This window comes from Enterobacter cloacae complex sp. IR5418 (genome assembly GCF_049238105.1).
Classification (GTDB): domain Bacteria; phylum Pseudomonadota; class Gammaproteobacteria; order Enterobacterales; family Enterobacteriaceae; genus Enterobacter; species Enterobacter hormaechei.
Genome location: NZ_JBMKHS010000003.1, coordinates 114,224 through 171,894, shown reverse-complemented (window position 1 = coordinate 171,894; position 57,671 = coordinate 114,224). Strand labels below are relative to the sequence as shown.

The following is a 57,671-nucleotide window of genomic DNA, read 5'->3' as shown; positions in this document are numbered from 1 at the left end:
TAGCACAAAGAGCGCAAATCCCCAAATTCCAGCCAATTCTTAGTCAGCTTGCTTACGCAGGAACGCCGGGATATCCAGATAATCTGGCTCTTTTGCCGTTTGTGGAGTCGGGTCGTTCACCACTTTCGCAGCCGGTTTTTGCTCCTGAGTCAGAGGCGCCATGCCGTGCTGCTGGTAACGATCCATCACCGGCTGCTGAGTCTGTTTATTGGTCACCAGGGTGATCTCAGGACGCTTGTCCATACCGATACCGGTGGCCACAACGGTCACACGCAGTTCGTCGTTCATTTCCGGGTCAAGGGAGGTGCCGATCACGACGGTCGCGTTGTCAGAGGCGAATGCACGGATGGTGTTACCCACGGTTTCGAACTCATCCAGACGCAGGTCAAAGCCAGCGGTGATGTTGACCAGCACGCCGCGCGCACCAGACAGATCGATATCTTCCAGCAGTGGAGAAGAGATCGCCATTTCAGCGGCTTCTTCCGCACGGTCTTCACCGCTTGCCACGCCAGAGCCCATCATCGCGTAGCCCATCTCGGACATCACGGTGCGAACGTCTGCAAAGTCAACGTTCATCAGGCCAGGACGGGTAATCAGTTCAGCGATACCCTGAACCGCACCTTTCAGCACGTCGTTTGCCGCGCCAAAGGCGTCCAGCAGAGAGATACCGCGACCCAGCACTTTCAGCAGTTTGTCGTTCGGGATGGTAATCAGAGAGTCCACGTGTTTGGACAGCTCGGTGATACCCTGCTCCGCGAAAGCCATACGCTTCTTGCCTTCAAAGTTGAAAGGCTTGGTCACGACGGCAACGGTCAGAATACCTAAATCTTTAGCGACTTCCGCCACAACAGGTGCTGCACCGGTACCTGTACCGCCACCCATACCCGCTGCGATGAAGACCATGTCTGCACCGTCCAGTGCAGCGCGCAGCGCTTCACGATCTTCTTCAGCCGCGTTGCGGCCCACTTCCGGGTTAGCCCCTGCTCCCAGACCTTTGGTGATGCCACCACCGATCTGAATCGTCTGGCCAACAGCCGTTTTACGCAGTGCCTGCGCATCGGTGTTCACCGCGAAGAATTCAACACCTTCAATGCGCTCGCGCACCATGTGCTCTACGGCGTTACCGCCGCCGCCACCGACGCCGATGACTTTAATCACCGCGTCGTTGGTTAATTCCATAGGTTCAAACATAATCTCTCTCTCCGTTGTGCCTGTCGCCCGAGACCGCTAATTCTCTCCGGTCTCTTAAAAAATTAAAATTCTTTTCGCAACCAGGTGTTAAGTCGTTTGACCCACGACCCCACCGAGACGCGTTTTTCCACCTCTGCCTCACCACTTAAATGGGATTCTTTCCCGTAGTGCAGCAGGCCCACCGCCGTTGAATAGTACGGCTCCTGAGCATAATCCGTTAAACCGGTGATATTCAGCGGCGCACCAATACGCACCTGCGTATGGAACACGCGCTGAGCGCAGGCCGCAAGACCTTCAATTTGCGCTGCCCCGCCGGTTAATACAATCCCCGCCGCGAGATGATGTTTCACACCCTGCTGGCGAAGCTGTTCCTGTAACTGCAAAATCTCTTCGTTGACCAGGTTGAGCAGCTCGGTATAACGCGGCTCAATCACCTCTGCCAGCGTCTGGCGTTGCAGGCTGCGCGGCGGTCGCCCCCCTACGCTCGGCACTTCAACGCTCTCGTCTTTGCCGACGATAGAGCCCAGCGCGCAACCATGGCGCACTTTAATCGCCTCTGCATCGCTCGGTGGCGTACCAAAGGCGTAAGCGATATCGCTGGTCACCACATTCCCGGCGTACGGGATCACTTTGGTGTGGCGCAGCGCACCGCCGGTATAGACAGCCATGTCCATTGTACCACCACCAATATCGACCACACAGACGCCCAGTTCACGTTCGTCTTCGGTCAGTACGGAGTAGCTCGCGGCAAGACCGGCGAAAATAAGTTGGTCAACTTTCAGGCCACAACGTTCAACGGCTTTTACAATGTTCTTCGCCATATCGTTGTGACATGTGATCAGGTGCACTTTTGCCTGCATACGCACGCCCGACAGACCGACCGGATTCTTGATGCCTTCCTGGTAGTCGATCGCGTATTCCTGCGGGATCACATGCAGCACACGGTGCTCGTCGCGAACACGCACGGATTTCGCCGTGTGGACAACGTTCTCCACGTCTTCCTGCGTCACTTCTTCTTCGGAAATCGGCACCATACCGATTTCATTCTGGCAGCTGATGTGCTTACCAGAAAGGGCCAGATAGACAGAGGAAATCTGGCAATCTGCCATCAATTCAGCCTGGTCGATGGCGCGCTGAACGCATTTCACCACCGACTCAAGGTCGTTTACCCCACCTTTATCCATACCACGGGAGGGGCAGCTGCCCACGCCAATGATATTGACCATACCGTCGGGCAGAACTTCCCCTACCAAAGCGGCGACCTTCGCGGTGCCAATCTCCAGTCCTACTACCAATTTTCTGTCCGTCGACTTGATCATTGTTGTTCTGCCTGTACCTGTGCCTGATTTTGTTGCTGATTAGGTTCCTCGACCGGAGCCAGCTCCCAACCGACTGCTGCGCCTGAGTCATAGCGCAAATCAACGTAGCTTATCCGTTTGCCATCCGTCTGCGCCTGCTGCTGTAAAACCGGGTAAAGTTCTACAAATCGCGCCAGACGTTTCATTGTGTCGCCACGGCCAAGATTGAGCTTAATGCCATTCGTTAAGGTCAACTGCCAGGAACGGCGCGCCGTCATCGCAGCATCTTTTAACGTAAAGCGATCCTTAGCCAGCACCTGCCCCATCTCACGAAAACCCTGCAATACTTCGTTTTCGCTGCCTTCCGGGCCATACAACATCGGTAAATTCTGCTTGTTGACACGATCGCTCGGGACGCTGAACGAATTTCCGTCTACGTCAACCATATGCTGATCATTCCAACGCGCAATCGGCACATATTCAACCAGATGAATCTTCAATTCATCAGGCCATTGCTTTCTGACACTCGCCTGTTTTATCCACGGCAGACGTTCAATCTGACTCTGAATAATGTTGACGTCCTGCGTCATAAAGGTGCCAGGCGACCCAAGCGCCAGAATCGACTGGCGAATATCATCGTTACGCGTGTAGTGACGCTCCCCGGTCACCACCAGCTTCGACAGCGGCAACCGCTGCGCGTCTTCCATCCAGCCCAGCACCATCCAGCCGCTGATAAACACGGTGCACAGCACCCCGAGCAGGAAGATGATCCCTGCAAGACGCGTTCCATTACTCCGGCGCGAAGAGGAATATTCTTCTTCGTCATCGCGGTTGCGCGTGTTCAATGCAGCCTGAGACATATCAGCCCGCCTGGTCCAGAATACGTACGACTAATTGCGAGAAGCTCATTCCCGCCTGACGCGCCGCCATCGGCACAAGGCTATGGCTGGTCATACCCGGAGACGTATTTGCTTCCAGCAGATAAAATTGCCCGTCACCGTCAAGCATCACGTCAATGCGTCCCCAGCCACGACATCCCAGAACATTCCAGGCTTTAAGCACCAGAGACTGTAATTCGGCTTCACGTGCTGCTTCAAGACCAGCTGGGCAGAAATATTGCGTCTCATCAGAGAGATACTTCGCCTCATAATCATAGAAGACTCCGGCGGGTTGGATGCGAATTGACGGTAAAATTTCTTCGCCAAGCATCGCGACGGTAAATTCCGGTCCGCTAAGCCATTTTTCAATCAGAACTTCTTCATCATGTTGAAATGCCAGTGCTAAAGCGTCAGCCAAATCTACAGCTTTATCAACTTTGGACATTCCCACGCTCGACCCTTCACGGCTCGGCTTAACAATAACCGGTAAGCCCAGTGCCGCAATGCGTGTATTAACGCTGTCCGACAGGCCCAATTCAAATTCACGACGCGTCAGTGCAACCCATGGCGCAACGGGCAGACCCGCGCCCTGCCACAGCAGTTTGCTGCGCAGCTTATCCATGGAGAGGGCCGATGCCATTACGCCGCTGCCGGTATACGGCATACCGATCAGCTCCAGCAGCCCCTGTAACGTGCCATCTTCACCGCCGCGACCGTGCAACGCGATAAAGGCTTTATCGAAGCCCATCGCTTTCAGTTGCGTAACGTCCACCTCTTTCGGATCAACCGGGTGCGCGTCTACGCCACCTTCACGCAGGCCCGCCAGCACGGCAGCGCCCGAATTCAGGGAAACTTCGCGTTCAGCGGAAGTGCCGCCAAACAGGACAGCAATCTTATCAGCCATGACGCTCGTCCTCCTGAGTTTGCGGCTTCAGTTTGATTTCAGCTAAGGTACGGGCGATTTTGCCGATATTTCCCGCGCCCTGAATCAAGATCAGATCGTTACCTGTCAGAACCGGGGCGAGCATTTCAGCCACCTGCGCCGGGTCGGGAACCAGAATAGGATCCACTTTACCGCGTCCGCGGATGGTACGACATAAAGAACGACTGTCCGCGCCCGGAATCGGCGTTTCGCCCGCGGCATACACATCCAGCATCAGCAGGGTATCAACCTGCGAAAGCACGTTGGCAAAATCGTCGTACAGATCGCGAGTACGCGTGTAACGGTGCGGCTGGAAGATCATGACCAGATTCTTTTCCGGCCAACCCGCGCGTGCCGCTTTGATGGTTGCGTCCACCTCGGTCGGGTGGTGACCGTAATCGTCAACCAGCATCGCTGTGCCAGGCTTACCGTTTACTGGCTCCAGCGGGAATTCACCGAGGAAGTCGAAGCGACGGCCCGTCCCCTGGAAACTCTCCAGCGCGCGCAGGATCGCCTCATCGTCAATGCCTTCTTCTGTCGCAACAGCCACCGCCGCCGCCGCATTGAGGGCGTTGTGACGTCCCGGAGCGTTCAGGGTCACATGCAGAAGCTCTTTATCCTGACGTGCCAGCGTAAAATGCCCCTGCGCACCAACCTGCTTGTAATCTTCTACGCGTACATCAGCGTCTTCACTGAAGCCGTAGGTCGTAATTTGACGCCCGACGCGCGGCAGCAGTTCGCGAATAACCGGATCGTCCACGCACATCACCGCTCGGCCATAGAACGGCAGGTTGTGCAGGAAATTGATAAAGGTCTGCTTTAAGTTCTCGAAGTCGCCCTGGTAGGTATCCATATGGTCAGCTTCGATATTGGTGACAATCGCCACCATCGGCTGGAGATGCAGGAACGACGCGTCGCTCTCATCCGCTTCTGCAATCAGATAACGGCTGTGGCCCAGACGCGCGTGTACGCCAGCGGCTTTCACCAGACCACCGTTGACGAATGTCGGATCGAGACCCGCTTCCGCATAAATGCTGGAGACCATCGCTGTTGTGGTGGTTTTACCGTGCGTACCGGCCACCGCAATGCCGTGACGGAAACGCATCAGTTCCGCCAGCATTTCCGCGCGACGGATCACCGGAATACGCGCCTCATGCGCCGCAACGATTTCCGGGTTATCCGCAGAGATCGCGCTGGACACCACAACCACGCTCGCATCGCTCACGTTTTCCGGGCGATGATTGAAATAGATAGTCGCCCCCAGCGACGCCAGCTGCTGCGTAACAGGGTTTGGCGCCAGGTCAGACCCGCTGATCTGATAGCCTTCGTTAGCTAACACTTCGGCAATACCGCCCATGCCAGCACCACCGATGCCGACAAAGTGAATGTGCCGGACGCGACGCATCTCGGGCACGATAGAACGCAGTTTTGCCAGTTGTTGTGTATTCATTCTCTAAACGCCATCGACTACTTCAAAAAAATCGTGCAGCGCAACACGCGCTGCGAGAATTATGCCTGGGCTGCCAGGCTCACTTCTTTTGCCACCCGTTCCGTTGCATCCGGGATAGCGGTCGCGCGTGCGCGTTGCGCCATCTCCAGTAATACATCCCGGTTCCAGCCCGCCAGGGTGTTGGCGACCGCATCGGCGGTAAATTGTGGCTGCTCAAAAATCTTCGCGGCACCCGCTTTCTCAAGCGGCAGCGCATTCCAGTACTGCTGTCTGTCCTTGTGCTGGAACGGCACGAACAGCGCCGGCAAACCGGCGGCGGCGATTTCGCTCACCGTCAGCGCGCCCGAACGACAGACCACGACATCGGCCCAGGCATAGGCTGCGGCCATATCATCAATAAATTCAGTCACTTTATGCTGCGGCTGACCTTCCTGCGCGTAGGCCTGCTCAACGGTCTGCTGAGCGCCCTTCCCGCTCTGGTGCCAGAGGGTCACGGCATCGCCCAGTTTTGCCGCAACCTGCGGCATCGTCTGGTTTAAAATGCGAGCGCCCTGGGAACCACCGACGACCAGCACGCGCACCGGCCCTTCGCGCCCCGCCAGACGCGCATCTGGCAGCGGCAGCGCCAGCACGTCCACACGCACCGGATTCCCTACAACATCCGCTTTCGGAAATGCCCCAGGGAAGGCCTGCATAACTTTGGTGGCGATTTTTGCCAGCCATTTGTTGGTCAAGCCAGCAATACCGTTCTGCTCATGCAGAACAACGGGGATGCCCAGTGACCACGCCGCCAGTCCGCCAGGACCGGAAACATAACCGCCCATGCCGAGAACGACGTCGGGCTTAAAACGCTTCATAATGGCGCGCGCCTGACGCCAGGCATTGAAAATGCGCACCGGCGCCAGCAGCAGCGCCTTGATCCCTTTGCCACGAAGGCCAGAAATACGAATAAAGTCGATCTCGATACCGTGTTTTGGTACCAGGTCGGCTTCCATACGGTCTGCGGTTCCCAGCCAGCGTACCTGCCAGCCCTGTTCCATTAAATGGTGCGCAACCGCCAGTCCCGGGAACACGTGTCCGCCGGTACCGCCTGCCATCACCATTAACCGCTTCGGTTGATTCATCGTGAACCTCGTGTAAACGCCTGGGCTTTCTCCAGACGCGTCTCATAATCTATGCGTAACAAAAACATGATGGCTGTCGACATGATCAACAGACTCGAACCACCATAACTGATCAACGGCAACGTCAGACCTTTGGTCGGCAGCATACCCGCCGCCGCCCCGACGTTTACCAGCGCCTGGAAGCTAAACCAGATACCAATTGAGCAGGCCAGGAAACCGGAGAAGCGGTGGTCGATCTCCAGCGCTTTACGGCCAATCGACATGGCGCGGAAAGCGACGAAGAATACCATTAATAGCGCCAATACCACACCGATATAACCCAGCTCTTCACCAATAATGGAGAAGATGAAGTCAGTGTGCGCCTCCGGTAAATACTCCAGTTTTTGCACCGAGTTGCCCAGGCCTTGTCCCCAGACTTCGCCGCGGCCAAACGCCATCAGCGACTGCGTCAGCTGATAACCGCTGCCAAAGGGATCTTCCCACGGGTTCCAGAACGAGGTCACACGGCGGATACGGTATGGTTCAGCGAGGATCAGCAGCACCACCGCCGAAATCCCCATTCCGATGATGGCGATGAACTGCCAGAGCTTCGCCCCTGCCAGGAACAGCATTGCCAGCGTGGTGACAAACAGTACAACTACCGTACCGAGGTCGGGCTGTGCCAGCAGCAGGATCGCGAGCACCAGAATCACGCCCATAGGTTTTAAGAAGCCGCGCAGGTTGTTACGCACTTCATCAACCTTACGCACCAGGTAGTTCGCCAGATAGCAGAACAGTGACAGCTTGGTAAATTCCGCTGGCTGAATACGCAGCGGCCCGAAGGCAATCCAGCGCGATGCCCCGTTAACGGAACTGCCGACAACCAGTACGATCAACAGCATGATGATTGAGGCGATGAGCATGGCGGTGCTGTGCCGCTGCCAGAACGACATCGGCAGGCGTAAGGTGATCATTGCCAGGCAGAACGCGAGAATGATGTACAGCCCGTCACGCTTGGCAAACAGAAACGGATCGTTTGCCAGACGCTGTCCGACAGGCATTGACGCCGAGGTGACCATAATAAAGCCGATCGCCGCCAGCCCCAGCGTAAGCCAGAACAGCGTGCGGTCGTACATGATCAGGCTGTCGGAATCTTTATCCCGTGAAGCCATCACCCAGCCTTTCAGCGCCGTAAACAGCCATACCAGGATACCAAATCCTGGCAGGCGCGGCATTTTCAGGCGAGGGAGAGATAAACGCATCAGCCTAACTCCTTCGCCAGGCGGGTAAAGAGATCGCCCCGCTGTTCGAAATTCTTGAATTGATCGAGGCTGGCACAGGCTGGCGAGAGCAGCACCATATCGCCGGGCTTCACGCGTGGGGCGATAAGCCGCATCGCCTGCTCCATGGTCTCGGTTTGCTCGGCAACCTCAGGACGCAATGCCGCCAGCTCACTGCCATCGCGACCAAAGCAATACAGGCGCACGTTATCGCCGTTGAGGTACTGCTTCAACGAGGAGAAGTCAGCCGATTTACCGTCGCCGCCCAGCAGCAGATGCAGCGTGCCATCAACGTGCAAACCGTTCAGTGCCGCCTCGGTGCTCCCCACGTTGGTCGCTTTGGAATCGTTAATCCAGCGTACGCCGTTGTGCTCCAGCGCCAGCTGGAAGCGGTGCGCCAGGCCGGTAAAGGTGGTCAGCGCCTTCAGGCTTGAAGATCGCGGCAAGCCAACGGCATCCGCCAGCGCCAGCGCCGCCAGGGCATTGGTGTAGTTATGCTGGCCGGAAAGCATCATCTCTTTCACGTTCAGCACCTTCTCACCTTTCACCCGCAGCCAGGTTTCGCCCTGCTGACGATTAAGGTGATAGTCACCCATGTTAATACCGAAGCTGATGCAGCGATCGTCTGCGCCGCGCACCGGCATGGTGAGTGCATCATCGGCATTCACGACGCAAACTTTGGCATTTTCATAAACACGCAGCTTGGCCGCGCGGTACTGCTGCAAGCCGAACGGATATCTGTCCATATGATCTTCGGTGACGTTGAGGATCGTCGCCGCCGCCGCATGCAGACTTGAAGTGGTTTCAAGCTGGAAGCTGGAAAGTTCCAGAACGTACAGCTCGCAGCCTTTGTCCAGCAGCATCAGCGCAGGCAGGCCAATATTACCGCCGACGCCGACATTTTTGCCCGCCGCCTTCGCCATTTCTCCCACCAGCGTGGTGACGGTGCTTTTACCGTTCGAACCGGTAATGGCAACGATTGGCGCCTGCGCTTCCCGGCAGAACAGTTCGATATCGCCAACAATCTCAACGCCAGCCTCCGCCGCGGCACTCAGCGAAGGATGCGCCAACGCCATACCCGGGCTGGCAACAATCAGATCGGCGGCCAGCAGCCACTCATCATTCAGACCACCCAGGTGGCGTTCAACCTGCTCCGGCAGCTTGTCCAGACCCGGCGGAGAGACACGCGTGTCCATCACGCGCGGCGTCACGCCGCGCGCAAGGAAAAAGTCCACGCAGGAGAGACCAGTAAGGCCCAACCCGATGATAACGACTTTTTTGCCCTGGTAATCTGCCATGATTAACGTACCTTCAGCGTTGCCAGGCCAATCAGCACCAGCATCAGCGAAATAATCCAGAAACGCACAATGACGCGCGGCTCCGGCCAGCCTTTCAGTTCATAGTGGTGGTGAATAGGTGCCATACGGAAGATGCGCTGACCACGCAGCTTGAAGGAACCGACCTGCAAAATCACCGACAGGGTCTCAACCACAAACACACCGCCCATGATCACCAGCAGGAACTCCTGACGCAGCAGCACGGCGATAATGCCCAGTGCACCGCCCAGTGCCAGTGAACCGACGTCGCCCATAAAGACCTGCGCCGGATAGGTGTTGAACCACAGGAAGCCCAGACCCGCCCCGACAATCGCCGTACAGACGATCACCAGTTCACCCGCGTGGCGCAGATACGGAATGTGCAGATAATTAGCAAAGTTCATGTTACCGGTCGCCCACGCCACCAGCGCGAAGCCGCCAGCGACAAACACGGTTGGCATGATCGCCAGGCCGTCCAGACCATCGGTCAGGTTGACGGCGTTACCGGTGCCGACGATGACAAAATAGGCCAGCAGGATGTAGAACAGCCCCAGCTGCGGCATCACGTCTTTAAAGAACGGCACCACCAGCTCGGTGGCCGGGGTGTCTTTTCCCGCCAGGTAAAGCGCAAACGCCACGCCCAGCGCAATTACCGACATCCAGAAATACTTCCAGCGGGCAATCAAACCCTTGGTGTCTTTGCGCACAACTTTGCGGTAGTCATCCACAAAACCGATGATCCCGTAGCCAACCAGAACGGTCAGCACGCACCACACGTAAGGGTTGGACGGATAAGCCCACAGCAGAACGGAAACCACAATCGCGGTCAGGATCATGATCCCGCCCATGGTCGGCGTACCGCGCTTGCTGAAATGCGATTCCGGACCGTCGTTACGCACAACCTGGCCGAAAGAGAGTTTTTGCAGACGGGCAATCATGCGCGGGCCCATCCACAGCGAGATGAACAGCGCAGTCAGCAGGCTGACGATGGCGCGAAACGTCAGATACGAAAAGACGTTAAAGCCTGAGTAATATTTGACCAAATGTTCGGCCAGCCAAACTAACATGTCCCGTTCTCCTGTAATGCGTGCACAACCTCTTCCATGGCGGCACTACGTGAACCTTTAACTAAAACCGTCACAATCTGTTTTTCTGCAATCAATGCCTTCAGGCGTTCGATCAGAGCAGATTTATCGGCAAAATGTTCGCCAACTTCACTGGCATCAGAGATAGCCTTGCTCAGCGTGCCTGCGCTCAATACGCGGTCAAGCCCGGCGGCTTTCGCCGCTTCACCCACCTGAACATGGCAGGCTTCGCTTTCATCACCCAGCTCGGCCATATCGCCAACAACCATCACACGGTAGCCCGGCATCTCAGACAAGACCTGCACGGCCGCCGTCATGGAGCCGACGTTGGCGTTGTAGGAGTCATCCAGCAGGAGTTTGTTTTCAGCCAGCTGGATCGGGAACAGACGCCCCGGCACGGCTTTTAAATTCGCCAGGCCCGTTTTGATCGCAGCGTGTGAGGCACCCACCGCCATTGAGAGCGCGGCCGCAGCAAGCGCATTGGCGATGTTATGACGACCCGGCAGGGGCAGCAGCACGTCGATGTCGCCCGTTGGGGTTGTGAGGGTGAACTCGGTGCCGTGTGACGTCACATGAATGTTGGTCGCCGAAAAATCACTGTTTGCCGCATTCGGTGAGAAGCGCCAGGTTTTGCGTGAACCAATGATGCTCTGCCAGTTCAGCCAGTCGTTGTTATCGGCATTCATAATGGCGATGCCGTCATCCGGCAGGCCGGTATAAATTTCACCTTTCGCTTTCGCCACACCGGCCAGCGAACCAAAACCTTCAAGATGTGCCGCCGCCAGGTTATTCACCAGCGCCGCTTCCGGACGCGTCAGGCTCACGGTCCAGGCGATTTCGCCCTGATGGTTAGCCCCGAGTTCAATCACCGCATATTCATGCTCGTGGGTCAGGCGCAGCAGCGTCATCGGCACACCGATGTCATTATTAAGATTGCCCGCCGTATAAAGCGTGTTACCGCACTGGCTAAGGATCGCCGCCGTCATCTCTTTAACGGAGGTTTTACCCGAGGAGCCCGTCAGCGCCACGACGCGAGTCGGCACCTGCTGACGAACCCATGCCGCCAGCTCGCCAAACGCCAGGCGCGTATCTTTCACCACAATCTGCGGCAAATCGATATCGAGCTTACGACTGACCAGCAGCGCGCCCGCGCCGTTTTCTTTGGCCTGATGCGCAAAATCGTGGGCGTCAAAACGTTCGCCCTTCAGCGCCACAAACAGGCAGCCCGCCGTCACCTTACGGGTGTCGGTGGTCACAGCCTCAATGGTCAGATCCTGACCATGCAGCATCCCCTGCAATACCGCAGCGGCCTGGCTTAACGTAATGCTAATCATGCCACCACTCCCAGCAGACGCGCTGCCGTCACGCGGTCGGAGTAATCGAGACGACGATTGCCGACAATCTGATAATCTTCATGACCTTTACCGGCCAGCAGAACCACATCGTTCTCCTGCGCCTGCATAATGGCGTTAGTCACGGCCTCCGCACGGCCTTCGACCACGCGCGCACGGCCCGCATCCAGCATGCCCGCCAGAATGTCATTGATAATGGCGCGCGGCTCTTCGGTACGCGGGTTGTCATCGGTCACCACCGGAATATCCGCGAACTGCTCAGCGATCGCGCCCATCAGCGGACGTTTGCCCTTATCGCGATCGCCGCCGCAGCCAAACACGCACCAGAGCTTACCTGCGCAATGCAGGCGCGCCGCTTCCAGCGCTTTTTCCAGCGCATCCGGCGTGTGGGCGTAATCCACGACCACCGTCGGCTTGCCCGGCGCGCTGAACACTTCCATACGGCCACAGACCGGTTGCAGACGCTCAGCCGTTTTCAGCAGATCCGCCATCGGATAACCCAGCGCCAGCAGCGTCGCCAGCGCCAGCAGCAGGTTACTGACGTTAAAGGCCCCCATCAGGCGGCTTTCAATTTCACCTTCGCCCCAGGTGGAAGCAAAGCGGATCGTTGCCCCGCTGTCGTGGTAGTTCACCTCAACGGCCTTCAGCCAGCGGCCACGACAGTTTGGATTGATGCGATCTTCCATCGACACCGCTACCGCATCCGGCAGTTTTTCCAGCCAGCGACGACCGACTTCGTCGTCGGCGTTGATGATGGCCTGCCCGTGGTGGTGAGTGGAATAAAGCAGCCATTTCGCCGCTTCGTAGTGCTCCATATCACCATGATAATCAAGGTGATCGCGGCTCAGGTTAGTAAAGACAGAGGCAGCGAATTTCAGCGCTGCCACGCGGTGTTGTACCAGCCCATGGGAGGAGACTTCCATCGCCGTGAAGGTCGCCCCCTGCTCTGCAAGGCCTGCCAGCACACGCTGCACGTCAACCGCCGAGCCAGTGGTGTTTTCCGTCGGGCTTACTTTGCCCAGAAGACCGTTCCCCACCGTGCCCATGACGGCGCCGGTTTCGCCCAGCAGCTGCGCCCACTGCGCCATCAGCTGAGTGGTGGTGGTTTTTCCGTTGGTTCCAGTCACGCCAACCAGCTGTAACTGATCGGAAGGTTCGTTGTAAAAACGTCCTGCCAGCGCGGAGAGACGCTCATTCAGTTGGCTGAGATAGATGACCGGCACGCCGTGCATTTCACGGATCTCACCGTCTGTTGCCTCATCTTTGGCCTCAGCAATAATGGCAGCAACACCTTGCGCAATCGCCTGCGGGATATAACGACGCCCGTCCGCCTGATGACCCACCACTGCCACAAAAAGATCGCCAGAAGCCGCTACGCGGCTGTCCAGTACCATCTCTCGCAGTGCTCGCGCAGGTAGCATAGGCACCCACGGAGCAAGAAGGTCGCGCAAATTACGATCTGCCACCTGTTCCCTCGCCTTGATTAATTACAAATTCACTTTTTTCGCCCGTCGCCAGCGCATCCGGTTCAATGTTCATGGTGCGCAACACGCCGCCCATAATAGCCCCGAACACAGGCGCGGAGACGGCGCCGCCGTAGTATTTACCCGCCTGCGGATCGTTGATAACGACCACCAGCGCAAAACGCGGATTGCTTGCAGGCGCTACGCCTGCGGTATAGGCAATGTATTTGTTGATATAGCGGCCGTCCGGCCCCACTTTTTTCGCCGTACCGGTTTTAATGGCGATGCGATAGCCCTTAATCGCGGCCTTCACGCCACCCCCACCGGGCAGCGCGACGCTTTCCATCATATGCACGACGGTACGAACGATAGATTCCGGGAAAACACGTTCACCGGGAACCGGTGGATCAACTTTGGTGATCGACAGCGGACGATAAATGCCATAGCTGCCAATCGTTGCGTAGACTCGCGCTAACTGTAACGGGGTTACCATTAGCCCGTAGCCGAAAGAGAAGGTGGCCCTCTCTATGTCAGACCACCGTTGTTTTTGAGGATATAAGCCACTGCGTTCTCCGACCAACCCCAAATTGGTCGCCTTTCCCAGCCCAAAACGTGAGTAAGTATCTACTAACGCTGAGGACGGCATCGCTAACGCCAGTTTTGACACACCGACGTTACTCGACTTCTGTAAGACCCCGGTCAGGGTCAGTTCGCTGTAACGTGCCACGTCTTTAATTTCGTGACCGTTAATTCGATAAGGGATCGTATTCAGAACGGTATTTTCGTTGACGATGCCTCGCTGTAGAGCCGTCATCACCACCATGGGTTTTACGGTCGAGCCGGGTTCAAACACATCGGTGATGGAGCGGTTACGCATTGCATCTTTTGCTGTACCGGCAAAATTGTTCGGGTTATATGAGGGGCTACTGGCCATCGCCAGCACTTCACCTGTCGCCACATCCACCAGCACGGCACTGCCCGATTCCGCCTTGTTAAACGCGACGGCGTTGTTCAGCTCACGATAGACCAGCGCCTGCAAGCGCTCATCAATACTCAGGGCCAGGTTGTGCGCGGCCTGGCTGTCTGTCGAGGAAATGTCTTCGATAACACGACCATAGCGGTCTTTACGCACGATTCGCTCGCCGGGCTGGCCGGTAAGCCATTTGTCGAAGCTTTTTTCTACACCTTCAATCCCCTGGCTATCCACGTTGGTGAAGCCAATCAGGTGTGCGGTGACTTCGCCGGAAGGATAGTAACGGCGGGATTCTTCCCGCAGATGAATGCCGGGCAGCTTCAGTTTCTTAATGTAGTCAGCCATGTCAGGGTTCACCTGACGGGCAAGATAGATGAAGCGCCCTTTCGGGTTGGCGTTAACGCGTGACGCCAGCTGATCCAGCGGCATTTTCAACGCGTCTGAGAGCGCCTTCCAGCGGTTATCAAGAGTGATCCCGCCTGCGTCGTGTAGCTCTTTCGGATCGGCCCAGATCGCCTTCACCGGCACGCTCACCGCCAGCGGACGGCCGGAGCGGTCAGTGATCATCCCACGAGAGGTAGACACTTCCTGCACGCGCAGAGAACGCATATCCCCCTGACGCACCAGCATGTCAGGCGCGATGATTTGTAGCCACGCCATGCGTCCCAGCAGGAAACCCAGCGCCAGTAAAATGCAGCCGCAAAGCAACGCAAAACGCCAACTGACAAAGTTGGCCTGTTCTTCCTGGCGTTTTGGTTTTAGCGTTTTTGCCGCTGCTTTCATGCGTCGCGTTTTCCCTTATTTTTGTACTACGATATTTTCCTGCGAAGGATCAACATGCTGCAATTGCAGTTTTTCCGTTGCGATCCGTTCAACCCGGCTGTGATCGCCGAGCGCGTTTTCTTCAAGGATCAGATTTCGCCATTCAATATCCAGCGCATCGCGTTCCAGTACCATCTGTTCGCGCTGCGCAGTTAATAAACGGGTATGGTGAGCGGTGGTAACCACCATGACTGCCGTCACAATGATGCAAATGAACAAGCAGAGTGGCAGCTTCCCAAACCGCAAAAGATCGTCGCCGATCACGCCAGGCAAGGCATGGCGCTCGTTGCTTCCTAACGATCCCTTAACTTTGCTTAGGGTCTCTGTCACTCTGCTGATCATGCGTTCGTCCTCTCTGCAATACGCAGCACTGAACTACGGGCACGTGGATTCTCTGCCACCTCTTCTTCGCCCGGCATCAACTTGCCTAATGCTCGCAACTGACGGCCTCCCAGCTTTCTGAGTTGTTCTTCCGTCATCGGCAGCCCTGCTGGAACCTGTGGACCGCGGCTCTGTTCACGCATAAAGCGTTTTACGATGCGATCTTCCAGCGAATGGAAGCTGATGATGGATAACCGCCCACCCGGGGCCAGCACGTCGAGCGAGCTTTTTAGCGCCAGCTCTATTTCCTCCAGTTCACTGTTTACCCAGATACGAACCGCCTGGAAGGTACGGGTCGCAGGATGTTTGTGCTTGTCCTTCACCGGCGTTGCCGCCGCGATGACTTCTGCCAGCTCTTTGGTACGGGTCATTGGCTCAACGCGGTTGCGTTCCACGATGGCGCGGGCAATACGTTTGCCAAAGCGCTCTTCGCCGAAGGTTTTGATCACCCAGGCGATATCCGCTTCGTCAGCAGTTTGTAACCATTCTGCGGCAGACTGACCGCGAGTAGGGTCCATACGCATATCCAGCGGTCCATCACGCATAAAGGAGAAGCCGCGTTCTGCATCATCAAGCTGGGGTGAAGAGACGCCAAGATCGAGAAGAATCCCGTCGATCTTGCCCGTCAGGCCGCGCTCGGCTACGTAATCCGCAAGCGCAGAGAAAGGTCCATGCACGATGGAAAAGCGAGGATCATCGATGGTTTGCGCAACGGCAATCGCCTGCGGATCGCGGTCAATTGCCAGCAGGCGTCCTTCCACTCCAAGTTGAGAGAGGATCAAACGCGAGTGACCACCGCGACCAAAAGTGCCATCAATATAGATGCCGTCTGGACGAATATTCAGGCCGTTAACGGCCTCATCCAGCAGCACCGTTGTATGTTTATAATTTTCCATCATATTTATAGAGACAAGTCCCGCAGCCGTTCCGATAATGTTGCGGAATCAGACTGCTCAGCGTCGATATCTTCCTTGACCTGTTGATACCAGGTCGTTTCGTCCCACAGTTCAAACTTGTTGAACTGCCCGACCAGCATCACTTCTTTAGTCAGACCGGCATGTTGCCGCAACACAGGCGCAATCAATAATCGCCCGGCGCTATCCATCTGACATTCACTGGCATGTCCCAATAACAGCCGCTGTACGCGGCGTTCCTGCGGGTTCATGCTCGACAGTCGCGACAGCTTTTGCTCAATGATTTCCCATTCAGGCAAAGGGTAAAGCAGCAGGCAGGGGGAGTTGATGTCAATGGTGCAAACCAGTTGACCCGAAGCGTTCTCGATCAGCTGGTCGCGGTATCGGGTTGGTACCGATAAACGCCCTTTGCTGTCGAGATTGACTAACGTTGCTCCACGGAACATGCCAGCCTCACCCCTCCTCACCACTTTAACCCACAAATTCCCACCTGAAGGAGTTTACGGAGCGAGGGAAAAGCTTGTCAAGCCAGGACTCTCTCCGTATGGACCCGAAACCATCCTATTTACAGAGTAAGCGTGACCTGGCTAATAACTACACAACTGGCGAGGCAAAATTAACGTTATGAATATTTGTAAGAAAAAAACCGAATATGCACACGAGCGTTAAGACTCACTCAATATCATCGCAGGGAAATATAAAGTGTCAGTTTGCGACGCGGGCAGCATTTTAAGGCATATCGCCGGGGGATAACAGCACCAGATTAATCCCAAGGCAATATGGATCCATGCGTGTGTACTGAGGCCTGGCGGGGGGAGTAAAAAATGGCTGAATATTCATCGGCTGGTGCCTGTTTGTAACAAAACAATACAAAGAAATGCTCGTTAAAATTTATAAATGCGCTTTTTAACGCCAAAAAGGATTCAGAAAAATAGCAGGCTATCAATCTTAGAGATAAATCCTAATTTTTATCCGGGAATTATTTGCCGCAATAAATGGGCTGCAAAAGGGGCAGTTTTACCGCCCCTGAGAAAATATTAATGGCGGCTCAAAATTCCGCGCCGGTAGAGATTACGTTTGATACGCGTCAGCCCGGGTTTCGGTTTGCGGGGTTCGTCCAGACTTGCCAGAACAATCTCAAGCACGCGCTCGGCGACGTCGCGGTGACGCTGAGCCACGGCCAGCACCGGACATTGCAGGAAGTCGAGCAGTTCGTTATCGCCGAAGGTCGCAATCGCCAGATCGGATGGCAGCTTACCGTCACGACGTAATGTTACGTCCATCACCCCCTGCAACAGGGCAAACGAGGTGGTAAACAACGCCTGCGGCATGGGGTGCGTTTCCAGCCATTTCTCAAACAGCTGAGCAGCCGCTTCCCGCTCATAGCTGTTGGCATACAGATAATGAACGTCACGCGGATCGTCTTTCCACGCCGTACGGAACCCTTGTTCACGCAGGAAGCTCACGGAAAGTTCAGGTAACGCGCCGAGATACAGCACCGTTTCAGCCGGGAAGGTACGCAGCTCGGCAGCCAGCATTTCTGCATCGTCCTGATCGGCACCGACGACGCTGGTGAAATGTTCGCGATCAAGCGCACGATCGAGTGCCACAATCGGGAACGGATCGTTCGCCCAGCGCTGATAGAAAGGATGCTCTGGTGGTAAAGAAGTCGACACAATGATGGCGTCAACCTGACGTTGCAGCAGATGCTCAATGCAGCGCATCTCGTTGTCGGGCTGATCTTCGGAGCAGGCAATCAGCAGCTGATAGCCACGCTGACGCGCCTGACGTTCCAGATAGTTGGCGATACGGGTATAGCTGGTGTTTTCCAGGTCCGGGATCACCAGACCAATCGAGCGGGTGCGCCCGGCACGTAAACCTGCGGCGACAGCATTCGGATGGTAATTATGCTCACGAACGACTGCCATTACTTTCTCAACGGTCTTATCGCTGACACGGTACTGCTTTGCTTTACCGTTAATCACATAGCTGGCCGTGGTTCTCGACACGCCGGCGAGCCGGGCGATTTCATCCAGTTTCACAATTGCCCCTCAAAAAAGAAAAAGTCCATGGCCCTGTCAAGGTTATGGTTAAATATTTTAACATCTAAACGCAGAATAGCTTTCACGGCAACCGCTTTTGTCCGCGTTGTCGGCGGATTACGCAAAAAAAAGCCCGGCTTTGGCTACCGGGCTGAAAGAGGCGAACCTTTTGCGCTACTCACGCATGATTTTATCGCCGCGCGAGAGGCCAACCACGCCAGAGCGCGCAACTTCAACAATTTTTGCCACATCCCTTACAGAGGCCAGGAATGCATCCAGCTTATCGCTCGTTCCGGCAAGCTGAACAGTATATATAGAAGGCGTGACGTCGATGATCTGCCCACGGAAAATATCCGTGTTGCGCTTGACCTCTTCCCGGCCATAACCGCTGGCCTGAATTTTCACCAGCATCACTTCCCGTTCGACGTAAGCCCCCTGCCCCAGCTCGCTGACGCGCAACACGTCCACCAGCTTATGCAATTGCTTTTCGATCTGCTCAAGCACCTTCGCATCGCCGACAGTCTGGATCGTCATGCGGGAGAGCGTGGGATCATCGGTCGGCGCCACGGTCAGGCTTTCAATGTTGTAGCCGCGCTGCGCAAAAAGCCCAATGACGCGCGACAGTGCGCCCGACTCATTTTCCAGTAATACAGATAATATCCGGCGCATATCAGGTTCTCTCCGTTTTGCTTAACCACATTTCATCCATACCGCCGCCACGAATATGCATCGGATAAACGTGTTCTGTACCGTCAACGATGACGTCCATGAAGACGAGGCGATTGTTTTTAACGTGTTCAAGCGCTTCGCCGAGCTTTGCTTCCAGCTCTGACGGTTCGGTTACCCGCATGCCAATATGGCCATAGGCTTCAGCCAGACGGACAAAGTCCGGAAGTGACTTCATATAAGACTGGGAGTGACGGCCAGAATAGATCATATCCTGCCACTGTTTCACCATGCCGAGGTAACCGTTATTCAGGTTAAGCACCAGCACTGGCAGCTCATATTGCAGTGCGGTAGAAAGTTCCTGAATATTCATCTGGATACTGCCATCACCCGTCACGCAGATTACCGTTTCGTCTGGCAACGCCAGCTTCACCCCCAGCGCGGCGGGCAGACCAAAGCCCATCGTGCCCAGCCCGCCTGAGTTGATCCAGCGACGCGGTTTATCAAACGGGTAATACAGGGCTGCGAACATCTGATGCTGGCCCACGTCAGACGTGACATACGCATCGCCCTTCGTCAGACGCCAGATCGTCTCGATCACCGCCTGCGGCTTGATGTTCTCACTTTGCGTGTCGTATTTAAGGCACTGACGACCACGCCATTGCTCGATTTGCTGCCACCAGTCGCGGATCTCATCCAGCGGTTGAGACGCGGTCTCCTGCGCCAGCAGATCCAGCATTTGATCCAGCACCTGTCGGGCATCCCCCACGATCGGCACATCCGCCGGCACCGTTTTAGAGATAGAGGTAGGATCGATATCAATGTGCAGCACCGTCGCATTCGGACAGTATTTCGCCAGGTTGTTGGTGGTGCGATCGTCAAAACGCACGCCGACGGCAAAAATCACATCTGAATTGTGCATCGTCATATTGGCTTCATAGGTGCCGTGCATACCCAGCATGCCCAGCGCCTGACGGTGGGTGGCCGGAAATGCCCCCAGCCCCATCAGCGATGACGCGACAGGAAGATTAAGCTTCTCAATCAGTTCGCGTAGTTGCGTTTCACAGGCTGCATTGACGGCGCCGCCCCCCACATAGACTACGGGTTTTCTCGCAGCCAGCAGCGTTTGCAGCGCACGTTTAATCTGGCCTTTATGCCCTTGCGTTGTCGGATTATACGAACGCATGCTCACCGACTCAGGCCACAGGTAAGGCAGTTTATTTGCCGGATTGAGAATATCTTTTGGCAGATCGACAACCACTGGCCCGGGACGACCGCTGGCGGCCAGCCAGAAGGCTTTTTTCAGCACACCCGGGATATCTTCCGTTTGCTTAACCAGAAAGCTGTGCTTCACCACGGGGCGTGAGATCCCCACCATGTCGCACTCCTGAAACGCATCATAGCCAATCAGTGACGTCGCTACCTGACCGGAGAGAATGACCAGTGGAATGGAGTCCATATACGCAGTCGCAATGCCGGTAATGGCATTGGTCGCCCCCGGACCGGAAGTGACCAGCACAACCCCCACTTCGCCGGTGGCGCGGGCCAGGCCGTCAGCCATATGCACAGCCGCCTGTTCATGACGAACCAGAACGTGATCGATTCCACCTACCGTGTGCAGCGCATCATAAATATCGAGAACCGCCCCTCCGGGATAGCCGAACACTTGTTTCACGCCCTGATCGATAAGCGATCGGACGACCATTTCCGCGCCAGACAACATCTCCATGCTTTGCCTCCAGGCTTTTGTTATAGACGGTCTACGGAATTCATTTCCGCGCCGTCTTCTGACAGGGTAAACCCGTCTTATAATGTGCAGAGTGATTGATACCTTAACCGCTCGTTATGAGGCAGGCAATTAGCAAACAGAATGCGGGAAAGGGCAATAAAAGCAGAAAAAACAGCTGTCAGGCGAGAATGTGGTGAATTCGTCTGGTATGAGTGGAGAGACTAATAATTCATCTCTTAAAAAGAGGATGAATCAGGAAATCATCTATTTTTAAGCATCCGCGAGTCACTGAAAAAAAATCGCGCAGTACAAAATAGTGTTTGTATAAAAAATCACAGAATAAACCGCATGCCGCCATGCGGTTTATTCCCCCTGACTTATCGACGACAAATATTGATCAGCAGCTCTTCCATCCACTGATGCCCTTTATCCCGACCCGCGGCTTCATGCCAGGAGAGATAACAGGTACGGCTATTAAGCTTGAGCGGCAGAGGTAAAATTTGCAGGCTCAGCGATTCAGAGAACTCTTCAGCAAGCCAACGTGGTGCAATAGCGACTAACTGCGTCTGAGAAACGACATTTAATACGCTGACCATGGCCATCCCCTGATAGGCCACGCTGGCTTGTTTATCGGCTGTGTCATACCACGGCTGACTGAAGGAGGCATATCTGTCGAGAGCAACAACGGCGTGCTGCTCGCTATAAACATCGCTTTCACGCAGCGGTGAATTCATGCGTGGATGTTTTTTGCTGGCGACTAATACCATTTCATCTTTGAATAATGGAACACAGGCAAACTCTGGACGGCGAAACTCTTCGTAGCCCAGAACGAACTCCGTTTCCTGATAACGAAGCTGGTGCTCAGTGTTTTGATTCAGTGATGATTTAAAAACAAGATGAATATTAGGGGCAATCTGTTCAACTTTATTATATATAACAGACGTCAAATAATTATCTAACGGACTGCAAACGCAGAGATGGAAAACACGCTCACTGCTTAAAGGTTCAAAACCCGAGCCGGGAAGCTCATTTTGAACCAGCTGTAGCGCCTGACGAATTGAACCGAATAGCTGGAATGCACGCGCCGTGGGCTGAATACCTCTGCCATAACGGACGAATAACTCGTCGTTAAACATCACCTTAAGTCTGGCTACGGCATTACTCACGGCAGGTTGAGACATTCCCAGAGATTGTGCTGCTCGCGTGATATTCTGCTCCTGCATAACTGCATCAAATACAGTTAACAGGTTGAGATCCACTGTGCGTAACTGAGGCTTAACGCCATCATAAGCCTGTGGTTGATTAATATTATTTTCTGGCATTTCTGACTCCACTGTCACGCTAAATTCCCTTTGCCAAAGTACAGTAATAACTTCGAAAAATATGATTTACCATGCATATACAACAAGCGAAAGGAAATTATTTAAAATTCGGAATATATAAAGAACCTTCATTCAAAAGATGGCATTTGGCATCCCGTAAATGAAAAGCTAAAAAACGTTCAAATGATATCTGTAACTTTAATGCAGGCATGAAACCATAAACCGGGCAAATATACAATCACCGCCCTCGTTAATAATGACTTAAGTATTATTAAACTATGAAGGGCGGACACCGTGAATTCATTAACAAAATGATATCAATATTGATAACTTTCCCACCCGTGATCCATTCACGGGACTTATAACTCAATGAAATAAAACGCATTCCATTTTACAGCATAACGGTAAAAATACTGTGTTCAATTGCTACCAATTATATTCAAATTATTCCAGAGATGAATCACCAGTCCAATAATAGACAATTAAATCGGTTAGCTACATCAAAACCAGCACAATTAGCTAATGTGTTTATCCTGCGTTGAGTGGCCGTTTTGCCTGAGAGGGGTTGACATGCGTCGGCGTATCCAGTACCACTAAAAGCATATCGCATTCACCTGGAGCACGATTCATGATTCGCACCCTTCGTTTCACCGGTCTACTACTAAACGCATCCACTGTGCGCGGTAGACTGGCGGGCGAAATTCAGCGTTGAATCGTCTTCAGTAAAACGAGAAACCCGCGCCACTGCGCGGGTTTTTTTATGCTCGTAGCAAGGCGCCCTAAGACAGACAAGGACCTAACCCATGAGCCAGCAAGTCGTTATTTTCGATACTACTTTACGTGACGGTGAACAGGCATTACAGGCGAGCCTGAGTGTTAAAGAAAAACTGCAAATTGCGCTGGCCCTCGAACGTATGGGTGTAGACGTAATGGAAGTCGGCTTCCCTGTCTCCTCGCCGGGTGATTTCGAGTCAGTACAGACCATCGCCCGCACCATTAAAAACAGCCGCGTGTGCGGTCTGGCTCGCTGCGTTGAGAAAGATATCGATGTGGCTGCGGAATCCCTGAAAGTTGCAGAAGCCTTCCGTATCCATACTTTTATTGCCACCTCCCCTATGCACATTGCGACCAAGTTGCGCAGCACGCTGGATGAAGTAATCGAACGTGCGGTGTATATGGTCAAACGCGCGCGTAACTACACCGACGACGTCGAATTCTCCTGTGAAGATGCGGGACGCACGCCGATTGAAGATTTGGCCCGTGTGGTAGAAGCCGCCATCAATGCCGGTGCCAGAACCATCAACATCCCGGACACCGTCGGCTACACCATGCCATTTGAGTTCTCCAACATCATTACCGGCCTGTACGATCGCGTGCCAAATATTGATAAAGCCATTATCTCTGTCCACACCCATGATGATTTGGGTCTGGCCGTAGGCAATGCCATCGCCGCCGTCCACGCCGGTGCACGCCAGGTAGAAGGCGCGATGAACGGCATCGGCGAACGTGCCGGTAACTGCTCACTGGAAGAAGTGATCATGGCGATCAAGGTGCGCAAAGACATCATGAACGTGCACACCCGCATTAATCATCACGAAATCTGGCGCACCAGCCAGACCGTCAGCCAGATTTGCAATATGCCGATTCCGGCGAATAAAGCGATTGTTGGCACTGGCGCGTTCGCTCACTCCTCCGGTATTCACCAGGATGGCGTGCTGAAGAACCGTGAAAACTACGAAATCATGACGCCGGAGTCCATCGGTCTGAACCAGGTACAGCTGAACCTGACCTCACGCTCTGGCCGCGCGGCGGTGAAACACCGTATGGAAGAGATGGGTTATCAGGACAGCGACTACAACATGGATCAGCTGTACGACGCGTTCCTGAAGCTGGCTGACAAGAAAGGCCAGGTATTCGATTACGACCTGGAAGCGCTGGCATTCATCAACAAACAGCAGGAAGAGCCAGAGCACTTCCGTCTGGACTACTTCACCGTTCAGTCAGGCTCAGGCGATATCGCTACCGCTTCCGTCAAGCTGGCCTGCGGGGATGAAATCAAAGCGGAAGCCGCCAACGGTAACGGCCCTGTGGATGCTATTTACCAGGCGATTAACCGCGTCACGGAGTACGACGTAGAGCTGGTGAAATACGACCTGACGGCGAAAGGGCACGGTAAAGACGCCCTGGGCCAGGTGGATATCGTCGTCAACTACAACGGTCGCCGCTTCCACGGTGTGGGTCTGGCGACAGATATCGTCGAATCCTCCGCGAAAGCGATGGTGCATGTCCTGAACAACATCTGGCGCGCCGCCGAAGTCGAAAAAGAGTTGCAACGCAAAGCTCAGAATAAAGAGAACAACAAGGAAACCGTGTGATGTCGAAGAATTACCATATTGCTGTGTTGCCGGGTGACGGTATTGGCCCGGAAGTGATGGCACAGGCGCTGAAAGTACTGGAAGCCGTTCGTTCGCGTTTTGCGATGAAAATTACCACCAGCCACTACGACGTGGGCGGTATTGCGATTGATAACCACGGTACACCGCTGCCGAAAGGGACTGTGGAAGGCTGCGAGAATGCCGACGCTGTACTGTTCGGCTCCGTGGGTGGCCCTAAGTGGGAACACCTGCCTCCAGCAGAGCAGCCAGAGCGCGGCGCGCTGCTGCCGCTGCGTAAACATTTCAAACTGTTCAGCAACCTGCGCCCGGCGAAGCTGTACCCGGGGCTGGAAGAGTTTTGTCCGCTGCGCGCGGACATCGCGGCCAACGGTTTCGACATCCTGTGCGTACGTGAGCTGACCGGCGGCATTTACTTCGGCCAGCCAAAAGGTCGCGAAGGCAGCGGTCAGCATGAGAAAGCGTTTGATACCGAGGTCTATCACCGTTTCGAAATTGAACGTATCGCCCATATCGCGTTTGAGTCAGCGCGCAAGCGTCGCCGTAAAGTGACCTCCATCGATAAGGCGAACGTCCTCCAGTCGTCTATTTTGTGGCGCGAAATTGTCAGTGAAATCGCTAAGCAGTACCCGGACGTTGAGCTGTCGCACATGTACATCGACAACGCGACGATGCAGCTGATCAAGGATCCGTCCCAGTTTGACGTGCTGCTGTGCTCCAACCTGTTCGGCGACATTCTGTCTGATGAGTGCGCGATGATCACCGGCTCCATGGGGATGCTGCCCTCCGCCAGCCTCAACGAAGAAGGCTTTGGTCTGTACGAGCCTGCGGGCGGCTCCGCGCCGGATATCGCAGGTAAAAACATCGCTAACCCGATTGCGCAGATCCTCTCTCTGGCCCTGCTGCTGCGCTACAGCCTGGATGCAGGCGATGCAGCAACCGCAATTGAAAACGCCATTAACCGGGCGTTAGAAGAAGGCGTCCGTACCGGTGATTTAGCACGCGGCACGGCGGCAGTCAGTACCGATGAAATGGGCGACATTATTGCCCGCTATGTCGCTGAAGGGGTGTAATCATGGCTAAGACGTTATATGAGAAGTTGTTTGATGCGCACGTTGTTTACGAGGCGCCAGACGAAACCCCGCTGCTGTACATTGACCGCCATCTGGTGCACGAAGTGACCTCCCCTCAGGCCTTCGACGGACTGCGTGCGCACAAGCGCCCGGTGCGTCAGCCGGGGAAAACCTTTGCCACGATGGATCACAACGTCTCCACCCAGACTAAAGACATCAATGCCTCTGGCGAGATGGCGCGTATCCAGATGCAGGAGCTGATCAAGAACTGCAACGAATTTGGCGTGGAGCTGTACGATCTGAACCACCCGTATCAGGGTATCGTCCACGTGATGGGGCCTGAGCAGGGGATTACTCTGCCGGGCATGACCATCGTCTGCGGTGACTCCCACACCGCGACACACGGCGCATTTGGCGCCCTGGCGTTCGGGATTGGGACCTCTGAAGTTGAGCACGTTCTGGCGACACAGACCCTGAAACAGGGCCGCGCCAAAACCATGAAGATTGAAGTGAAGGGTAAAGCCGCACCGGGCATCACCGCGAAAGATATCGTGCTGGCGATTATCGGCAAAACCGGGAGCGCGGGCGGCACCGGTCACGTGGTGGAATTCTGCGGCGACGCCATCCAGGCGCTGAGCATGGAAGGTCGCATGACCCTGTGTAACATGGCCATTGAGATGGGCGCCAAAGCAGGCCTGGTCGCGCCGGACGAAACCACCTTTAACTATGTGAAAGGCCGTCTGCATGCGCCGAAGGGTCAGGATTTTGACGACGCGGTCGCGTACTGGAAAACCCTGAAAACGGACGAGGGGGCAATTTTTGATACCGTTGTGACGTTACAGGCGGAAGAGATTGCGCCGCAGGTCACCTGGGGCACCAACCCGGGCCAGGTGATTTCCGTCAACGACAGCATTCCTGACCCGGCCTCCTTTGCCGATCCGGTCGAACGCGCCAGTGCGGAAAAAGCGCTGGCTTACATGGGGCTGAAACCCGGCGTACCGCTGACCGACGTGAGCATTGATAAAGTGTTCATTGGCTCCTGCACCAACTCGCGTATCGAAGATCTGCGTGCGGCGGCAGAGATTGCCAAAGGCCGCAAAGTGGCGCCGGGCGTGCAGGCGCTGGTAGTGCCAGGCTCCGGGCCGGTGAAAGCCCAGGCGGAAGCGGAAGGTCTGGATAAGATCTTTATTGAAGCAGGCTTCGAGTGGCGTTTGCCAGGTTGCTCCATGTGCCTGGCGATGAACAACGACCGCCTGAATCCGGGCGAGCGTTGTGCCTCCACCAGCAACCGTAACTTTGAGGGCCGTCAGGGTCGCGGTGGGCGCACCCACCTGGTCAGCCCGGCAATGGCCGCCGCTGCGGCAGTGACCGGTCATTTCGCCGATATTCGCAGCCTGAAATAAGGAGACAATCATGGCAGAGAAATTTACCCAACACACGGGCCGGGTTGTCCCGCTGGACGCCGCTAACGTCGATACCGATGCGATCATTCCTAAGCAGTTTTTGCAGAAAGTGACGCGCACGGGTTTTGGTGCACATCTGTTCAACGACTGGCGTTTTCTCGATGATAAAGGCGAAGTTCCTGATCCGGAGTTTGTCCTGAACTTCCCGGAATACAAAGGGGCATCCATTCTGCTGGCGCGGGAAAACTTCGGCTGCGGCTCGTCACGTGAGCATGCGCCATGGGCATTGACCGACTACGGCTTTAAGGTGGTTATCGCCCCGAGCTTCGCGGATATCTTCTACGGCAACAGCTTCAACAACCAGCTGCTGCCGGTGACGCTGAGTGACGAGCAGGTCGATGAACTGTTTGCGCTGGTGCAGGCGAATCCGGGGATTTCGTTTGAGGTGGATCTGGAAGCCGAAGTGGTGAAAGCCGGGGATAAGACCTACAGCTTCAGCATCGATGCTTTCCGCCGCCACTGCATGCTGAACGGTCTGGACAGCATTGGCCTGACGCTCCAGCACGAGGACGCCATCTCCGCCTACGAGAAAAAACAGCCTGCGTTTATGGGCTAAAGGCAATGGCCCGCAGGGTGCGGGCCATTGATAAGGGTGCGTTGAGGCTCAACCACTCTGGAGAGGCGGGGAAAGTTTCCCCGCCAATACCGCTAACGTTTTGCTTCGTAAGCCAACACTGCCGCCAGCTCTGTTTTCTCCTGTCTGAAGTGCAGCTCGCACAGCGAGTCGCGTACCATCCAGGTGAAGATCAACAGCGTCGTACAGATCAGAAACAAACCTAACAGCAGAGTACGTTTTGGCATTCCAGCCTCCTTATTGCTTTTCGGCAATGAAGAGACTAACCTCGCAATGTTGGTTGTGAAGTTGGTCTCCCCATCAGTTTTTTGATGTGGGACTCTCCACTGTTTGCCTCTTGCGAAAGCCTGAGGCAAACAGCCTCAAGCACCCGCCACGCACTCTATGCGCCTTCTCTGCGCCTGTCAGAAAGTCGTTTCATTTCGTGAAGCCGCCTTCCAGAATCAAACGTCTTTAACCCGGCAGGTCAACATCAGCGTGACCACCGAAATCGCTGCAATCACCCAGTAAACCGAGGCATGGCCATAGCTTTGCGACAGCGCGCCCTGAATCACCCCTGCCAGAATCACCCCGGTAGAAATACTGTTGGTAAAGAGCGTGGTCGCGGAGCCTGCGCGCCCCGGCATTAAATCCTGGAACCAGAGCATGCCGATCCCGGCAACGATGCCAATAAACACCGCGTTAAACAGCTGCAACGCCAGCAAGGCTTCACGCGAATGGAAAAGGATCAGCCCCACGTAGAACAGTACCCCAGCCGCCACGGCGACGATCATCATCCGACGCTTTCCGAAACGTTTGACGTAGTAACCCGCCAGAATCATCGCCGGGATCTCCAGCCCGGCAGCGGTGCCCATCAAAATACCCGCGAGCTTGTCCGGCAGTCCCAGATCGCTGCTGATCCACAGCGGCATATCAATAATGTACATGGTGTTGCAGGTCCACATCAGCGTGGAGGCGATAAACAACAGGCGAACGTTTTTATCCTGCCAGCCGCTCACCTGGGTGATGGGTTTGTCCGTCGTCTGCTCTACGCGCGCCACCGATGGCAGCGCAAAGGCTATCAGCGCCAGGCTGATGGCAAAAATCCCCGCAGCGATGGTGAACATGGCGGTGAAACCGTAATTCAGCGCCAGCATGAACGCCAGCGGAGGGCCGATGACCCACGCGAGAGAGAGCTGCGCGCGCATCACCGAGCTGAACATCACCACTTCCCGCGCCGAGTTGTCGGCGTACTCCCGGGCCAGGGCGAAGAGTTGCGGCATGGCGGTATTCGCGAGCGAGGCCAGCAGTACGCCGCAGGTGATGAGGGTCAGGTAATGGCGGTTGAAGGCAAACAGCAGCGCGTTGCCCACGGCCATGGCGCAACAAAAGAGGATCAGCTTACGGCGATCGCCCTGGCTGTCGGATCGTTTCGCCAGCCCCAGGCTGACGAGGATCCCGGCAATGGCGTTGACGGTATAGAACAGGCCCACCCAAAACGGCTGCGCCCCCACCTCGCGGCTGAGAAACAGGCTCAGCGTCGGCGCCTGTAGCGCACCGGCCACGCCCATCATGAAGGCTACCAGCATAAAAGCGGCGTACACGCCGTTCAGGCGTCGCCCCATCGTCATCAACCAGAGCATGCGCAAGTCCTTATGAAAGCGAATCGAATTGGGTGAAATAGTAAACGAAAAAAGCCAGCAAAAACATTTTGCTGGCGGGTGATTAGCACCAATACTCAGTCACACATGATCGAGGCGAGTTAGCGAGAAGAGGTCGGTTTCGTAACGTCCCACTGCATCAATTCTTCTAACGTTTTCAGCCGCTGCTCTGCGCACTGGCGGGCCAGCCAGGACGATCCTTTTGTCGCTGAAAAGTACTGCTGATAAAACTGACGTGCGGTAGACCTCTTCATAATTTACCTCCTCGCTTCATCGGGAAGCATTATTGGCCTAATATAGGGATTAATAAATTGCTGATTTTTTGTCAGGAGTTCCTCTTTTATGCCATCCGGTCGACTGCAACAACAATTTATCCGCCTCTGGCAGTGCTGCGAGGGGCAATCGCATGAGACCACGCTCAACGAGCTGGCTGAGCTTCTCAACTGCTCCCGGCGTCATATGCGTACCCTCCTTAACACCATGCAGCAGCAGGGCTGGCTGAACTGGGAGGCCGAGGCTGGACGCGGCAAGCGCTCGCGCCTGACGTTCCTTTATACCGGCCTGGCATTACAGCAACAGCGGGCGGAGGATCTGCTGGAGCAGGACCGCATCGATCAGCTGGTACAACTGGTAGGCGATAAAGCTGCCGTACGGCAGATGCTGGTCTCGCATCTCGGGCGCAGCTTTCGTCAGGGACGCCACATTCTGCGGGTGCTTTACTATCGCCCAATGAAAAATCTGTTGCCCGGTACGGCGTTACGTCGCTCAGAAACCCACATGGCCAGACAGATTTTCAGCGGCCTGACGCGGATAAATGAGGAAAATGGGGAACTGGAAGCGGATATTGCCCACCACTGGCAGCAGCTTTCCCCCCTGCACTGGCGTTTCTTTTTACGCCCGGGCATTCATTTCCACCATGGACGCGAACTGGAGATGCGTGACGTTATCGACTCTTTAACGCGCGCCCGCACCCTGCCGCTCTACTCGCATATCGCGCAGATCCACTCCCCGACGGCCTGGACGCTGGATATTGAGCTGTCGCAGCCGGACAAATGGCTGCCGTGGCTTCTGGGCTATGTGCCCTCGATGATCCTGCCTGCCGAGTGGCGATCCCTGAACAATTTTTCCAGCCTGCCGATTGGTACGGGCCCCTACGCCGTTTCGCGGAACAACAACAATCAGCTTAAGATCCGCGCCTTTGATGACTACTTTGGGTATCGGGCGCTGATCGACGAAGTGAACGTCTGGGTGTTACCGGATCTCAACGAAGAGCTGAGTGCAGGTCTGACCCTGGAAGGGCCAACGGCTGGCGAAAAAGCGTTCGAGAGCCGCCTGGAGGAGGGCTGCTACTACCTGCTCTTTGACAGCCGCAGCCATCGCGGAGCAAACCACGACGTCCGCAAGTGGATCAGCCATATTCTGGCGCCCGCTAACCTGATTTATCACGCCGAGGAGCAATACCAGACCTGGTGGTTCCCGGCCTATGGCCTGCTTCCGCGCTGGCACCATGCGCAGCCCGTGCGCAGTGAAAAACCTGCCGGACTGGAGACCATCACCCTCAGCTACTATCGCGATCACATTGAGCACCGTTTCATCGCGAAGATCATGAGCACGCTGCTGGCAGCCGAAGGCGTGACGCTGGCGATACAGGAAGTCGATTATGATGAATGGCACCGTGGGGATGTCGTCAGCGATATCTGGCTCAACAGCGCGAACTTCACGTTGCCGCTTGATTTCTCGCTCTTTTCTCACCTGTATGAAGTGCCCCTGATTCAGCACTGTATCAACCGGAACTGGCAGCAGGACGCCGCGCGGTGGCGGGCAGGCGAAATGGATCTGGCCGCCTGGTGCCAGGAGCTACTGGCCGGGCAGACGATCGTACCGCTGATCCACCACTGGCTGCTGATCCAGGGACAGCGCAGCATGCGCGGCCTGCGGATGAATACCCTGGGCTGGTTTGATTTTAAATCCGCCTGGTTTGCGCCGCCGGAGCCATAACGCTTTCGTAATATTCACCAAATCATTACAATAACGCCGTTCTCAACGGGGTGCTGCATCACTGATGTGCGCTGAGATAATACCCGTCGAACCTGATCCGGATAACGCCGGCGAAGGGATTTGAGGCTGTCTCTCAAAATCCTTTGCCACTCAACCCTGAGGTGCAAAGTGTTAAAAAACGTTCTTCCTCTGCTGGCGCTGTTTGCGCTGCCTGTTTTTGCTAAGCCTGTTCTGACGGTCTATACCTACGACTCCTTCTCCGCCGACTGGGGCCCCGGCCCGGTGGTTAAAAAAGCCTTCGAAGCCGACTGCAACTGCGAGCTGAAATTCGTGGCGCTGGAAGATGGCGTGTCGCTGCTCAACCGTCTGCGCATGGAAGGCAAAAACAGCAAAGCCGACGTGGTGCTGGGGCTGGATAACAACCTGCTGGAAGCCGCCACCCAAACCAGACTGTTCGCCAAAAGCGGCGTGGCGGCAGATGCCGTCAACGTGCCGGGCGGCTGGAAAAACGACACATTTGTTCCCTTTGATTACGGGTACTTTGCGTTCGTCTACGACAAAAATAAGCTGAAGAACCCGCCAAAAAGCCTGAAAGAGCTGGTCGAAAGCGACCAGAAGTGGCGCGTGATTTATGAAGATCCGCGTACCAGCACGCCGGGTCTGGGGCTGCTGCTGTGGATGCAAAAGGTCTACGGAGACAAAACGCCGGAAGCGTGGCAGAAGCTGGCCGCGAAAACCGTTACCGTCACCAAAGGCTGGAGCGAAGCCTACGGCCTGTTCCTGAAAGGCGAAAGCGACCTGGTACTGAGCTATACCACCTCTCCGGCCTACCACATTATCGCCGAGAAGAAAGATAACTACGCCGCCGCGAACTTTGCTGAAGGACATTATTTGCAGGTGGAAGTGGCTGCCCGCACCGCCGCGAGCAAACAGCCGGAGCTTGCTGAAAAATTCCTGAAATTTATGGTTTCACCGGCCTTCCAGAATGCTATTCCGACAGGAAACTGGATGTACCCTGTCACTGACGTTGCGCTGCCGGCAGGTTTTGAGCAGCTGAACAAACCGCAAACCTCACTGGAATTCACGCCGCAGCAGGTTGCCGCCCAGCGTGCCGCATGGATAAGCGAATGGCAACGCGCCGTCAGCCGCTGATCCCCGGCTGGTTAGTTCCCGGGCTGCTCGCCGCCATACTGATGGTGGTCGTCAGCCTGGGGGCATTCCTTGCGCTGTGGTTTAACGCGCCAGAGAGCGATCTGCTCGCCCTCTGGCACGACAGCTATCTCTGGCACGTCATTCGTTTCTCCTTCTGGCAGGCGTTTCTCTCCGCACTGTTGTCGGTGCTCCCGGCCATTTTCCTCGCGCGCGCGCTCTATCGCAGACGTTTCCCCGGCAGACTGGCCCTGCTACGGCTGTGCGCGATGACGCTCATCCTCCCGGTACTGGTGGCGGTGTTCGGGATTCTGAGCGTCTACGGTCGGCAGGGCTGGCTGGCCTCCCTCTTCAGCCTGCTTGGCCTGGAATGGACCTTCTCCCCCTACGGCCTGAAAGGCATTCTGCTGGCGCATATTTTTTTCAATATGCCGATGGCGACGCGCCTCTTTTTACAGGCGCTGGAAAACATTCCCGGCGAGCAGCGCCAGATTGCCGCCCAGCTTGGCATGCGCGGCTGGTCGTTCTTCCGTTTTGTCGAATGGCCGTGGCTGCGACGACAAATCGCCCCGGTTGCCGCGCTGATTTTTATGCTCTGCTTCGCCAGCTTTGCGACTGTGCTTTCTCTCGGCGGCGGGCCGCAGGCCACCACCATTGAGCTGGCGATTTATCAGGCCTTAAGTTACGACTACGATCCGGGGCGCGCCGCGCTGCTGGCGATCGTCCAGATGGTGTGCTGTCTGGCACTGGTGTTACTCAGCCAGCGGCTAAGCAAAGCGCTCCCCGCAGGCAGTAATAACGTGACTGGCTGGCGCGATCCGCAGGACAGCCTGCACAGCCGCGTCTCGGATTTTATGCTGATTGCGCTGGCACTCCTGCTTCTGCTGCCCCCGCTGCTGGCCGTTATCGTTGATGGCCTGAATCGCAATGTGATGTCGGTACTGCAACAGCCTGTCCTGTGGCAAGCGACGTGGACCTCATTGCGCATCGCGCTGGCAGCCGGGCTATTGTGTGTGATCCTGACCATGATGCTGCTCTGGAGTAGCCGCGAACTCTACGCGCGTCATGCCCGCAAAGCCGGACAGGCGCTGGAGCTGACGGGCATGCTGATCCTGGCGATGCCGGGCATTGTGCTGGCGACAGGGTTCTTTTTACTGTTTAACAGCACCCTCGGCCTGCCGGAGAGCGCCGACGGCATCGTCATTTTTACCAACGCCTTAATGGCCATCCCATATGCGCTGAAGGTGCTGGAAAACCCGATGCGGGATGCAAACAGCCGGTATAGCTTCCTGTGCCAGTCCCTTGGCATTATGGGCTGGCGGCGGCTGAAGGTGGTCGAGCTACGCGCCCTGAAACGACCGCTCGCCCAGGCGCTGGCCTTTGCCTGCGTGCTGTCGATTGGCGATTTTGGCGTAGTCGCCCTCTTTGGCAACGAAAATTTCCGCACGCTGCCGTTCTGGCTTTATCAGCAAATTGGCTCTTATCGCAGTCAGGATGGCGCGGTCACGGCACTGCTCCTGTTGCTGCTGTGTTTTGCCTTATTTACCGTTATCGAAAAACTTCCGGGGCGTGATGTTAAAACTGACTGATGTAACCTGGCTTTATGAGCACCTGCCAATGCGTTTTACCCTCTCCGTTCGTCAGGGAGAGCGAATCGCAGTGCTTGGCCCAAGCGGGGCCGGAAAAAGTACCCTGCTCAATCTGATTGCCGGTTTTTTGCAGCCTGCCAGCGGGACGATCGTCATTGATAATGGCGAGTATACCTACGATCCACCGGCTAAGCGTCCGGTGTCGATGCTGTTTCAGGAAAACAATCTGTTTAATCACCTTACGGTGTGGCAGAACATCGCGCTGGGTATGGATCCGGGCTTAAAGCTCAATGCTGCGCAACGTCAGAAGCTGGAGGCGATCGCCGGACAGATGGGCCTGTCTGCGTTTATCACCCGACTACCGGGCGAACTTTCCGGCGGCCAGCGTCAGCGTGTGGCATTGGCTCGTTGCCTGGTACGCGAACAGCCGCTGCTGCTGCTCGACGAACCCTTTTCGGCACTCGACCCGGCCCTGCGTCAGGAGATGCTCTCGCTGGTTGAAGAGGTATGCAAGCGCGAGCAACTGACGATGCTGATGGTGTCGCACAGTATTGAGGATGCTGCCCGCATCGCGCCGCGATCGGTAGTGATCGCGGAGGGACGCATTTTATGGGATGGAGAAACAGAAGAACTTCTGAGTGGTAACGCGGGGGCATCTTCATTGTTGGGCATTCGTGCGGTCTGACGCCCTCACCCTGGCCCTCTCCCACGGGGAGAGGGAAAACACCTTAACGGCTCACCACCTTCAACAGGATCTCGCCGTATACCGGCATCAGCGGGTGGCGGATCAGCGCCACCAGCGCGACTACGGCCACGCCCAGCATCAGCGGAGCCAGCCAGAGCAGGCGCGTGCGCGGGAGATAGCGCGTCAGACGGTCGACACTGGCTTTCGCACTGCGCCATAAGCGCCAGCAGAGCCAGACCGCCAGCCACAGCAGCACCGCCGTTGCCAGCAGCAGCCATTTAAACTCACCGCTTTGCATACCGTCAGGAATATCGATGGCCGCGCCTGCCAGGATCCCCGGCAGGAAGTAAAACGGCGGCCAGAAGACGCAGCCGATGATGTTCGGCACCACGAATTTCGCGACGGGCAGATCCAGCATCCCGGCAACCATTGGCACCAGCGGACGCGTTGGGCCAACGAAGCGCCCCACGAGGATAGTGAACATGCTGTGCTGGTGCAGCGCGTGCTCGGTTTTATCCAGCAGCGCTTTGTTCTTTTTCATAAACGACCAGCGGTGCAGCGGCTTCTTAAAGCGCCAGCCCAGCCAGAAGGAGATCCAGTCCCCCAGTAAACAGCCGATAATACCGGCCATCCACGCCTGCCAGAAATTGACCTCGCCGCTGCCGATAAGCGCGCCAAGCCCCGCCATCATCACGGTGCCGGGCAGGATCAGCCCAACCAGCGCAAGCGATTCCAGAAACGCCACCAGCGCCACGGCGATGAGCGAGTACATAACGGACTGGGTAATAAAATGTTCCAGCAATGCCTGCATAACTATTCCGGTCAGAAAACGAATCAGCGATTCTGCTTAGCGCCCCGCACCGCGTCAAGGCATCAATTGTCTGAATAGTTTACAGGATGCGCCTGAAGTTCACCTGAATGTTTACCGATTATTCACATCCCGCGCGGAATTCGCTCGGGCTGGCCCCGGTGCACTTCTTAAACACGCGAGAGAAATAGAGCTGATCTTCAAAGCCCACGTTACGTCCGACGGTGGCGATAGGCATTCGGGTGGTGCTAAGCAGGAGTTTCGCCTGGCTGATGCGCTGATCCTCACGCCAGCTGAGCACGCTGACCCCAAGCTGCTGGCGGAAGAGATGAGAGAGCCGTGACGGCGACAGGCACACGTGCTGGGCGACGCTGGCAATATCAAACTGGCTGTCGGCAAGGTGGTCGCTGATGTACTGGCAGGCATCGCGGACGCGGTTGTCCAGCGGCGGGTTAAGGGATTCGTTGATGGCTTCCATGCGGCGCAGCAGCACCTGCTCAAGCAGGTTAATCGCCAGCAGTTCGGCGTAGCGTCCGCCCGCCTGCCCCGCTTCAATAATCTGTGCGAACAGCTCACGGAACTGTGCCAGATGCGCCTCATCCGGGCGATAAAAACCGGTATGGGCGAAAATGGCTGGCCATGAGAGCCATTCCTGCCAGTAGGCACGCGGACGGAAATAGACCCACTGGTGATACCACTCTTTGGCATCCGGGTGTCGCCCGTAGTGGTGGATCTCCCCCGGCGGGAACAACAGCATATCGCCAGGGCGACAGATGAACTGCTGATCACCGTTTTTGATCACCCCTTCTCCGCGTACGGTCAGGTTCAGGATATATCCCTTCATACCAAGAGGGCGGTCGACGTAGAAATCGAGATATCCCTCGGCCTCAATGGGCGTCAGCCCCGCCACCAGATGGGCGTTAAATGAGTAGCCCGGCAGTAAGGGATCGTTTTGCGGTTCGGCCATAGATTCAGTTCTCCCAAGGGTCCTGAAGGAAACCAATTGTCCATATCGATAAAAGCAGGTTAAAAATGGCCCGCGAAAAGATTCAAAAGGCATCACGCCTCTTTTACGTCCGCCATGTTTCAGCCTTTCCCCCTGATTTCTCCGCCAGTACAGGCAGATAAGCAGTAACAAAAGTGTCTATAAGTACGGCAGAAATGTCCACATTGATTATTTGCACGGCGTCACACTTTCCGTTGCTACAGCAATTTAGTCCATAAGATTAGCGGATCCTGCCTGACGATTTTTGTCCCCAGTCTCTAATGTTCTTCCATACCTGTTTTTTGGATGGAGCAACACCATGGCAATTGCAATTGGCCTCGATTTTGGCAGCGACTCAGTTCGCGCGCTGGCAGTGGACTGTACGACTGGCCTGGAGATAGCAACCAGCGTTGAGTGGTATCCGCGCTGGCAAGAGGGGCGCTACTGCGATGCGCCGAACAACCAGTTCCGCCACCACCCGCGTGATTACATTGAATCAATGGAAGCGGCGATCAAAACCGTGCTGGCGGATCTGACGGACGCCCAGCGGGCCGATGTAGTGGGGATTGGCGTCGACAGCACTGGCTCAACGCCTGCTCCTGTCGATGCCGAAGGCCGCGTACTGGCGCTGCGACCGGAGTTTGCTGACAACCCGAACGCCATGTTTGTGCTGTGGAAAGACCATACCGCCGTGGAAGAGGCGGAAGCCATCACCCGCTTATGCCATCAGCCGGGCAAAACGGACTACTCCCGCTACATCGGCGGGATCTACTCCAGCGAGTGGTTCTGGGCCAAGATCCTGCACGTTACCCGCGCGGACGCGTCGGTCGCACAGGCAGCGGCGTCATGGATTGAGCTGTGCGACTGGGTTCCCGCCCTGCTCTCCGGCACCACCCGCCCGCAGGATATCCGCCGCGGCCGATGCAGCGCCGGGCATAAATCGCTGTGGCATGAAAGCTGGGGTGGTCTGCCTCCGGCGGCGTTCTTCGACGAACTCGACCCGATCATCAACAAAAACCTGACATACCCGCTGTTTACCGACACCTTCACCGCCGATATTCCGGTCGGCACGCTCTGTGAAGAGTGGGCGACGCGTCTCGGCCTGCCGCAAAACGTGACCATTTCCGGCGGCGCGTTCGACTGCCATATGGGTGCCGTGGGCGCAGGTGCGCAGCCAAACACGCTGGTGAAAGTTATCGGCACCTCCACCTGTGACATTCTGACGGCAGATAAAACCAGCGTCGGCGACCGCGCGGTGAAAGGCATCTGCGGTCAGGTTGACGGCAGCGTGGTGCCTGATTTTATCGGCCTTGAAGCGGGTCAGTCCGCCTTCGGTGACATCTACGCCTGGTTTGGCCGCGTGCTCGGCTGGCCGCTGGATCAGCTGGCTGTCGCGCATCCTGAACTGAAAACGCAGATTACGGCGAGCAAAAAACAGCTCCTGCCGCAGCTTACAGAAGCCTGGGCAAAAAATCCGTCTCTCGACCACCTGCCGGTCGTGCTGGACTGGTTCAACGGCCGCCGCACGCCGTTCGCCAACCAGCGTCTGAAAGGGGTGATCACCGATCTCAACCTGGCGACCGACGCGCCCGCGCTGTTTGGCGGCCTGATTGCCGCCACCGCGTTCGGCGCGCGCGCCATTATGGAGTGCTTCATCGACCAGGGCATTGACGTGAACAACGTGATGGCGCTGGGCGGCATCGCCCGTAAAAACCCGGTGATTATGCAGGCCTGCTGCGACGTGCTGAACCGGCCGCTGCAAATTGTGGCCTCCGATCAGTGCTGTGCGCTGGGCGCCGCGATTTTCGCTGCCGTGGCCGCAGGCGTTCATGCGGATATCCCGACCGCGCAACAGCATATGGCGAGCGCCGTCGAAAGTACGCTCCAGCCGCAGACTCAGCAGGCACAACGCTTTGAACAGCTTTATCAGCGCTACCAGCAATGGGCAAAAAGCGCCGAACTTCACTATCTCCCTGTCGCCGCCCCGGCCAAAAGCACCGCGGACACTACGGCAACCCTGACACATTAAGGACACGATGATGACCATTTTTAATAATTATGAAGTGTGGTTTGTGATTGGCAGCCAGCATTTGTACGGACCGGAAGCGTTGCAGCAGGTGACGAAACACGCGGAGCACGTTGTGAATGCGCTGAACGCGGAAGCTAAACTGCCGTGCAAACTGGTGCTGAAGCCGCTGGGAACCACCCCGGACGAAATCACCAACATCTGCCGCGATGCCAATTACGACGACAAATGCGCCGGCCTGGTGGTGTGGCTGCACACCTTCTCACCGGCCAAAATGTGGATCAACGGCCTGGCTATCCTCAACAAACCGCTGCTGCAATTCCACACGCAGTTCAACGCATCCCTGCCGTGGGACAGCATCGACATGGACTTTATGAACCTGAACCAGACCGCGCACGGCGGCCGCGAGTTCGGTTTCATCGGCGCGCGTATGCGTCAACAGCATGCCGTGGTGACCGGCCACTGGCAGGACGGCCAGGCACAAAAACGCATTGGCTCCTGGATGCGTCAGGCGGTCTCTAAGCAGGATACCCGTCACCTGAAAGTGGTGCGTTTCGGCGACAACATGCGCGAAGTGGCGGTTACCGACGGTGATAAAGTGGCCGCACAGATCAAGTTTGGCTTCTCCGTCAACACCTGGGCGGTGGGCGACCTGGTGCAGGTGGTGAACGACATCAGCGATGGCGACGTTAACGCGCTGGTGGACGAGTACGAAAGCAGCTACCGCCTGACGCCTGCGGCACAGGTCAACGGCGACAAGCGCCAGAACGTGCTGGATGCCGCACGAATTGAGCTGGGCATGAAGCGTTTTCTGGAACAGGGCGGCTTCCATGCCTTCACCACCACCTTTGAAGACCTCCACGGCCTGAAACAGCTCCCGGGACTGGCGGTACAACGTCTGATGCAGCAGGGCTACGGCTTTGCGGGCGAAGGCGACTGGAAAACTGCCGCTCTGCTTCGCATCATGAAGGTGATGTCGACCGGTCTACAGGGCGGCACCTCTTTTATGGAGGACTACACCTATCACTTCGAGAACGGCAACGATCTGGTGCTCGGCTCGCACATGCTGGAAGTGTGTCCCTCCATCGCGGTTGAAGAGAAACCGATCCTCGACGTGCAGTACCTCGGTATTGGCGGCAAAGCGGATCCGGCCCGTCTGATCTTCAACACCCGTACCGGCCCGGCCATCAACGCCAGCCTGATCGACCTCGGCGACCGCTTCCGCCTGCTGGTGAACTGCGTCGATGCGGTTGAAACCCCGCACTCTCTGCCGAAACTGCCGGTCGCCAACGCGTTGTGGAAAGCGCAGCCTGATCTGCCAACCGCGTCAGAGGCCTGGATCCTGGCGGGTGGCGCGCACCACACCGTCTTCAGCCACGCGCTTGACCTGAACGATATGCGTCAGTTCGCCGAGTTGCACGACATCGAGCTGACCGTGATTGATAACGACACCCGTCTGCCCGCCTTTAAAGACGCGCTGCGCTGGAACGAAGTCTATTACGGTACAAAACGCTAAGCACGCAATGCCCGGTGGCACTGCGTTTACCGGGCCTACAATGCTGTAGGCCTGATAAGCGAAGCGCCATCCGGCACTGGAGACAACCATGTTAGAAGATCTCAAACGTCAGGTGCTCGAAGCCAACCTGGCGCTGCCAAAACATAACCTGGTGACCCTGACCTGGGGCAACGTCAGCGCCGTTGACCGGGAAAAAGGGCTATTCGTGATCAAGCCTTCGGGCGTGGATTACACGGTGATGACCGCAGAAGATATGGTGGTGGTCAGCATCGAAACGGGTGAAGTGGTGGAAGGCAACAAAAAACCCTCTTCCGATACGCCCACCCACCGCCTGCTGTATCAGGCCTTCCCGACCATTGGCGGCATTGTGCACACCCATTCGCGTCACGCGACCATCTGGGCGCAGGCGGGCCAGTCCATTCCGGCTACCGGTACCACCCACGCGGACTACTTCTACGGCACCATTCCCTGCACGCGTCTGATGACCGATGCGGAGATCAACGGTGAATACGAGTGGGAAACGGGGAACGTGATTGTCGAAACCTTCGAAAAACAGGGTATCGACGCGGCGCAAATGCCCGGCGTACTGGTGCACTCCCACGGCCCGTTTGCCTGGGGTAAAAACGCGGAAGACGCGGTGCATAACGCGATCGTGCTGGAAGAAGTTGCCTACATGGGGATCTTCTGCCGCCAGCTGGCGCCGCAACTGCCGGATATGCAGCAAACCCTGCTGGATAAGCATTACCTGCGCAAGCACGGCGCGAAAGCGTATTACGGGCAATAGGATTGTAGGCCGGATAAGCGCAGCGCCATCCGGCTAAACAGACACTGTATAAAACCCCAGCAAACCCACCTCAACCAGGCTATAATCAGGCCTGGTTTTGTTTTATGGGATAGCGGCGTGGCACAGGCGCAAGAAGGCTTTTTACTGACCCGACACTGGCGGGATACCCCTCAGGGTACGGAGGTTGCGTTCTGGCTGGCAACGGACAACGGTCCGCTGCACGTTACGCTGCCGCCGCAGGAGTCCGTGGCTTTTATTCCTGAACACCACGTCGAAAAGGTCAAACAGCTGCTGCACGGTGAAAACGGCTGGCGCCTCACCCCCCTGGATTTGAAAGATTTTCATCGCCAGCCCGTGTATGGCCTCTACTGCCGTGCCCATCGCCAGCTGATGCGCTATGAAAAACTGCTCCGCGAAGCGGGCGTGACGCTCTACGAAGCGGATATTCGTCCACCGGAACGTTTTCTGATGGAGCGGTTTATTACTGCCCCCGTCTGGGTGGACGGCACCGCGCAGAACGGCAGTCTCGTTAACGCGCGCCTCAAGCCTAACCCGAATTATCGTCCACCGCAGAAGTGGGTCTCGCTGGATATAGAAACGACCCGCCACGGAGAACTGTACTGCATCGGCCTTGAAGGCTGCGGGCAGCGGGTTGTCTATATGCTCGGGCCGCCGAACGGCGATGCGTCCGCGCTGGATTTTCATCTGGAGTACGTTAACAGCCGCCCGCAACTGCTGGAGAAGCTTAACCAGTGGTTTGCCGAGCATGACCCGGATGTATTGATCGGCTGGAACGTGGTGCAATTTGACCTGCGCGTGCTGCAAAAACATGCCGAGCGTTACCGCATCCCGCTGATGCTGGGGCGCGGCAACAGTGAGCTGGAGTGGCGCGAGCACGGTTTTAAGAACGGCGTTTTCTTCGCTCAGGCCAACGGTCGCCTGATTATCGACGGCATCGAGGCGCTTAAGTCCGCCTTCTGGAATTTCTCCTCTTTCTCTCTCGAAGCGGTGGCGCAGGAGCTGCTTGGCGAAGGCAAATCCATCGACAACCCCTGGGACCGAATGGACGAGATCGACCGGCGCTTTAACGAGGATAAACCCGCGCTTGCCACCTATAACCTGAAAGACTGCGAGCTGGTCACGCAGATTTTCCACAAAACCGAGATCATGCCGTTCCTGCTTGAGCGCGCAACGGTAAACGGTCTCGCGGTCGACAGGCACGGCGGCTCGGTAGCGGCCTTCAGCCACCTCTATTTCCCGCGGATGCATCGGGCGGGCTATGTCGCGCCTAATCTCGGGGACGTGCCGCCGCAGGCCAGCCCCGGCGGTTACGTGATGGACTCCCGGCCAGGATTATATGACTCCGTTCTGGTACTGGATTATAAAAGCCTGTACCCGTCGATTATCCGCACGTTCCTGATTGACCCTGTGGGGCTGGTGGAGGGGATGGCGCAGCCAGACGATGCGCACAGCACCGAAGGTTTTCTCGGGGCACGCTTCTCGCGCGAAAAACACTGCCTGCCTGAAATTGTGGGCAACATCTGGCACGGCCGGGACGAGGCGAAACGCCACGGCAACAAGCCGCTGTCACAGGCGCTGAAGATCATTATGAACGCCTTTTACGGCGTGCTGGGTACCAGCGCCTGCCGCTTCTTTGATCCCCGTCTGGCGTCGTCCATCACCATGCGCGGGCACGACATTATGCGCCAGACTAAAGCGCTGATTGAATCCCGGGGCTATGACGTGATTTATGGCGACACCGACTCCACCTTTGTCTGGCTGAAAGCCGCCCATTCAGAAGACGATGCCGCGCAAATCGGCAAAGAACTGGTCGCTTTTGTGAACGCCTGGTGGCAGGAACATTTGCAAAAAGAGCGGTTAACCAGCGCGTTAGAGCTGGAGTTTGAAACCCATTTCGCCCGCTTTTTAATGCCGACCATTCGCGGGACCGACCAGGGCAGCAAGAAGCGCTACGCCGGGTTGATTCAGGAAGGCGACACGCAGCGGATGGTGTTTAAAGGGCTGGAGACAGTGCGCACCGACTGGACGCCGCTGGCACAGCAGTTCCAGCAGACACTCTACCTGCGGGTGTTTCGCAATGAGCCTTATCAGGATTATGTGCGCGAAACCATCGCCAGCCTGATGGCGGGTGAACTTGACGCGCAGCTGGTGTATCGCAAGCGCCTGCGCCGCCCGCTGGTGGAGTATCAGCGTAACGTTCCCCCCCACGTGCGTGCCGCGCGGCTGGCGGACGAAGAGAACGTTCGCCGGGGACGCGCGCCGCAGTATCAGAACCGGGGAACAATCAAATACGTCTGGACAACTAACGGTCCGGAGCCCGTTGATTACCAGCAGTCTCCGTTCGATTACGATCACTACCTCACCCGCCAGCTTCAGCCGGTTGCGGAGGGAATTTTACCGTTCATCGATGACGACTTTGCTACACTAGTGACAGGACAACTTGGGCTATTTTGACGCGTGACGAAACCGTTGCCATCCAGTACCATAGCGCCCTTTCCATTCCCGGACCCATTTTTCGATGACCGTCTTTTTTGACGGGGTCGAACTATTGCCTGCAATTAAAGATTAGAGCCGAACAACTATGCCTTTTACACTTGGTCAACGCTGGATCAGCGATACAGAAAGCGAACTTGGATTAGGAACCGTCGTTGCCGTCGATGCGCGCATGGTTACCCTCCTTTTCCCTGCTACCGGTGAAAACCGCCTGTACGCTCGCAATGACTCCCCTGTTACCCGCGTAATGTTCAACCCGGGTGACACCGTGACCAGCCACGAGGGCTGGCAGCTAAAGGTTGAAGACGTAAAAGAAGAGAATGGACTGCTCGCCTACATCGGAACGCGTCTTGATACCGACGAGACGAATGTCATCCTGCGCGAAGTGCTGCTCGACAGCAAACTGGTTTTCAGCAAGCCGCAGGACCGTCTGTTTGCCGGGCAAATCGACCGAATGGATCGCTTCTCCCTGCGCTACCGCGCGCGTAAGTTCCAGAGTGAACAGTACCGCATGCCGTGGAGCGGTCTGCGCGGTCAGCGTACCAGCCTGATCCCCCACCAGCTGAATATCGCCCATGATGTGGGCCGTCGCCATGCGCCTCGCGTGCTGCTGGCTGACGAAGTGGGCCTGGGTAAAACCATCGAAGCAGGCATGATCCTGCACCAGCAGCTGCTCTCTGGCGCCGCCGAGCGCGTGCTGATTGTGGTGCCGGAAACGCTGCAACACCAGTGGCTGGTCGAAATGCTGCGCCGCTTTAACCTGCGCTTCTCCCTGTTCGACGACGAGCGCTATGCCGAAGCCCAGCACGACGCGGACAACCCGTTTGAAACCGAACAACTGGTGATCTGCTCCCTGGACTTCGTGCGCCGCAGCAAGCAGCGCCTGGAGCACCTGTGCGACGCTGAATGGGATCTGATGGTCGTCGACGAAGCACACCACCTCGTCTGGAGCGAAGACGCGCCAAGCCGTGAATACATGGCGATTGAGCAGCTTGCCGAGCGCGTACCGGGCGTTCTGCTGCTGACCGCAACGCCGGAGCAGCTGGGCCTTGAGAGCCACTTCGCCCGTCTGCGCCTGCTCGACCCGAACCGCTTCCACGATTTTGAGCAGTTTGTTGAGGAACAGAAAAACTACCGTCCGGTGGCAGACGCCGTCGCGCTGCTGCTGGCAGGTAATCGTCTCTCTAACGATGAACTTAACACCCTGAGCGATCTGATTGGCGAGCAGGATATCGAGCCGCTTTTGCAGGCCGCGAACAGCGACAGCGATAACGCGGGATCTGCGCGTAAAGAGCTGATCGACATGCTGATGGACCGTCACGGCACCAGCCGCGTGCTGTTCCGTAACACCCGTAACGGCGTGAAGGGGTTCCCGAAACGCGAGCTGCACACCATCAAACTGCCGCTGCCGACCCAGTACCAGACGGCGATTAAAGTCTCCGGCATTATGGGCACCCGTAAATCTGCGGAAGATCGCGCGCGCGACATGCTCTACCCGGAGCAGATTTATCAGGAATTTGAAGGGGATACCGGCACCTGGTGGAACTTCGATCCGCGCGTGGAGTGGTTGATGGGTTATCTGACCGCGCACCGTTCCCGGAAGGTGCTGGTGATCTGCGCCAAAGCAGCCACCGCCCTGCAACTGGAACAAGTGCTGCGCGAGCGCGAAGGTATTCGCGCTGCCGTGTTCCACGAAGGCATGTCTATTGTCGAGCGCGACCGCGCCGCAGCCTGGTTTAGTGAAGAGGACAGTGGCGCACAGGTTATGCTGTGCTCCGAAATCGGTTCTGAAGGCCGTAACTTCCAGTTCGCCAGCAATCTGGTGATGTTCGATCTGCCGTTTAACCCGGATCTGCTGGAGCAGCGTATCGGCCGTCTGGATCGTATCGGTCAGGCGCATGATATTCAGATCCACGTGCCGTATCTGGAGAAAACCGCCCAGTCCGTTCTGGTTCGCTGGTATCACGAAGGTCTGGATGCGTTTGAACACACCTGCCCGACCGGTCGCACCATTTACGATCAGGTGCATGCGGATCTGATCGGTTACCTCGCGGCCCCGGAAAACACCGAGGGTTTTGATGAGCTGATCAAGTCCTGCCGCGAGAAGCACGACGCCCTGAAAGCCCAGCTGGAACAGGGGCGCGATCGCCTGCTGGAGATCCACTCCAACGGCGGTGAAAAAGCGCAGCAGCTTGCCGAAAGCATCGAAGAACAGGACGACGACACCAGCCTGATCAGCTTCTCTATGAACCTGTTCGACATCGTCGGCATTAACCAGGACGATCGCGGTGAGAACATGATCGTCCTGACCCCGTCCGATCATATGCTGGTGCCGGATTTCCCGGGCCTGCCGGAAGACGGTTGCACTATCACCTTTGAGCGTGATGTGGCGCTGTCGCGCGAAGACGCACAGTTCATCACCTGGGAACACCCGCTGATCCGCAACGGTCTGGATCTGATCCTCTCCGGCGATACTGGCAGCAGCACCATCTCCCTGTTGAAGAACAAAGCCTTGCCTGTGGGCACACTGTTGGTGGAGCTGATCTACGTTGTGGAAGCGCAGGCGCCGAAACAGCTTCAGCTTAACCGCTTCCTGCCGCCAACGCCGGTGCGTCTGCTGCTGGATAAAAACGGTACGAATCTGGCCGGTCAGGTGGAGTTTGAAAGCTTCAACCGTCAGCTGAGCGCGGTGAACCGTCATACCGGCAGCAAGCTGGTGAATGCGGTGCAACAGGACGTGCATGCCATTCTGCAACTGGGTGAAACCCAGGCCGAAAAAGCGGCCAGAGCGCTGATCGATGCGGCGCGCAGTGAAGCCGATGAGAAGCTGTCTGCCGAGCTGTCGCGTCTGGAAGCGTTGAAAGCGGTGAACCCGAACATTCGTGACGATGAGCTGGCCGCAATCGAGAGCAACCGCCAGCAGGTTCTGGAAAGCCTGAATCAGGCGGGATGGCGTCTCGACGCCCTGCGCCTTATCGTTGTGACGCATCAGTAAGCGGAGCGCAAGATGATAATGGAGCCCTACAATCCCCCGATGGATCCGTGGCTGGTCATTCTGTATCAGGACGAGCACATTATGGTGGTCAACAAGCCGAGCGGCTTGTTGTCCGTACCGGGGCGTCTGGACGAGCATAAAGACAGCGTGATGACGCGTATCCAGCGTGATTATCCTGAGGCCGAGTCTGTCCATCGTCTGGATATGGCGACCAGCGGTGTGATTGTGGTGGCGCTGAATAAAGCGGCAGAACGCGAGCTGAAGCGTCAGTTCCGCGAGCGTGAGCCGAAGAAGCAGTATGTCGCGCGCGTCTGGGGTCATCCGGCGCAGGCGGAAGGGCTGGTAGATTTACCGCTGATTTGCGACTGGCCGAACCGGCCTAAGCAGAAAGTGTGTTATGAAACCGGCAAGGCCGCGCAAACCGAGTATGAAGTGCTGGAGTATGCGCCAGATAACACCGCGCGCGTCCTGCTAAAACCGATTACCGGGCGCTCCCACCAGCTGCGTGTGCATATGCTTGCGCTGGGTCACCCTATTCTGGGGGACAGATTCTATGCGCCGCCGGAAGCGCTGGCGTTAGCGCCGCGCCTGCAACTGCATGCGCAGACGCTCACCATCACCCACCCGGCGTTCGGCAACGCCATGACCTTTAAGGCGCCGGTGGACTTCTGAAAAAATGGCCCGACAGTGTCGGGCCATTTTTTTATTTGAAACCTTTCTGCTCTTTAATCAGCTCGTAGGCTTTCTGGATTTCCTGCGCTTTCTGTTTCGCCATCTCCATCATCTCTGGCGGCAGGCCTTTCGCCACCAGCTTATCCGGATGGTGCTCGCTCATCAGCTTACGATAGGCGCGTTTGATGGTCGTGGCATCGTCAGAGGGCTTCACGCCAAGCACGTTACAGGCATCTTCAAGCGTAGGGCCACGCTGCGCCTGCTGCCAGCCGCCGCCAGAGGATTGGTGCTGATAACCGCCGCCAAAGTGCGCGCCACCCTGCATCATGCGCAGGAACTGGTCGAACTGCATGCGGGAAATGCCCAGCTCTTCGGCAATCACATACAGAACGTCCCGTTCATTCGGATGCAGAGAACCATCCGCGAAGGCAGCCTGGATTTGAATTTCCAGAAACATCCGAATTAAATCAAAGCGCCCGAAACAGATGCTACGGAACTGCCGCATTTTTTCACGCAGCGGGTAGTGATCGGATTTACCAATCCGAAACGCATTCTGCGCCGCGATGCGGGATTCGCCGTGCAAATTCATGCGATCCATAAAGACGCTGGCAACCTGAATATCGGCTTCCGTTACGCGCCCTTTTGATTTGGTTAAATGCCCCATCACCTCGAAGGTGGTGGAGAAAAAGAGTGACTGGCGCTCGCGCTGGTTGGCAAACCAGGCCATTTTGCGGCTGCGTGCTTTGTCAAACATATGGCCGATAATGAGGCCAAGAACGACACCCCAGAATCCGGCACCCATAATAATTGCGAACGCAACGCCGATTATTTTACCCCAATACTGCATATACTCCCCGAATGGTCATGTTCCTGGCCGACGCAACGCCATCATTACAGTGGTCGCGCCACGGTCAATTGAGGGACATCGCCTATAATTTGCATTATCATACTCGTCATTCGATAGCGAGCCTAACACTCTGGCGCGCAAACGGGCAGGATTAACGCTGGTACTGCGCTGATGAGTAAGATAGTCTCTGAGCGTTTGTAAGCCGTAGCCACTGATGACGGAACAATAAAATACAACGTATGAAAAAACGTATCCCCACCCTTCTGGCCACAATGATTGGCACCGCCCTGTATAGCCAACAGGGGCTCGCAGCCGATCTCGCCTCGCAGTGTATGCTTGGCGTCCCAAGTTACAATCGCCCACTGGTGAAAGGCGATACGAATGACTTACCCGTCACCATTAATGCCGACAGCGCAAAAGGTAATTATCCTGACAACGCGACCTTTACGGGCAATGTCGATATTAACCAGGGAAACAGCCGCCTGCTGGCTGACGAAGTGCAATTGCACCAGAAGCAACCGGAAGGTGCCCAGGCGCCTGTCCGTACCGTGGATGCGCTGGGTAATGTGCACTATGACGACAATCAGGTCATCCTGAAAGGTCCGAAAGCCTGGTCGAATCTGAATACCAAAGATACCAACGTCTGGGAAGGTGATTACCAGATGGTGGGTCGTCAGGGGCGCGGTACCGCAGACCTGATGAAACAGCGTGGCGAAAACCGCTACACCATTCTTGAAAACGGCACGTTTACCTCCTGTTTGCCAGGGTCAAATACCTGGAGCGTTGTGGGCAGTGAAGTGATCCACGACCGTGAAGAACAGGTTGCTGAGATCTGGAACGCCCGTTTTAAACTTGGCCCAGTGCCTATTTTCTATAGCCCTTACCTGCAACTTCCCGTGGGTGACAAACGTCGTTCAGGTTTCCTGATCCCGAACGCCAAGTACAGCACGTCGAACTACTTTGAGTTCTACCTGCCGTACTACTGGAACATTGCGCCCAACATGGACGCCACGATCACGCCGCACTATATCCACAAGCGCGGTAACATCATGTGGGAGAACGAGTTCCGCTATCTGACCAAGGCGGGCGCGGGTCTGATGGAGTTTGATTATCTGCCATCAGATAAGGTATTCCAGGACGAGCATCCGAGCGAAGGTGATAAGCACCGCTGGATGTACTACTGGAAGCACGCCGGGGTATTAGATCAGGTGTGGCGCTTCAACATCGACTACACCAAAGTCAGCGATCCGTATTACTTCAACGACTTTGACTCAAAATACGGTTCGAGTACCGACGGTTACGCCACGCAGAAATTCAGCGTGGGCTACGCCATTGAGAACTTTGACGCGACGGTGTCGACCAAGCAGTTCCAGGTGTTTGATACGCAATCGCGTAGTACCTATGGTGCCGAGCCGCAGCTGGACGTGAACTGGTACCAGAACGATGTGGGGCCTTTCGACACGCGCGTTTACGCTCAGGCGGTCCATTTCGTCAACACCAACTCGGATATGCCGGAATCAACGCGTCTGCATATCGAGCCGACGATCAATCTGCCGTGGTCAAACGACTGGGCGAGCCTGAATACCGAAGCCAAAGTGATGGCCACCCACTACCAGCAGAAGAATCTGGACTGGTATAACAAACGCTATGGCACCGATCTTGAAGAATCGGTAAACCGTACGCTTCCGCAATTCAAAATGGACGGGAAGCTGATCTTCGAACGTGATATGGCTCTTCTCGCGGATGGATACACCCAGACGCTTGAGCCACGTATGCAGTATCTGTACGTGCCATATCGCGATCAGAGCAAAATTCAAAACTACGACTCGTCGTTCCTGCAATCTGACTATAGCGGTCTGTTCCGTGACCGTACCTACGGCGGCCTTGACCGTATCGCGTCTGCTAACCAGTTAACGACCGGCGTCACAACGCGCGTATATGATGATGCTGCCGTTGAACGTTTTAACGTTTCTGTTGGTCAAATCTACTATTTCACCGAGTCTCGTACCGGTGATGACGACATTAACTGGGAGAAAGACAACAAAACGGGCTCACTGGTATGGGCGGGCGACACCTACTGGCGCATGACGGATCGTTGGGGTCTGCGCGGTGGTGTTCAGTACGATACTCGACTGGACAATATCGCGACGGGCAGTGCTGCCATCGAATATCGTCGTGATGAAGACCGCATGTTGCAGTTGACGTACCGTTACGCCAGCCCGGAGTATATCCAGGCGACGCTGCCAAACTATGCGAATACAGACCAATACAAAGACGGTATTTCACAGGTGGGAACCGCCGCGAGCTGGCCGATCGCCGATCGTTGGTCAGTCGTCGGTGCCTACTACTATGACACGAATGCCCAAAAACCTGCTGACCAGATGCTGGGTCTGCAATATAACTCCTGCTGTTACGCAATACGTGTCGGTTACGAACGCAAACTTAACGGCTGGGATACGCAAAACAGTCAGGGCAAATACGATAACGTGATTGGCTTTAATATCGAGTTGCGCGGCCTGAGTTCTAACTACGGTCTGGGCACGCAGCAGATGCTGCGCTCGAACATTCTGCCGTATCGTAGTTCATTGTAATGTGCTTGATTTACAACGTAATCCGCTTTGCGGTTAATTGAAATGGAAAAAGTATGAAGAACTGGAAAACGCTGCTACTCGGTGTCGCTATGGTTGCGAATACCAGCTTCGCGGCCCCACAGGTTGTCGATAAAGTCGCAGCTGTGGTTAACAACGGCGTCGTGCTTGAAAGTGACGTTGACGGTTTGATGAAATCTGTAAAGCTCAACTCGGGTCAAGCAGGTCAGCAACTTCCGGATGACGCTACGCTGCGCCACCAGATCCTGGAACGTCTGATCATGGATCAGATTGTCCTGCAAATGGGCCAGAAAATGGGTGTGAAGATCTCTGACGAGCAGCTCGATCAGGCGATCGCCAACATTGCAAAGCAGAACAACATTACCCCGGACCAGATGCGTAGCCGCCTGGCCTATGACGGCATCAGCTATGCCACCTACCGTAATCAGATTCGTAAAGAGATGCTGATTTCAGAAGTGCGTAACAATGAAGTCCGTCGCCGCGTCACCATCCTGCCTCAGGAAGTAGATGCCCTGGCAAAACAGGTGGGGAATCAGAATGACGCCAGCACTGAGCTGAACCTGAGCCACATCCTGATCCCTCTGCCGGAAAACCCAACCTCCGATCAGGCGGCTGCGGCGGAAAGCCAGGCACGCGCTATCGTTGAGCAGGCGCGTAATGGCGATGACTTCGGCAAGCTGGCCATCACGTACTCCGCTGACCAGCAGGCGCTGAAAGGCGGCCAGATGGGCTGGGGCCGAATTCAGGAGCTGCCTTCTCTGTTTGCCCAGGCGCTGAGCACCGCGAAGAAAGGCGACATCGTCGGTCCAATCCGTTCCGGTGTGGGCTTCCACATTCTGAAAGTGAACGACCTGCGCGGTCAGAGCCAGAACATTTCGGTTACCGAAGTGCATGCGCGTCATATTCTGCTTAAACCGTCTCCGATCATGACTGACGATCAGGCCCGTGCGAAACTGGAACAGATCGCCGCAGACATCAAGAGCGGTAAAACCACCTTTGATAAAGCGGCAAAAGAGTTCTCTCAGGATCCTGGCTCAGCGAACCAGGGCGGTGACCTGGGTTGGGCGGCAGCCGATATTTACGATCCGGCTTTCCGCGATGCGTTAATGAAGCTGAATAAAGGCCAGATGAGCGCGCCTGTGCACTCTTCCTTTGGCTGGCACCTGATCCAGCTGATGGACACCCGCAACGTGGATAAAACCGACGCGGCGCAGAAAGACCGCGCGTATCGCATGCTGTTTAACCGTAAGTTCTCTGAAGAAGCCGCAACCTGGATGCAGGAACAACGCGCCAGTGCTTACGTGAAAGTGTTGAGCAACTAATGAAACCGCATCGTGTGGTGATCACTCCCGGCGAACCCGCCGGGATTGGGCCTGACCTTGTGGTTCAGCTCGCCCAGCGCAGCTGGCCGGTAGAGTTGGTTGTCTGCGCAGATGCAACACTGTTACAAGACCGGGCTGCTTTGCTCGGTCTGCCTTTAACGCTCCTCCCTTACGTTGAAGGCCAGCAGCCTGCACCGCAGCAGGCTGGCACCCTCACCCTGCTTTCTGTCCCGCTCCGTGCGCCTGTTGTCCCCGGTGAGCTACATACCGAAAACGGCCACTATGTTGTCGAGACGCTGGCGCGCGCCTGTGACGGTTGCCTTCAGGGCGAATTTGCTGCCCTGATCACCGGTCCGGTGCATAAAGGCGTAATCAACGACGCAGGCATTCCGTTTACCGGGCATACCGAATTTTTCGAAGAGCGTTCACACAGCCCGAAAGTGGTGATGATGCTGGCAACCGAAGCGATGCGCGTTGCGCTGGTAACTACGCACCTGCCGATCAAAGCCATTCCTGATGCGATTACGCCTGACCTCCTGCGTGAGATCATTGGCATTTTGCATCACGATCTGCAAACCAAGTTCGGCATTCCGCAGCCGCACGTTCTGATCTGTGGTCTGAATCCGCATGCGGGCGAAGGCGGACATATGGGCACCGAAGAGATCGACACCATCATTCCGGTGCTGGAAGAAATGCGGGCGAAAGGGATGCACCTCAGCGGGCCTCTGCCTGCCGACACCCTTTTCCAGCCCAAATACCTGGATAATGCTGACGCTGTGCTCGCGATGTACCACGATCAGGGCCTGCCCGTGCTAAAATACCAGGGATTTGGCCGCGGGGTGAATATCACCCTCGGTTTACCCTTTATTCGAACGTCCGTTGACCACGGTACTGCGCTGGATCTGGCAGGCCAGGGAAAAGCGGATGTCGGCAGTTTTATTACGGCGCTTAATCTCGCCATCAAAATGATTGTTAATACTCAATGACTAATCGAGTCCATCAGGGCCACTTAGCCCGTAAACGCTTCGGGCAAAACTTCCTCAACGATCAGTTTGTGATCGACAGTATCGTTTCTGCCATTAATCCGCAGAAAGGCCAGGCCATGGTCGAAATCGGCCCGGGTCTTGCCGCGCTGACCGAGCCGGTTGGCGAACGCCTTGACGAACTGACCGTTATCGAACTCGACCGCGATTTGGCCGCGCGTCTGCAAACGCACCCGTTCCTCGGGCCGAAGCTGACGATTTATCAGCAGGATGCGATGACCATGAACTTCGGCGAACTGTCAGAAAAAATGGGACAGCCGCTGCGCGTGTTCGGTAACCTGCCGTACAACATCTCCACCCCGCTGATGTTCCATCTGTTTAGCTATACTGATGCCATTGCCGACATGCACTTCATGTTGCAAAAAGAGGTCGTTAACCGTCTGGTTGCAGGGCCGAACAGTAAAGCGTATGGTCGTTTAAGCGTGATGGCGCAATATTACTGCAACGTGATCCCGGTATTAGAAGTACCGCCTTCCGCGTTCACGCCACCGCCAAAAGTTGATTCTGCGGTTGTCCGCCTCGTGCCACATAAAACGATGCCGTACCCGGTCAAAGATCTGCGCGTGCTGAGCCGTATTACGACAGAAGCCTTTAACCAGCGCCGTAAAACGATTCGTAACAGCCTTGGCAATCTGTTTACCGTTGACGTGTTAGCTGAGTTGGGCATCGACCCGGCAATGCGTGCGGAAAATATTTCCGTAGAGCAGTACTGCAAGCTGGCTAATTACATCAGCGACAATGCGCCGCCGAAGGAGAGCTAAGCCATGATTGATTCGCCCCGCGTCTGTGTTCAGGTTCAAAGCGTCTACATTGAGTCCCAATCCACACCGGATGAAGAACGTTTTGTCTTTGCTTATACCGTAACCATTCGCAATCTGGGGCGGATGCCTGTGCAACTGCTCGGGCGCTACTGGCTTATCACCAACGGCAACGGCCGTGAAATTGAAGTCCAGGGTGAAGGTGTGGTCGGTGAACAACCCCATATCGCCCCTGGCGAAGAGTATCAGTACACCAGCGGTGCGGTAATTGAAACGCCGCTGGGTACCATGCAAGGCCATTACGAAATGGTCGACGCCGACGGTAATGCCTTCCGCATTGCTATTCCTGTGTTCCGTCTCGCCGTACCTACACTTATTCATTAATCTAATGTCTACATATCTGATTGGCGACGTTCACGGTTGCTACGATGAACTGATCGCATTATTAAAACAGGTCGACTTTACACCCGGGCAGGACACACTCTGGCTAACGGGCGACTTAGTGGCGCGCGGTCCAGGCTCCCTGGACGTCCTCCGCTATGTCAAATCGCTGGGCGACAGCGTGCGTATGGTGCTGGGCAACCACGATCTGCATCTGCTGGCCGTATACGCCGGGATCAGCCGTAATAAGCCGAAAGACCGGATTACTCCCCTGCTTGAAGCACCGGATGCCGATGAGTTGCTCAACTGGCTGCGTCGCCAGCCGCTGCTCCAGATTGACGAAAAGAAAAAGCTGGTGATGGCCCATGCAGGCATCACGCCCCAGTGGGATCTTGAGACGGCAAAAACCTGCGCGCGCGACGCGGAAGCGGTGCTGGCGAGCGACTCCTATCCGTTCTTCCTCGATGCGATGTACGGCGACATGCCGAACAACTGGAGTGATGACCTCAGCGGCCTGGCGCGACTGCGTTTTATCACCAATGCCTTCACGCGGATGCGCTACTGCTTCCCGAACGGGCAGCTGGATATGTATTGCAAAGATACGCCGGAAAATGCCCCTGCGCCGCTTAAGCCGTGGTTTGCGATTCCGGGTCCCGTGACAAACGACTACAGCGTGGTCTTTGGACACTGGGCATCGCTGGAAGGAAAAGGCACCCCGGAAAATATCTATGCGCTGGATACCGGATGCTGCTGGGGCGGGGATTTAACCTGCCTGCGCTGGGAAGATAAAACTTACTTTGTGCAGCCATCCAACCGACAGCTGGACTTAGGTGAGGGTGAGGCGGTCGCCTCCTGAGGATGTTTATCCTCTCCCTTTGGGGAGAGGATAAAACCGTTAACGACGTTCCAGAATTTCGAAGCAGTAGCTGTGTGAGTTCTGCGCATCCGCATCGTGAAATTCACTGAATACGGACTCCCACTCGTCCGGATCGTAATCCGGGAAATGGGTATCCCCTTCCACTTCCGCATCAATGTGCGTCAGATACAGTTTCTGCGCTTTTGGCAGGAACTGCTCATACACACGACCACCGCCGATCACCATGATCTCTTCGGCATCGCCGCAGGCGGCAATTGCTTCATCAACGGACTTAACCCACTGAACGCGATCGTCAGTGCCCGGCTGGCTACTGATCACAATATTCTTACGACCCGGCAATGGACGACCAATCGACTCCCAGGTCAGGCGGCCCATCACTACCGGCTTGTTTAACGTAGTACGTTTAAACCATGCGAGATCGGCAGGCAGGTTCCACGGCATGGCATTTTCCATGCCGATAACGCGGTCTACCGCCAGCGCTGCAATCAGACTGATCATTGAAAATTTCCCGGATGCAAAAAATTGCCGCCACTATACGGAAAGCTTAATCTTTCGTCGACTGGCGGCAGGGTAAAGAATTAGAAATTTTTTAATATTGCTGGCAACTCCACTTCACGCAGTAGGTTTACTCTGCGGTTCATCCGCAGGATCACCGGTATGCTTGCCCTCTTCCGTTCCTTGCCAGCCATGGCGCTGAACCAGCGACAGGTGATTGCGATCCTCATTGATGATCTCCGTCAGCATGGTACTGGTGCGTTTAAACACCGCTGCGCGTTCGGTTGCCGTACTGCTCGCCATCGCCACCATCTCCTCCACCATCTCATGATTAAAACGGCGGAAAAGATCTGCACGCTCACGCGCTTCATACGCGCCAAGCCCGAGGCTTTCCAGCGCCATGCGGCCAGATTTGAGCGCACCTTCAAAGGTTTCACGTTCAGGTGCTGCCACTCCCGCCTGACGCAGCTGGATGTAATGATCGACATCGCGCGCGCGGGAAATAATGGTCAGATGCGGAAAGTGTTCTTTGACCAGCTCAACCATCTGCATGCTGGTCTCAGGACCGTCGATGGCGTTAATCAGCACCTCGGCCTTCGCCGCTCCGGCGGATTCCAGCAGGTCAACCCGGGTCGCATCGCCGTAAAACACCTTCATATCGAATTTACGCAGCGTATCGACATGGTCAGGATCGTGATCGAGGATAACCATTTTCACACCGCTGGAGAGCAGTAAACGGCCGGTGATCTGCCCGAAGCGGCCAAATCCGGCGATGATCACGCGCGGTTGCTCCTCGTCGATCTCATCGGCTTCTCGCTCCTGTTCGCTTCCTGCTTTTTCCAGGCGCGTCAACAGCACCAGCAGGATCGGCGTTGCAGCCATCGACAGCGCGACCGCCAGCGTCAGGGCTTTTGCCCATTCGGGATCGAGTACATTTGCCATTTGCGCAGCGCCAAAGACCACGAAAGCAAACTCACTCCCCTGCCCCAGCAGCACGGCAAACCAGCGGCGCTGCGGTTTTGGCACGTTTAACGGGCGGGCAATCAGCCACAGCATCGCCATTTTAATGACCAGGAAGCCCACCAGCAGAATGATGATGCGCAGCGGATGGGTTACCAGCGTCCCGAAGTCGACAGACATCCCGACGCCGATGAAAAACAGCCCCAACAACAATCCTTTAAACGGTTCGATATCACTTTCCAGCGCGTGACGGTATTCGGAGCTTGCCAGCAAGACCCCGGCAAGGAAGGCGCCCATTGCCATCGACAGCCCGGCCTCTTCCAGCAACAATCCAAAACCAAACACCAGGAATAACGCAACGGCGCTGAAGACTTCGCGCAGGCCAGAGCGAGCAACAAAGCGCAGCAGCGGACGCGTTACGTAGCGACCCAGCAGAACAACCAGCGCCAGCGCACCGACCACCTTCAGCGCCGATAATGCAAATGCCCCCAGCGTCGTAGATGCGCCGCTGGTTGCCAGCAGCGGGATCATCGCCACCAGCGGGATCGCGGCAATATCCTGGAACAACAGCACGGAGAAGGTGCTACGCCCCATTTGCGACACCGTCAGATTACGCTCGTTCATTGCCTGCATGGCTATCGCCGTCGAGGAGAGCGCCAGCGTCATGCCAATCAGCGCCGCGACTTTCCACTCCATTCCGAGCAGGATACAGAATCCGCCGAGCAGCAAACCGCAGGCCAGCATTTGCAGAGCGCCTCCGCCAAACACCGAGGCGCGCAGTTTCCACAGCCGCTGCGGATCCAGCTCCAGGCCAATCACGAACAGCATCAGCACCACGCCGATTTCTGCAAAATGCAGGATCGACTCGGCATCCGTCACCAGCCGAAAGCCCCAGGGGCCAATGACACATCCGGCAATCAGATAGCCGAGCACCGAGCCCAGCCCCAGACGAACCGCCACGGGTACAATTAATGCCGCCGCGCCGAGGTAAATCAGCGCCTGTATCAGCGTATGGCTATCCATTGTGGGCCTCCTGCCACTCAAGTAAGCGTTGTTTGTAGTGACGAGCCTGCGCCTGCAAGGTTTCATCGTCGCAGACAAAGGTACAGTGCATCGCGAAAGGCGGAAGCCAGTTCAGACCACAGTAAAGGGCCGTCGCCTGTAGCGGTTGCGCCAGCACCTCAAAGCCGGGGAAAGCACCAATATCAAAGTGGCTTTCCCCCCCGCCGGTGGTTACGGCCCACATCAGGCTTTTGCCCTGTAGCGCGTTGCCGCCGTGCCCGTATGCCCAGCCGTGGGAGAAAACTTTGTCGATCCACAGTTTCAGC

General features: G+C 56.2%; 49 protein-coding genes and 1 riboswitch (1 of these 50 cut by a window edge). Of the genes, 21 read left to right on the top strand and 28 right to left on the bottom strand.

The window, feature by feature from the left end; all coding sequences use genetic code 11:
- Nucleotides 1-39: 39 nt before the first annotated feature.
- The 19 genes from ftsZ to leuO form a co-directional block, all read right to left on the bottom strand.
- A complete protein-coding gene (gene ftsZ, locus ACOTX7_RS04100) occupies nucleotides 40-1,191 on the bottom strand; it encodes a cell division protein FtsZ (RefSeq protein WP_003856338.1) in 1,152 nt (383 codons plus the stop codon).
- Between the two features lie 62 nt (nucleotides 1,192-1,253).
- The gene (gene ftsA / locus ACOTX7_RS04095; RefSeq protein WP_003856340.1) at nucleotides 1,254-2,510 is read right to left on the bottom strand and encodes a cell division protein FtsA; all 1,257 of its coding nucleotides are present in this window, start codon (nucleotides 2,508-2,510) and stop codon (nucleotides 1,254-1,256) included.
- Nucleotides 2,507-3,349, bottom strand: coding sequence for a cell division protein FtsQ (gene ftsQ / locus ACOTX7_RS04090; RefSeq protein ID WP_221256919.1), 843 nt, complete (start codon nucleotides 3,347-3,349; stop codon nucleotides 2,507-2,509). Before ftsQ ends, ftsA begins: the two co-directional genes overlap by 4 nt.
- 1 nt (nucleotide 3,350) lies before the next feature.
- On the bottom strand, nucleotides 3,351-4,271 hold the full coding sequence (locus tag ACOTX7_RS04085) for a D-alanine--D-alanine ligase (RefSeq protein WP_221256918.1): 921 nt from the start codon (nucleotides 4,269-4,271) through the stop codon (nucleotides 3,351-3,353).
- Complete coding sequence (gene murC / locus ACOTX7_RS04080; RefSeq protein ID WP_006810113.1) at nucleotides 4,264-5,739, bottom strand: UDP-N-acetylmuramate--L-alanine ligase; 1,476 nt, start codon at nucleotides 5,737-5,739, stop codon at nucleotides 4,264-4,266. Before murC ends, ACOTX7_RS04085 begins: the two co-directional genes overlap by 8 nt.
- Before the next feature lie 59 nt (nucleotides 5,740-5,798).
- Entirely contained in the window at nucleotides 5,799-6,863 is a 1,065-nt protein-coding gene (gene murG, locus ACOTX7_RS04075; protein ID WP_205922259.1) for an undecaprenyldiphospho-muramoylpentapeptide beta-N-acetylglucosaminyltransferase, read from the bottom strand.
- A complete protein-coding gene (ftsW, locus tag ACOTX7_RS04070) occupies nucleotides 6,860-8,104 on the bottom strand; it encodes a cell division protein FtsW (protein WP_006810115.1) in 1,245 nt (414 codons plus the stop codon). Before ftsW ends, murG begins: the two co-directional genes overlap by 4 nt.
- Entirely contained in the window at nucleotides 8,104-9,420 is a 1,317-nt protein-coding gene (murD, locus tag ACOTX7_RS04065; RefSeq protein WP_006810116.1) for a UDP-N-acetylmuramoyl-L-alanine--D-glutamate ligase, read from the bottom strand. Before murD ends, ftsW begins: the two co-directional genes overlap by 1 nt.
- Nucleotides 9,421-9,422: 2 nt before the next feature.
- Nucleotides 9,423-10,505: a phospho-N-acetylmuramoyl-pentapeptide-transferase gene (gene mraY, locus ACOTX7_RS04060; RefSeq protein WP_003856353.1), complete on the bottom strand. Its 1,083-nt coding sequence runs from the start codon at nucleotides 10,503-10,505 to the stop codon at nucleotides 9,423-9,425.
- Entirely contained in the window at nucleotides 10,499-11,857 is a 1,359-nt protein-coding gene (gene murF, locus ACOTX7_RS04055; RefSeq protein ID WP_221256917.1) for a UDP-N-acetylmuramoyl-tripeptide--D-alanyl-D-alanine ligase, read from the bottom strand. The genes mraY and murF overlap by 7 nt, the downstream gene beginning before the upstream one ends.
- Nucleotides 11,854-13,341, bottom strand: coding sequence for a UDP-N-acetylmuramoyl-L-alanyl-D-glutamate--2,6-diaminopimelate ligase (gene murE, locus ACOTX7_RS04050; RefSeq protein WP_048339480.1), 1,488 nt, complete (start codon nucleotides 13,339-13,341; stop codon nucleotides 11,854-11,856). Before murE ends, murF begins: the two co-directional genes overlap by 4 nt.
- A complete protein-coding gene (locus tag ACOTX7_RS04045; RefSeq protein WP_221256916.1) occupies nucleotides 13,328-15,094 on the bottom strand; it encodes a peptidoglycan glycosyltransferase FtsI in 1,767 nt (588 codons plus the stop codon). Before ACOTX7_RS04045 ends, murE begins: the two co-directional genes overlap by 14 nt.
- Before the next feature lie 15 nt (nucleotides 15,095-15,109).
- Nucleotides 15,110-15,475: a cell division protein FtsL gene (ftsL, locus tag ACOTX7_RS04040; RefSeq protein WP_003856363.1), complete on the bottom strand. Its 366-nt coding sequence runs from the start codon at nucleotides 15,473-15,475 to the stop codon at nucleotides 15,110-15,112.
- Nucleotides 15,472-16,413, bottom strand: coding sequence for a 16S rRNA (cytosine(1402)-N(4))-methyltransferase RsmH (gene rsmH, locus ACOTX7_RS04035; protein ID WP_221256915.1), 942 nt, complete (start codon nucleotides 16,411-16,413; stop codon nucleotides 15,472-15,474). Before rsmH ends, ftsL begins: the two co-directional genes overlap by 4 nt.
- Nucleotides 16,414-16,415: 2 nt before the next feature.
- Complete coding sequence (mraZ, locus tag ACOTX7_RS04030) at nucleotides 16,416-16,874, bottom strand: division/cell wall cluster transcriptional repressor MraZ (RefSeq protein ID WP_006810119.1); 459 nt, start codon at nucleotides 16,872-16,874, stop codon at nucleotides 16,416-16,418.
- 591 nt (nucleotides 16,875-17,465) lie between these two features.
- Nucleotides 17,466-18,470, bottom strand: a complete 1,005-nt coding sequence (gene cra, locus ACOTX7_RS04025) for a catabolite repressor/activator (protein WP_003856369.1) — start codon at nucleotides 18,468-18,470, stop codon at nucleotides 17,466-17,468.
- A 174-nt stretch (nucleotides 18,471-18,644) separates the two neighbouring features.
- Complete coding sequence (gene ilvN, locus ACOTX7_RS04020; RefSeq protein WP_001252742.1) at nucleotides 18,645-19,139, bottom strand: acetolactate synthase small subunit; 495 nt, start codon at nucleotides 19,137-19,139, stop codon at nucleotides 18,645-18,647.
- A 1-nt stretch (nucleotide 19,140) separates the two neighbouring features.
- On the bottom strand, nucleotides 19,141-20,865 hold the full coding sequence (ilvI, locus tag ACOTX7_RS04015) for an acetolactate synthase 3 large subunit (protein ID WP_221256914.1): 1,725 nt from the start codon (nucleotides 20,863-20,865) through the stop codon (nucleotides 19,141-19,143).
- Nucleotides 20,866-21,242: 377 nt separating this feature from the next.
- Nucleotides 21,243-22,187: a transcriptional regulator LeuO gene (gene leuO / locus ACOTX7_RS04010; protein ID WP_006810122.1), complete on the bottom strand. Its 945-nt coding sequence runs from the start codon at nucleotides 22,185-22,187 to the stop codon at nucleotides 21,243-21,245.
- A gap of 628 nt (nucleotides 22,188-22,815) precedes the next feature.
- Here leuO and leuL point away from each other — a divergent pair.
- From leuL to leuD, 5 genes are all read left to right on the top strand, one after another.
- Nucleotides 22,816-22,899, top strand: a complete 84-nt coding sequence (gene leuL, locus ACOTX7_RS04005) for a leu operon leader peptide (RefSeq protein ID WP_350363988.1) — start codon at nucleotides 22,816-22,818, stop codon at nucleotides 22,897-22,899.
- 91 nt (nucleotides 22,900-22,990) lie between these two features.
- Nucleotides 22,991-24,562 carry a 2-isopropylmalate synthase gene (gene leuA / locus ACOTX7_RS04000; protein WP_000082916.1) on the top strand — a complete coding sequence of 524 codons (1,572 nt, stop codon included), beginning with the start codon at nucleotides 22,991-22,993 and terminating at the stop codon, nucleotides 24,560-24,562.
- Nucleotides 24,562-25,653: a 3-isopropylmalate dehydrogenase gene (gene leuB, locus ACOTX7_RS03995; RefSeq protein ID WP_221256912.1), complete on the top strand. Its 1,092-nt coding sequence runs from the start codon at nucleotides 24,562-24,564 to the stop codon at nucleotides 25,651-25,653. The genes leuA and leuB overlap by 1 nt, the downstream gene beginning before the upstream one ends.
- Before the next feature lie 2 nt (nucleotides 25,654-25,655).
- Nucleotides 25,656-27,056 carry a 3-isopropylmalate dehydratase large subunit gene (gene leuC / locus ACOTX7_RS03990; RefSeq protein WP_006810124.1) on the top strand — a complete coding sequence of 467 codons (1,401 nt, stop codon included), beginning with the start codon at nucleotides 25,656-25,658 and terminating at the stop codon, nucleotides 27,054-27,056.
- Between the two features lie 10 nt (nucleotides 27,057-27,066).
- Entirely contained in the window at nucleotides 27,067-27,672 is a 606-nt protein-coding gene (leuD, locus tag ACOTX7_RS03985) for a 3-isopropylmalate dehydratase small subunit (RefSeq protein ID WP_006810125.1), read from the top strand.
- 92 nt (nucleotides 27,673-27,764) lie between these two features.
- Here leuD and ACOTX7_RS03980 read toward each other — a convergent pair whose 3' ends face one another.
- The 3 genes from ACOTX7_RS03980 to sgrT form a co-directional block, all read right to left on the bottom strand.
- Nucleotides 27,765-27,917 (bottom strand): Hok/Gef family protein, encoded by a 153-nt coding sequence (locus ACOTX7_RS03980; protein WP_010427008.1) that lies wholly within the window; start codon nucleotides 27,915-27,917, stop codon nucleotides 27,765-27,767.
- A gap of 216 nt (nucleotides 27,918-28,133) precedes the next feature.
- Nucleotides 28,134-29,312, bottom strand: coding sequence for a sugar efflux transporter (locus tag ACOTX7_RS03975; protein ID WP_221812950.1), 1,179 nt, complete (start codon nucleotides 29,310-29,312; stop codon nucleotides 28,134-28,136).
- 119 nt (nucleotides 29,313-29,431) lie between these two features.
- Nucleotides 29,432-29,584, bottom strand: coding sequence for a glucose uptake inhibitor SgrT (sgrT, locus tag ACOTX7_RS03970; protein WP_000831173.1), 153 nt, complete (start codon nucleotides 29,582-29,584; stop codon nucleotides 29,432-29,434).
- Between the two features lie 88 nt (nucleotides 29,585-29,672).
- Here sgrT and sgrR point away from each other — a divergent pair, with 88 nt between their 5' ends.
- The 4 genes from sgrR to thiQ all read left to right on the top strand — a co-directional run bounded on the left by sgrR (nucleotide 29,673) and on the right by thiQ (nucleotide 34,751).
- Complete coding sequence (sgrR, locus tag ACOTX7_RS03965; protein ID WP_221256910.1) at nucleotides 29,673-31,328, top strand: HTH-type transcriptional regulator SgrR; 1,656 nt, start codon at nucleotides 29,673-29,675, stop codon at nucleotides 31,326-31,328.
- Nucleotides 31,329-31,364: 36 nt separating this feature from the next.
- A riboswitch (TPP riboswitch) is annotated at nucleotides 31,365-31,465 on the top strand.
- A 31-nt stretch (nucleotides 31,466-31,496) separates the two neighbouring features.
- Nucleotides 31,497-32,480 carry a thiamine ABC transporter substrate binding subunit gene (gene thiB / locus ACOTX7_RS03960; RefSeq protein ID WP_039271728.1) on the top strand — a complete coding sequence of 328 codons (984 nt, stop codon included), beginning with the start codon at nucleotides 31,497-31,499 and terminating at the stop codon, nucleotides 32,478-32,480.
- On the top strand, nucleotides 32,456-34,066 hold the full coding sequence (gene thiP, locus ACOTX7_RS03955) for a thiamine/thiamine pyrophosphate ABC transporter permease ThiP (RefSeq protein WP_221256909.1): 1,611 nt from the start codon (nucleotides 32,456-32,458) through the stop codon (nucleotides 34,064-34,066). The genes thiB and thiP overlap by 25 nt, the downstream gene beginning before the upstream one ends.
- On the top strand, nucleotides 34,050-34,751 hold the full coding sequence (gene thiQ / locus ACOTX7_RS03950) for a thiamine ABC transporter ATP-binding protein ThiQ (RefSeq protein ID WP_221812951.1): 702 nt from the start codon (nucleotides 34,050-34,052) through the stop codon (nucleotides 34,749-34,751). The genes thiP and thiQ overlap by 17 nt, the downstream gene beginning before the upstream one ends.
- Before the next feature lie 43 nt (nucleotides 34,752-34,794).
- Here the strand turns inward: thiQ and ACOTX7_RS03945 are convergent, their stop codons facing one another.
- Together ACOTX7_RS03945 and araC are read right to left on the bottom strand one after the other, a co-directional pair.
- The gene (locus ACOTX7_RS03945) at nucleotides 34,795-35,562 is read right to left on the bottom strand and encodes a DedA family protein (protein ID WP_006810132.1); all 768 of its coding nucleotides are present in this window, start codon (nucleotides 35,560-35,562) and stop codon (nucleotides 34,795-34,797) included.
- Between the two features lie 118 nt (nucleotides 35,563-35,680).
- Nucleotides 35,681-36,526, bottom strand: a complete 846-nt coding sequence (gene araC, locus ACOTX7_RS03940; protein WP_000840168.1) for an arabinose operon transcriptional regulator AraC — start codon at nucleotides 36,524-36,526, stop codon at nucleotides 35,681-35,683.
- Nucleotides 36,527-36,863: 337 nt separating this feature from the next.
- On the opposite strand from araC, the gene araB reads away from it, so the two are divergent.
- The 6 genes from araB (at nucleotide 36,864) to rluA (ending at nucleotide 47,051) form a co-directional block, all read left to right on the top strand.
- Complete coding sequence (araB, locus tag ACOTX7_RS03935; protein ID WP_221256907.1) at nucleotides 36,864-38,573, top strand: ribulokinase; 1,710 nt, start codon at nucleotides 36,864-36,866, stop codon at nucleotides 38,571-38,573.
- Between the two features lie 10 nt (nucleotides 38,574-38,583).
- Nucleotides 38,584-40,086 carry an L-arabinose isomerase gene (araA, locus tag ACOTX7_RS03930; protein WP_032673655.1) on the top strand — a complete coding sequence of 501 codons (1,503 nt, stop codon included), beginning with the start codon at nucleotides 38,584-38,586 and terminating at the stop codon, nucleotides 40,084-40,086.
- An 88-nt stretch (nucleotides 40,087-40,174) separates the two neighbouring features.
- Nucleotides 40,175-40,870, top strand: coding sequence for an L-ribulose-5-phosphate 4-epimerase (gene araD / locus ACOTX7_RS03925; protein WP_006810135.1), 696 nt, complete (start codon nucleotides 40,175-40,177; stop codon nucleotides 40,868-40,870).
- Between the two features lie 117 nt (nucleotides 40,871-40,987).
- The gene (gene polB, locus ACOTX7_RS03920) at nucleotides 40,988-43,345 is read left to right on the top strand and encodes a DNA polymerase II (RefSeq protein WP_221256906.1); all 2,358 of its coding nucleotides are present in this window, start codon (nucleotides 40,988-40,990) and stop codon (nucleotides 43,343-43,345) included.
- 127 nt (nucleotides 43,346-43,472) lie between these two features.
- Nucleotides 43,473-46,379 (top strand): RNA polymerase-associated protein RapA, encoded by a 2,907-nt coding sequence (gene rapA, locus ACOTX7_RS03915; protein ID WP_205922272.1) that lies wholly within the window; start codon nucleotides 43,473-43,475, stop codon nucleotides 46,377-46,379.
- Between the two features lie 12 nt (nucleotides 46,380-46,391).
- The gene (gene rluA / locus ACOTX7_RS03910) at nucleotides 46,392-47,051 is read left to right on the top strand and encodes a bifunctional tRNA pseudouridine(32) synthase/23S rRNA pseudouridine(746) synthase RluA (RefSeq protein WP_221256905.1); all 660 of its coding nucleotides are present in this window, start codon (nucleotides 46,392-46,394) and stop codon (nucleotides 47,049-47,051) included.
- 31 nt (nucleotides 47,052-47,082) lie between these two features.
- On the opposite strand, the gene djlA is transcribed toward rluA, so the two are convergent.
- A complete protein-coding gene (gene djlA, locus ACOTX7_RS03905; protein ID WP_006810139.1) occupies nucleotides 47,083-47,898 on the bottom strand; it encodes a co-chaperone DjlA in 816 nt (271 codons plus the stop codon).
- Nucleotides 47,899-48,137: 239 nt separating this feature from the next.
- On the opposite strand from djlA, the gene lptD reads away from it, so the two are divergent.
- Genes lptD through apaH form a run of 6 tightly spaced genes read left to right on the top strand, consistent with a single transcriptional unit; the run spans nucleotide 48,138 to nucleotide 54,867 of the window.
- Nucleotides 48,138-50,489 carry an LPS assembly protein LptD gene (lptD, locus tag ACOTX7_RS03900; protein ID WP_006810140.1) on the top strand — a complete coding sequence of 784 codons (2,352 nt, stop codon included), beginning with the start codon at nucleotides 48,138-48,140 and terminating at the stop codon, nucleotides 50,487-50,489.
- A gap of 53 nt (nucleotides 50,490-50,542) precedes the next feature.
- Complete coding sequence (gene surA, locus ACOTX7_RS03895) at nucleotides 50,543-51,829, top strand: peptidylprolyl isomerase SurA (protein ID WP_006810141.1); 1,287 nt, start codon at nucleotides 50,543-50,545, stop codon at nucleotides 51,827-51,829.
- The gene (gene pdxA, locus ACOTX7_RS03890) at nucleotides 51,829-52,815 is read left to right on the top strand and encodes a 4-hydroxythreonine-4-phosphate dehydrogenase PdxA (protein WP_221256904.1); all 987 of its coding nucleotides are present in this window, start codon (nucleotides 51,829-51,831) and stop codon (nucleotides 52,813-52,815) included. The genes surA and pdxA overlap by 1 nt, the downstream gene beginning before the upstream one ends.
- The gene (rsmA, locus tag ACOTX7_RS03885; protein ID WP_003856423.1) at nucleotides 52,812-53,633 is read left to right on the top strand and encodes a 16S rRNA (adenine(1518)-N(6)/adenine(1519)-N(6))-dimethyltransferase RsmA; all 822 of its coding nucleotides are present in this window, start codon (nucleotides 52,812-52,814) and stop codon (nucleotides 53,631-53,633) included. The genes pdxA and rsmA overlap by 4 nt, the downstream gene beginning before the upstream one ends.
- Before the next feature lie 3 nt (nucleotides 53,634-53,636).
- Nucleotides 53,637-54,014 (top strand): Co2+/Mg2+ efflux protein ApaG, encoded by a 378-nt coding sequence (gene apaG / locus ACOTX7_RS03880; RefSeq protein ID WP_003856425.1) that lies wholly within the window; start codon nucleotides 53,637-53,639, stop codon nucleotides 54,012-54,014.
- A 4-nt stretch (nucleotides 54,015-54,018) separates the two neighbouring features.
- The gene (gene apaH / locus ACOTX7_RS03875; RefSeq protein WP_221256903.1) at nucleotides 54,019-54,867 is read left to right on the top strand and encodes a bis(5'-nucleosyl)-tetraphosphatase (symmetrical) ApaH; all 849 of its coding nucleotides are present in this window, start codon (nucleotides 54,019-54,021) and stop codon (nucleotides 54,865-54,867) included.
- Nucleotides 54,868-54,906: 39 nt separating this feature from the next.
- Here apaH and folA read toward each other — a convergent pair whose 3' ends face one another.
- The 3 genes from folA to kefF form a co-directional block, all read right to left on the bottom strand.
- Nucleotides 54,907-55,386, bottom strand: coding sequence for a type 3 dihydrofolate reductase (gene folA / locus ACOTX7_RS03870; RefSeq protein ID WP_003856431.1), 480 nt, complete (start codon nucleotides 55,384-55,386; stop codon nucleotides 54,907-54,909).
- 114 nt (nucleotides 55,387-55,500) lie between these two features.
- Nucleotides 55,501-57,366 (bottom strand): glutathione-regulated potassium-efflux system protein KefC, encoded by a 1,866-nt coding sequence (gene kefC / locus ACOTX7_RS03865; protein WP_221256902.1) that lies wholly within the window; start codon nucleotides 57,364-57,366, stop codon nucleotides 55,501-55,503.
- Nucleotides 57,359-57,671: the 3' portion of a glutathione-regulated potassium-efflux system oxidoreductase KefF gene (gene kefF, locus ACOTX7_RS03860; protein ID WP_006810147.1), read on the bottom strand. 218 nt of this gene lie beyond the right edge of the window; only the last 313 of its 531 coding nucleotides appear in the window; its start codon lies off the right edge, out of view; it ends in the stop codon at nucleotides 57,359-57,361. The genes kefC and kefF overlap by 8 nt, the downstream gene beginning before the upstream one ends.

Bases quoted from the DNA above. Each gene is read 5' to 3' on its own strand.
- ftsZ (WP_003856338.1), bottom strand. From the start codon at position 1,191: ATGTTTGAACCTATGGAATTAACCAACGACGCGGTGATTAAAGTCATC.
- ftsA (WP_003856340.1), bottom strand. From the start codon at position 2,510: ATGATCAAGTCGACGGACAGAAAATTGGTAGTAGGACTGGAGATTGGC.
- ftsQ (WP_221256919.1), bottom strand. From the start codon at position 3,349: ATGTCTCAGGCTGCATTGAACACGCGCAACCGCGATGACGAAGAAGAA.
- ACOTX7_RS04085 (WP_221256918.1), bottom strand. From the start codon at position 4,271: ATGGCTGATAAGATTGCTGTCCTGTTTGGCGGCACTTCCGCTGAACGC.
- murC (WP_006810113.1), bottom strand. From the start codon at position 5,739: ATGAATACACAACAACTGGCAAAACTGCGTTCTATCGTGCCCGAGATG.
- murG (WP_205922259.1), bottom strand. From the start codon at position 6,863: ATGAATCAACCGAAGCGGTTAATGGTGATGGCAGGCGGTACCGGCGGA.
- ftsW (WP_006810115.1), bottom strand. From the start codon at position 8,104: ATGCGTTTATCTCTCCCTCGCCTGAAAATGCCGCGCCTGCCAGGATTT.
- murD (WP_006810116.1), bottom strand. From the start codon at position 9,420: ATGGCAGATTACCAGGGCAAAAAAGTCGTTATCATCGGGTTGGGCCTT.
- mraY (WP_003856353.1), bottom strand. From the start codon at position 10,505: ATGTTAGTTTGGCTGGCCGAACATTTGGTCAAATATTACTCAGGCTTT.
- murF (WP_221256917.1), bottom strand. From the start codon at position 11,857: ATGATTAGCATTACGTTAAGCCAGGCCGCTGCGGTATTGCAGGGGATG.
- ACOTX7_RS04045 (WP_221256916.1), bottom strand. From the start codon at position 15,094: ATGAAAGCAGCGGCAAAAACGCTAAAACCAAAACGCCAGGAAGAACAG.
- ftsL (WP_003856363.1), bottom strand. From the start codon at position 15,475: ATGATCAGCAGAGTGACAGAGACCCTAAGCAAAGTTAAGGGATCGTTA.
- rsmH (WP_221256915.1), bottom strand. From the start codon at position 16,413: ATGATGGAAAATTATAAACATACAACGGTGCTGCTGGATGAGGCCGTT.
- mraZ (WP_006810119.1), bottom strand. From the start codon at position 16,874: ATGTTCCGTGGAGCAACGTTAGTCAATCTCGACAGCAAAGGGCGTTTA.
- ilvN (WP_001252742.1), bottom strand. From the start codon at position 19,139: ATGCGCCGGATATTATCTGTATTACTGGAAAATGAGTCGGGCGCACTG.
- ilvI (WP_221256914.1), bottom strand. From the start codon at position 20,865: ATGGAGATGTTGTCTGGCGCGGAAATGGTCGTCCGATCGCTTATCGAT.
- leuO (WP_006810122.1), bottom strand. From the start codon at position 22,187: ATGCCAGAAAATAATATTAATCAACCACAGGCTTATGATGGCGTTAAG.
- leuL (WP_350363988.1), top strand. From the start codon at position 22,816: ATGATTCGCACCCTTCGTTTCACCGGTCTACTACTAAACGCATCCACT.
- leuA (WP_000082916.1), top strand. From the start codon at position 22,991: ATGAGCCAGCAAGTCGTTATTTTCGATACTACTTTACGTGACGGTGAA.
- leuB (WP_221256912.1), top strand. From the start codon at position 24,562: ATGTCGAAGAATTACCATATTGCTGTGTTGCCGGGTGACGGTATTGGC.
- leuC (WP_006810124.1), top strand. From the start codon at position 25,656: ATGGCTAAGACGTTATATGAGAAGTTGTTTGATGCGCACGTTGTTTAC.
- leuD (WP_006810125.1), top strand. From the start codon at position 27,067: ATGGCAGAGAAATTTACCCAACACACGGGCCGGGTTGTCCCGCTGGAC.
- ACOTX7_RS03980 (WP_010427008.1), bottom strand. From the start codon at position 27,917: ATGCCAAAACGTACTCTGCTGTTAGGTTTGTTTCTGATCTGTACGACG.
- ACOTX7_RS03975 (WP_221812950.1), bottom strand. From the start codon at position 29,312: ATGCTCTGGTTGATGACGATGGGGCGACGCCTGAACGGCGTGTACGCC.
- sgrT (WP_000831173.1), bottom strand. From the start codon at position 29,584: ATGAAGAGGTCTACCGCACGTCAGTTTTATCAGCAGTACTTTTCAGCG.
- sgrR (WP_221256910.1), top strand. From the start codon at position 29,673: ATGCCATCCGGTCGACTGCAACAACAATTTATCCGCCTCTGGCAGTGC.
- thiP (WP_221256909.1), top strand. From the start codon at position 32,456: ATGGCAACGCGCCGTCAGCCGCTGATCCCCGGCTGGTTAGTTCCCGGG.
- thiQ (WP_221812951.1), top strand. From the start codon at position 34,050: ATGTTAAAACTGACTGATGTAACCTGGCTTTATGAGCACCTGCCAATG.
- ACOTX7_RS03945 (WP_006810132.1), bottom strand. From the start codon at position 35,562: ATGCAGGCATTGCTGGAACATTTTATTACCCAGTCCGTTATGTACTCG.
- araC (WP_000840168.1), bottom strand. From the start codon at position 36,526: ATGGCCGAACCGCAAAACGATCCCTTACTGCCGGGCTACTCATTTAAC.
- araB (WP_221256907.1), top strand. From the start codon at position 36,864: ATGGCAATTGCAATTGGCCTCGATTTTGGCAGCGACTCAGTTCGCGCG.
- araA (WP_032673655.1), top strand. From the start codon at position 38,584: ATGACCATTTTTAATAATTATGAAGTGTGGTTTGTGATTGGCAGCCAG.
- araD (WP_006810135.1), top strand. From the start codon at position 40,175: ATGTTAGAAGATCTCAAACGTCAGGTGCTCGAAGCCAACCTGGCGCTG.
- rapA (WP_205922272.1), top strand. From the start codon at position 43,473: ATGCCTTTTACACTTGGTCAACGCTGGATCAGCGATACAGAAAGCGAA.
- rluA (WP_221256905.1), top strand. From the start codon at position 46,392: ATGATAATGGAGCCCTACAATCCCCCGATGGATCCGTGGCTGGTCATT.
- djlA (WP_006810139.1), bottom strand. From the start codon at position 47,898: ATGCAGTATTGGGGTAAAATAATCGGCGTTGCGTTCGCAATTATTATG.
- lptD (WP_006810140.1), top strand. From the start codon at position 48,138: ATGAAAAAACGTATCCCCACCCTTCTGGCCACAATGATTGGCACCGCC.
- surA (WP_006810141.1), top strand. From the start codon at position 50,543: ATGAAGAACTGGAAAACGCTGCTACTCGGTGTCGCTATGGTTGCGAAT.
- pdxA (WP_221256904.1), top strand. From the start codon at position 51,829: ATGAAACCGCATCGTGTGGTGATCACTCCCGGCGAACCCGCCGGGATT.
- rsmA (WP_003856423.1), top strand. From the start codon at position 52,812: ATGACTAATCGAGTCCATCAGGGCCACTTAGCCCGTAAACGCTTCGGG.
- apaG (WP_003856425.1), top strand. From the start codon at position 53,637: ATGATTGATTCGCCCCGCGTCTGTGTTCAGGTTCAAAGCGTCTACATT.
- apaH (WP_221256903.1), top strand. From the start codon at position 54,019: ATGTCTACATATCTGATTGGCGACGTTCACGGTTGCTACGATGAACTG.
- folA (WP_003856431.1), bottom strand. From the start codon at position 55,386: ATGATCAGTCTGATTGCAGCGCTGGCGGTAGACCGCGTTATCGGCATG.
- kefC (WP_221256902.1), bottom strand. From the start codon at position 57,366: ATGGATAGCCATACGCTGATACAGGCGCTGATTTACCTCGGCGCGGCG.